This is a genomic window from Flexithrix dorotheae DSM 6795 (assembly GCF_000379765.1).
Classification (GTDB): Bacteria; Bacteroidota; Bacteroidia; order Cytophagales; family Flammeovirgaceae; genus Flexithrix; species Flexithrix dorotheae.
Genome location: NZ_KB903465.1, coordinates 461,372 through 519,042 on the forward strand (window position 1 = coordinate 461,372; position 57,671 = coordinate 519,042).

Below are 57,671 nucleotides of genomic sequence, written 5' to 3' on the forward strand. Positions count from 1 at the left end.
TCCCATTACACTTACATTTTCAAACTGATTAATTTGTGCTACAGCAGAAAATTGAAGGAAAACAAAAAAAAGGGCAGCTTTTATGACCCTGAAAAAATACAGCATAGTATTAAAATAAGCACCAGTACTTTTTAATATTGAGCAATCGCACCTCAATATCAATCAGTTGTGGTAAATGTAAATGGTTGTTATTTCTGTCTAACTACTTATTATCACATAAGTAATGAGAAATTAAAATTAAATAATTTAAGGGAGAAAGGGGCCATCCCGTTTATTTTCAAAAGAATTTAATTTGAGACTAATCTCCTCCAACGGTAAGGAGATAGTGAAATATGTTTTGTAAGTTTGCACCTTAATAACACAAGAGTAATTGAATAAAAAGCATAAAATCAAAATACTGAAAATCAATTACTTAATATCATATGTAAGCTGGTTTAAATTTTATTTTTTGTTGCACAACATGCCATTTAAGGAACTACAATTCCAAAAAATTTAAACTTACGCTTTTTTTAATTTAAATTCTTAGCTATTACAAAATGAGTCTGGAGACACTTACAGCGATTTCACCCGTAGACGGCAGGTACAGAAGTAAAACCAAAAAATTGGCAGATTACTATTCGGAATTTGCCTTGATAAAATACAGAGTAAGAGTGGAAATAGAGTATTTTATTGCTTTATGCAAAATTCCTCTGCCTCAACTTCAGCATATCGACCCAAAGGTATTTCCGGTATTGCAGGATATTTACAAGAATTTTTCATTGGAAGATGCTCAAAAAATCAAGGAACTTGAAAAAGTAACCAACCATGATGTAAAATCGGTAGAGTATTTTATCAAAGAGAAATTTGAAGAATTGAATATTTCAGCTCTTCAGGAATTCATACATTTCGGGTTAACTTCTCAGGATATTAATAACACTTCCATTCCACTTTCGATATTGGAGGCGGATAAAGAATGCCTAAAACCGTTATTGAACGAGGTACTTCAAAAAATTAGTGAGCTGGCACACGAATGGGAAGATATTCCAATGCTGGCTTTTACCCACGGCCAACCCGCATCACCTACTAAATTGGGAAAAGAATTGGCTGTTTTTGCCTATAGATTAGATCAGCAACTGAAATCGTTGGAAAACATTCCATATCCGGCTAAGTTTGGTGGTGCAACGGGAAATTTTAATGCCCATTTCCTGGCTTATCCTGAGGTGGACTGGGTAGCTTTTGGCAACCATTTCGTGAATAATATTTTGGGGTTGGATCGCTCCCAACTCACCACCCAAATTGAAAATTATGATTTTCTGGCTGCCAGATTCGATAACCTGAAAAGAATCGATTCTATTCTAATTGATTTGAGCAGGGATATTTGGCAGTATATTTCAATGGGATACTTCAAGCAAAAAATCAAAAAAGGTGAAGTTGGTTCCTCTGCTATGCCTCACAAAGTAAACCCTATTGATTTTGAAAATGCAGAGGGAAATCTGGGAATTGCCAGCGCAATTTTCGATCATCTTTCCGTAAAATTACCGATTTCAAGGCTACAAAGGGATTTAACAGATTCTACAGTGCTCAGAAATATTGGAGTCCCTGTTTCGCATGTGGTTATTGCTTTAAACTCTCTGTTAAAAGGCCTGGGTAAAATAGAACTAAACCAAGCCAGACTAGATGAAGACCTTGAAAAAAACTGGGCTGTTGCGGCAGAAGCCATTCAAACAATTTTAAGAAGAGAAGGCTATCCAAAACCATATGAAGCCCTAAAAGATCTCACTCGAAAAAATGAGAAAATTACCAAAGAAAGCATTCACGCTTTTATTGAAACACTTAAAATATCTGATGAGATAAAAACCGAACTCAAACAAATTACTCCATTTAACTATACCGGGGTAAAATTTGAATATTGAAACTAATTTTTTCCATTTATTAAAACCATGAAAATGAACTTACCAAAAAACATTCTGTTTGCATTAGCCTTATTGGCATTTAGTTGTAATAACTCTCAAAAAGCCGAAGAAAAACAAGATGAAGAAGTTATAGAGAAAGTAGAAGTGGTGAAAGAAGTAAAAACGGTAAATGCCTTATCAGCAGAAGAAAAAGCAGAGGGATGGGAGTTGCTTTTTGATGGTACTTCCTTAAATGGATGGCATACTTATTTAAAAGAAAATGTAGAGGGATGGAAAGTAGAAGATGGTTTGCTTATAACTGAAGGTGGAAATGGGGATATTGTAACTAATGAAGATTTCCAGAACTTTGAATTATACTTTGAATGGAACATTTCGGAAAAGGGAAATAGCGGTATTTTATTCAATATTATTGAAGATGAGCAATATGCTGCTACTTATGTTACGGCTCCCGAATATCAGTTGATTGATGATAATAATTATCCTCAGGAGCTGACGGACAAACAGAAATCCGGAGCAAATTATGATATACATCCTCCAAAGGTTTTTGCTGCAAAAGCTCCTGGTGAATTTAATGAAAGTAAGTTAATAGTGAATAACGGCCATGTAGAACATTGGCTGAATGGGGAAAAAGTGGTGGAATACGAATTGTGGTCAGATGAATGGAAAGCAGAAATGATGGCCAGTAAATTTGCCAAAATGGAGGGATATGCCACGGCCAAAAAAGGAAAAATCGGGATTCAGGACCATGGTAATTTAATTGCCCTGAGAAATATAAAAATCAGGAAATTGTAATTAGTTCTCTGTTTTTAAAAAAGCTGAAAGGGTAAACTGTTTGAATTTTACAAATTTGAACGGTTTACCCTTTTTTATTCCCCAAAATCAATCAAATTAAAAACAGCAAAAATACAGTCTGAAGGTTATTACAAGGCACAAAATCAACATATCATAAAATAATTTAGAGGGAGTAGCATTATCTAATAGGTAAGAAAATTCCAATTTTTCTGTTTAGTTATAAAATTGAAAACAAGTTGGAATTAATTATCATTTCTGCAGCATTTAAAATGCAGATCAGGTAAAAATAATGGAGAGGTAAATTTATTGATCAATTTGCCCTTTTTCTTAAAAGGTACAGATTAAATATCAATTATAAAGATGGAAAGATTTTATATAAAAGGCGAAGAATTTGTACCGGAAATAGATTTAAATCCGGATACAAACATTCTGAAAATCACCGGAGAATCCTATCATGAATATACCCATGAGTTTTTCCAACCCGTATTTGACTGGCTCGAAGAATATACCAAAACTGAAGGTAGAAATATTAAATTGAGCTTCAGAATGGATTATTTTAATACCGCTTCTTCCAAATGTTTTTTTGACATTATCGATTTATTGGGAGAGTACGAAAAAGAATCAGGGTCAAACCTGGAAATTTTCTGGTACTATGAAGATGGCGATATTGATATGCTGGAATCAGGGGAGGATTACCTAGAAGAATCTGGAACCAACATTAAATTAATTCCCTATAACTCTAAAGAAGAGTTGCCAATTTAGACCATAAAAAATGCTAAAAAGCCCGAAACAAAAGATTTTGTTTCGGGCTTTTTTTTGCCAGAATTATTGGAATTTGTCCAATTAAATCTCTGATTTCAGCTTGTAAGCCACCACTCTGTGGTCGAAAAAAGTGGGGACAGCTAATAGTTTATGTTTTGTGCTGTAATCCAGATCTGCAGCATTGATTTTCTGCTCCTTGGTATCCAATACCTTAGTATTTTTCCCTTCTTTACTCACGAAAAACACCTCTCCATTCCAATTGGAAATAAAATAATCACCATTTTCAGTCTTACCAATTCCATCTGCTCCTGCCATATCTCCTACCCAATCATCATATTTTTTTTCCTCCAGATTTACGGATCGCAAAATGCCCTGATTCATAGAAACCATCAGCATTCTGTCCACCTCCATAAAAAGGCCGTTTGGTTTGTCTAAAGCTTCATCTTCCAGCCATATCGATGCAGTTCCATTCTCTACTTTGTAAATTTTGTTCCCGTAAGAATCTGAAACATATATTTCCCCATCTGCACTTATGGCCAGATCATTTAAAAATATGGCTCCTTCCGCGGCAATTTTTGAGGTTATTTTGCCAGATTCAATGTCAATTTCAACTACCTCTGTAAGATCAGTCACATACAGCTTATTTTCATAAATGCCCATTCCCTTGGGATCATTTAAGCCTTCCACCCATTTTAAATCCGCAATTTCACCATTTACAGTTAGCCTGGAAATAAATCCGTCACCATCCTGCGATTCCTTGTTTACGGCATTGATGTTGGCCACATATATGATGTCCCTGTCTTCGTCAAAAAGAACGGATTCTGGTGTTCTCAATAAGGTATCAGTTTTCCAAACCTCCTCAATTTCCACCATAATTTCTTCAATTGGATTAGCTTGGGTTTCTTCTTCAGCCACGGTCTGTCCTTCCTCCTTTGAATTTTTACAATTGCTCAATAAAAAAATAAGGCTTGAAAACAGAAAAAGATTAATAATTTTCATTTGAATAAGTTTTTAAAATCAAGCCATGTGAATGAATAAGATTTTCCGACTTCCTGGTTCAAAAAACCTCACCCCTTTCTCATAGCTTTTTATTTGATTAGTAGTTTTTTTAGCAATATAACCATCCTTTTTAAAGATTTTAAGCAGCAGAGTTAAAAATTTTCATTCAAAAAAAATTCTGATTATTACTGTAGTGCCTCGTTCCAAAAAAAGCATTTTCCTTGCGGAGTCTTCACATTAAAGTTACTCTGTATTATGGTAAAAGAGGACAAAAAGACCGCAGGAGTGTGAAAATACAATCCTGTCCGAATTTAATCCAGGCTCTATTTGTTTAGATAATAGCTGATAAATGGTTGAATAAGCGTAATCCTTGTGTGTCCTCCAAAAACTACCTGATAGGTATTGTAAAAATATTAGCCGAAAAACCTCATGGATTGCTTAAAAAACGGGTATCATGAAAACAACAGTTTTAATTCTTTTTTTAGCGTTGTTTTTTTCTCCTCTGGCCTATTCTCAAACTGAGGATCAAAAGTTAATCCAGGCTTTGGAAAACTGCAACTTGGCCGAACTCACTGCTGCTCTTAAAAATGGAGCAGATATCCAGGTAACTGATGAAAAAGGGATGACTCCACTACATTTAGGAGTAATATGTGGCAATCCGGATATCGTGAAAGTTCTATTATTTTACAAAGCAGATGTAAATGCCAAAGACCATTTCCAAATGTCTGCACTGGATTACGCCTTATTGTCTGAAAATCAACAAATTATTAATTTACTTCAGGAAGTCCCACACCTCATGGTCAAAGATCAGATTTAGACAAAATCATTCTTCAGGTTTTGCAGCATTAGGACTTTGATGTCTCCTTCCTCTTGGATGAAATTCTGTAATTACCTGTTTGAGATAATCTACATCGAGGTGGGTATAAATTTCAGTAGTGGTGATGGATTCGTGACCTAGCATTTCCTGCACTGCCCGCAAATCTGCACCTCCTTCCACAAGGTGGGTTGCAAAAGAATGCCTAAAAGTGTGTGGACTGACCTTTTTTCTTATTCCTGCCATGGCAGCCAGGTCTTTTACGATCATAAAAATATAAACCCGGGTAAGCATTTTTCCCCTTCTGTTCAGGAAGAGGAAATCATCAAATCCCTTTTGGATATTGATATTTTTCCTTATCTCCTCCTTATAAATCTTAATATATTTCATGGCATCCTTCCCGATCGGCACCAGTCTTTCTTTATCACCTTTTCCAATGATTTTGATAATGCCCATATCAAAATGGAGGTTACTTAATTTTAAATTCACCAATTCAGAAACACGCAGTCCTGAGCTATAAAGTGTTTCCACTATGGCACGGTTTCTTGCTCCGTCTGGTTTAGACAAATCAATAACACTCAGCATTTTTTCAATTTCTAAAAAATCGAGTGTATCGGGTAATTTTCTGGATAGCTTGGGAGAAGCAACCAAGGCGGTAGGATCCTTGTCTATTTTATCATTAAACAAAAGAAATTTGTAAAAACCTTTAATCCCGGAAAGAATTCTGGCCTGCGTGAATTCAGAAACCTGAAGCTGGTGTAAATAGACTAAAAATTCCTCAACATGATTAGGCTGAACTTCCTTTGGGTTGCAATCAAGATCAGATATTTCCAAATACTGCTTAAACTTATTGAGGTCCTGAGTATAGGCAAATTTTGTGTTTTTTGACAGTCCTCTTTCCAAGGAAATATAATCGGAGTATTCTTCTATCGCTTCGTCCCAATTCATAATTTTTTATTTTATACACCCAAAAGTTAAAAAACCACTAGCCTAAAAGGGTAAAACAGCAGTAATTACTTACGGGTTTCTATTTCCTCAAAAGTTGAAGAACACGAAAATAAGTGTTTATTTGGGAAAGTATTAAAATTAGAAATTTCAAACTGAAAAAAAATTAAAATATTCTAATACCAACAAACTAATGATGATGACTCGACTAAAAAAAGTGTTCCTTTGGTTTATTACTATTGTTTTATTTCTGGCGATTTCACTTTTTTTATATGGATATTTTCAATTGAAAGACCGTCATCCGGACTATCATGTGGATTTAAGTATCAAAAGCGGAACTCCAGGTGATCTTAAATTAGGCTTTTCGGCACAGTCTATTACTCCGGAAATTATTGATACCTGGACCGATGTGAACGGAGATGCTCAATACAAAGAAGAAGATGGGGATACTTATCAGGACAATAACAATAATGGGCAATTTGATGCCTATTGGATTGCCGGTTTTAGCCATAAGAGGGCAGCAAATGGCATCAATGATAAATTATGGGCCAGAACGATGGTGATAGATGATGGAGCGACCCGAATTGCTATTGTAGCCATCGATGCAATAGGTTTTGGAAATGATGATGTGATAGCGGCAAAAAAATTGATTCCTAAAGAATCAGGTATCACCTATTCCATAATTACTTCAAGCCATACACACGAATCCCCTGATTTGTTAGGGCTTTGGGGAGAAAGCAATTTTAAATCAGGGATTAATCCGGATTATATGGAGTTGGTAAGAACTCAAATTGCAAAATCAGTAGCGGAAGCGGTTAAAAATCTAAGGCCTGCAAAGCTTAAGGTTGCCCAGGACCTTTCAGGAGCGCTGCCCATGTTGGGTGATACCAGACAACCAGAAGTATATGATGAAGGACTCAGGTTAATTCAGGCGGTAGATTTAGAAGCAGATACCACCTTGGGAACCTTATTATCCTGGGCCAATCATCCTGAAACAGTTTGGAGTGATAATTTGTTGATCACTTCAGATTTTCCCCACTACTTTAGAGATGGGATTGAAAATGGGGTATACGATGGAGACAGCCTGGTGGCTAAAGGATTAGGAGGAATTGCAGTATATGTAAATGGAGCTATTGGAGGGTTAATGACGACACATCCAAGTACTCCAATTCATCATCCATTTACCGAAGAAGAATTATTAGAGCCAACATTTGCCAAGGTGGAGGCACAGGGAAAAGAACTCGCCCTTTTAAGCCTTGCTGCTTTGGACAGCTCCCAACACTGGATTGCGCAGTCCAGTATTGCCCTGGAAGCCAAAAGCATTGCCTTACCCCTTGACAACCCCTTGTTCAGACTAGCCGCTTTTTTAGGAGTACTGGACCGTGGAATGGTCGGATGGATGAAAATGAGGTCAGAAGTTGCAGCCTGGACCATGGGACCAATCAGCTTTATTCATATGCCGGGGGAAATTTATCCTGAAATTATCAATGGTGGAGTTGAGGCACCAGAAGGTCAGGATTTTTCTATCCAGCCACAGGAAATTCCACCTTTGAGAGAAGTGATGCCTGGAGATTTTAAATTTGTAGTGGGGTTATCAAATGATATGATTGGTTATATTGTTCCAAAAAGCCAATGGGATAAAGCAGCTCCATTTACTTATGGAGATGAAGATGGACCTTACGGGGAAATCAATTCCGTTGGGCCGGAAACAGCCCCAATACTTCATCGAGAGGTAATGAATTTGCTCAGTAGACTGGATGAAAATGCAAACTAAAAAATGCGAAACCGGAATCATTATACTGGCGGCAGGCAGTTCATCAAGGCTTGGCCAGCCCAAGCAATTGTTAAAACTGGAGGAGGAAACCTTAATCAGGAGGATTTCAAAAACAGCTTTGAAATCCAATTTAGGGAAAGTAGTTGTGGTATTAGGTGGTCATTCAGAAAAAATTAAACCAGAGATTGAGGACTTAGATCTGCATTTCACGCTGAATGAAGCCTGGGAAGAAGGAATGTCCTCTTCCATAAAGGCTGGTTTAAAAACGCTTTTAAAAGAAAATGAAAAAGCATTTTCAAGTGTTTTATTTTTAGTTTGCGATCAGCCCTATGTTGATACAAAATTATTAAATACTATAATTTCGAAACAGGTCCATTCGGGAAAAGATATAGTGGCGAGTAAATATCAAAATGGTATAATTGGAGTTCCTGTAATGTTTTCTTCAAAATATTTCACCAACCTGCTCCAGCTTAAAGGAAAGGAAGGGGCCAAAACCATCATTAAATCTTTTCCTCAGGAAGTTGCAACTATTTCCTTTAATAAAGGTGATCTTGATATTGATACCATTTCAGATTGGGAAAACATTATTAAAAATTTCAAACAAAAAAGCTGAAGGATTTTCACCCTTCAGCTTTTAAAGTTTATCTGACTAAAAACAAAGTCCTAGTTATATCCAGGGTTTTGTTTTAATACATCAGCCCCTAATAAGTCTATTTCATCCTGAGGAATTGGTAAAAATTCATCAACTCCACCTTCGAAAGAAGCCCCAACGAATGGAGAAGCAGGAATAATAGCATCTTCATGGCTCAAATAATCATTCAGCTCATCTTCAGCAATTCCCCATCTGCAAAGATCGAAGAACCTATGACCTTCCATAGCCAATTCCAGTTTTCTTTCGAACCTAACAGCCTCTCTTGCAGTAGCCTGATCAGTCCAGGCAGTAGTATATAATGCAATATCATAATTTGCTGCAGGATCTCCCTCTTCAGTCATCACAAATCCTTCGGCATTAGCTGCTCTTTCTCTAACCAGGTTTACATATTCACGGGCTTTTTCCAAATCACCTATTTCCACCTCAACTTCTGCTGCCATTAGTAGTACATCGGCAAATCTCATCAAGTTAACGTTAATTGCAGTATACCCGGCAGTCCACGAACTTCCATCCGTAAAGGCGCTTTGGTCTTCCTGATAAAATACCCATTTTTTAGGGGAATATGCTCCGCCATTATTTTGATCTCTTATCCATGCCTTTCCAGGGTGATTACCCCAATCCAAATAAGGTATGCCTCTTCTACCGACAGTATGATCCAACCTAGGATCAACTGGCCCTTCATCTGGTGTAAAATCATCATCAGCTGCAATTCCCAAATCATGCTTTAATTTGTTTGCATCATCATTATAAGATCCATTTAATAATGGTAACCCTCCATTTGTTCTATAAGAATTAGACAACTCAAAGCTAGGTTGGAAGAAACCACAACATCCGGCAGGTCCACCATTATAGGTAAAGTTTAACACTAAATCAGGATTGGCATTGTTAATACTTCCAGTTCCTGCTGCTGCCTGAATAGCAAATACAGACTCTTCATGATTATCATTAGCTGGTCTGTGAATATCAGCGAATTTAGGAACTAATCCATATTTCTTTCCATTGGTAGTAACCCCACTTGCTATAACCTGATCGAATAAAGCCTTGGCTTCAGCATATTTTTGCTGATACAAATATACCTTAGCTAAATAGGCCATTGCTGCCCATTTATTTATCCTTCCTGCTTCTGCTTGGGTTTCAGGAAGATTATCTGCAGCAAATTTTATATCAGCTTCAATCATAGGATATAAGTCCTTATCATTCCCGATTTTTTCAACTGCATCCCAAGTTTCATCTATAAAAGGCGTATTATTATATAACCTTTTAAGGTCAAAATAGTACAGACCTCTCAAAAATTTGGTTTCAGCTTCAATTCTTAATTTAGTATCATCGGATACATCCTCATCAGCATTAGCTAAAAGACCTAATGTTGAATTTGCTCTGGCAATACCTTCATAAGTTCTGCCATATTTATTTAAAACATCCGAATTTGTTGTTTGAGGATCATAGGCCTGTACCTCATTCATTTGCGACTGGTCCCCTGCATCAGAGCCCTTATTCGCATCTCCTCCTCTTACGCTTCCCCAAAACCAGTTATTTGCACTGGAATAAAAACCAGAACCTCTACCTAATAACATACTATAGGTACCAATTAAAGACCCTTCCAAACCTGCCTCTGAGGAAAGTTGGGCCTGTGCTAAAGAACCTGTAGGAGGTACTTCTAAAAAGTCATCCTTACATGCTATGGTTGCCCACAATAGCAAGAAAAATGAAAGTATTATTGATTTTGTTTTTTTCATAATATTATCTTTTAAAGTCTCAATTAAAAAACTTTTTATGCTATATTTTAATGGATTACCCTATTTTAAAAGCCAAGGTTTACACCAAATGTAAAGCTTCTTGTAATTGGATAATTACCCACATCAATTCCAAACTGGGTATCCACATTACCACCGACACTTGGATCAAGTCCGGAATAATTTGTAATGGTAAAAATGTTATTTAAACCTGCAAACACTCTCAGTTTTTCCAGTTTCATTTTGCTCAACATTACCTGAGGGAAGTTATAAGAAAGGGTAATATTTTGCATTCTAAAGTAAGTTCCATCCTCTACATACCAGGAATTACCCTGAGTATTGGTACTGAAATTAGACACATTTTCGAAAATTGGATTTTCGCTGTTTGGATTCTCAAAAGTCCATGAATCTTTCACATTCTCGCTAATTGAAGCACCAGCAAAAGAAGGATAAAAATGGTTAAACCATTTAGACTGATTCCAAATCTTGTTGCCAGCCGACATAAAAGCATATGTTTCTAAAGAGAAGGCTTTATAATCTAACTTAATGGTTAAACCCCCTGTAAATTTAGGAACCGGGCTACCCAGGTAAGTTCTATCATCTGCAGTAATTTGTCCATCAGGCACACCTTCTGGTCCACTTATATCTCTATATCTAAACCTTCCAGGAGCTGCTCCTGACTGAGTGGGTGCATTTGCAACTTCTGCGGCATCTTTAAACAGACCAACCACATCATAACCATAGAAAGCAGAAAGCGAGTGTCCTACTTGGTTTCGAATAGGGTTTATACCTCTAAATCCAGGATTAATCGTAGTAATATAACCAGGACCATCTGGATCAAGGGCTACAATTTCATTCTTCAACCAGCCACCATTTAAAGTAACTTCATAACCTAATTCACCTACATTATCTCTGTACTTAATCTGTAAGTCCACTCCTTTGTTTACCATTTTACCAACATTTCTTGCAGGAGCAGAAGCAAATTCACCATTAAGTTTCGAAATAGGCTGTACATATAAAAGATCTTCAGTGTCTTTTTGCCACAGATCTAAAATCACATCTAGTTTATCATTAAAGAATCTACCATCAAATCCGATGTTTTTGGTAATTGCTTTTTCCCATTTGGCTGCAGTATTACCAATTCTTGATCTGTAAAACCCTTCAGCTGCAGAACTATTTGAACCTGAAATATCATACGAAGAAGCTCCTACACTAGTGGCATACAAGGTATATTGGTTTGTTGGGGAAAGGCCATTTGAATTACCCATTATACCATATCCACCTCTAATTTTCAAATCATTAATAAAGCTTGCCCCATCCATAAAGGCTTCATCTGAAATCCTCCATGCAGCAGAAACTGCAGGGAAAGTACCATATCTGTTTTCAGAACCAAACCTTGAAGAACCGTCTCGTCTTACTACAAATGAAATTAAATACTTGTCATTGTAGGCATAATTCAATCTTCCAAAATAAGAAGAGAAATTAACGCCTTTGTAATAACCACTATTAACTTGTCTTGTATCTGCAGGAACAGTACTCAGGGTAATGAAGTCTAAATCTTTAGAGAAAGGATTCAATCCACTTCCGCTCATAAACCTTCCAGTCCCGGTATTTAAGGCTTCTTGTCCACCTAAGATATCAATTGAATGAACACCAAATTTTTTCTTATAGTTAATGGTATTAGTCCAAACCCAACCGAAATTATAACCTGAACCTTCATTATAAGAGAATGAAGAGTTATTTTCCGAGTTTTCATATTGCCTTGGGAAATATCCCCAGGAATAATTATTAGAATAATCAACACCATAACTGGTTCGAATTACCAAATCCTCTACAAGTTCTAATTCTGCATAAACATTACCAAATATTTTTGCCTGAAACGCTCTGTCATTTTGGTTTCTGTCCAAATTTGCCACTGGGTTTCTGGGATTATTAAATCCAGGAGCCCTTGTACCTGCATATCCGCCAAATTCGTCATATACCGGAATGATGGAAGGCATTCTAAATGCTTGCAATATATCGTTTTCATCATCAGCCACACCGGCTCCTCCACCACCACCAAGTAATTGCCTCACTTGCCTGTAAGTGGCTTGAAAGTTTTGACCTATTCTTAATTTATCATTAAGTACCCCAAATTGAGAATTGGCCCTCATACTATATCTTCTAAATTTTTGATGAAGCATTATACCATCCTGCTCCTGAAGGCCCAAACCGAGGTAAAATCTACTATTTTCACCTCCTCCAGACATGCCCACCGAGTGACGGTGAAGTGGAGCTACTCTTGTAATCTCATCATACCAGTTGGTTCCACTCTTATTAGCCCTGGTTACCTGATAAATATCTCCTTTTTCAGGATCAATATTATATTTGGCTCTTTCCGCCTCTAAATCTACATTTCCTACCACACCACCCTGGCTTCCAACAAGGATATAATCAGGTATTACAGGAGAAGTACCAGTTCCGAACTGAGGATGAATAAATTCAGGGTCAGTACCATTTTGAATGGCAGTGTTTCTAAATGCATTCCAGGTCCATTCAGCAAACTCTGAAGGGTTCAAAACTCCTGGAGCAGTTCCCGGGTCAGTAAAACCAAACATTCCGTCATAAGTAACGCTTAGCTTTTTCGCTCCCTTTTTACCTTGTTTTGTAGTATAAACAATTACACCACTGGCAGCTCTGGCACCATAAATAGAAGCCGCTGCAGCATCTTTTAGCACGGTTGTGCTCTCGATGTCATCAGGATTTAAAAAATCAGTGGAGCCCACAGGGACACCATCTACCACATATAAGGGCTCATTTCCACCAAAAGCACCAAAACCTCTTACCCTTACCTGAGAAGTTGTTCCTGGCTGCCCGTTTGTAACCACTGTTACACCTGCAACCCTACCTTGTAATTGTTGTTCTACGTTTCCTGAAGGCACAACAGTCAAATCCTTTGCTTCAACAGTTGAAACAGAACCTGTGGTTTCCCTTCTGGAATCAATTGAGTAACCAGTTACTACAACTTCAGAAAGGGACTGTGTATCAAATTCCAAAGGAACATCAATCACACTCTGGCTTCCTACTGTAACCTGAGTAGTTGCATAACCGACAAATGAAAAAACTAATACGGATGATTCCGATGGAACAGATAAAGAGTAATTTCCATCGATATCTGTTGTAGTACCTGTAGTAGTACCCTGCACCAGGATACTTACTCCAGGAAGCGGACTATTATCCGAAGCGTCTGTAACTGTACCTGAAACAGTGGTTTGGGCATACGCACCAAAACTAAACAGGAACAAAAACGCAAGAAGAGGGATTTTCCCCCATGATAGGTAATTATTCACTTTCATAATTAGGAGTTTATTGTGAAAAAAATTAAAATATAAAATCTTTATCTTAAATCCTGCAATCGTTTTAATTTCAATTTAAATCGATTGAGGAATTTCAATATGGTACAAACAAATACAGTGAATTAACTTTCACAATGATTAATAACCTGAAATTTGAGGAAGAATTAAGTACTAAAAACGGAAGGTTCTAAAAAGATGTCAGACCGTAAAAGAGGAGATTTCTGAAAATAATTCAGGCAGTAATTTGTGGTAATAATCACTTTCATATTTATTAATTTATTAGTTAGTATTAATTAATTGTAGTATTAGTTAGTAGTTAGTGAGCTCAAAAAATTTAATTCTTGGACTTAGTCATATTCATTGCCCAAAGATGAAAAAAAAATTTAATGAACTCAAAGTTGTTCTTTTTTTTTTTAGGATGCAAATTTTTTGCATAAAAAAAACAACGTAACTTTCTGATAAACAGGACTATGCAAAATACTCTTTGCGCTTTAATAACAATTAGAATCAGATCGGAACCCACTGATAATGAGCAAGAAATAATTTAAACGTAAGAAGTACATATAAATATTTTTTTGCACTTAAATTTATGCTCCATTCTCTATATTATTTCCCTAATTATGTAATTTAGAATCACACCTAATAAGCTTAACCACTTAAATCATATTTAAAGACATTTATAAGGTAAGAATTTATCAATTGTTTCTTAATTTTATTTCTATACTTCTTACAATTTAATAATTTTTCCCCAACCGTCAACTTCTCCTATGTGATTTTCTTTTTTAATTTTATTAATTCTCTCCAAAATCTTTCCCTTAAACTTCCAACAGGTATTTTGACGAAGTTCTAAAATATTAGAAAGCTCGCTGGCAGTTATCTCCTCTCCATTTACATAAACCAAAAAAAGCAGGTAAAAAGCTTTCTTCATAGGTAAATGACTTCTCTGGAAAATGGTATTCGTAGTACATGATTCATTATACCTGCATTTGGTGCATCTCCGGCTATAATTCCCAGTACCGCGAATGTATTTTTCATTACCGCACTTTTTACATCTATATTGATTAGGCCATTTCAGCTCATCCAGATATTTATAACAAGCCTCATCATCCGGGAAAATTTTTTCAAATTCTTCAAAAGAAACATTGCTCATCATTACCCTGGCCTTTAGTAGGTCATTCAAATTTCCATGAAGTGTTAAGTTTTCATCATTCAGATTACTATTTATTTTTTCTATTTCAGCCTTTTTCTGTTGAAGTTCAATGGTTTGATTTTTTAATTTATCATTTATTTCGTTTAAGGCCTGGTTTTTTAATTCGATAGTCTTCTTATTCTCTTCAATTTCTAATGTTCTCTCTATTACTTTCTGCTCAATTTCTTTATTAATCCTGTCTTTTATCCGCTCGTTCTCCTTTAGTTGTTCTATAGTTTTTTGTTGCGCAAGTTCTTTTTCATTTTTCACCATTTTGAAGCGATCTGCCTGCGCAAGAGAAAACAGCACAATTTCAATTACAAAACCTATATCAAGGCTATACACAAAAAGAATATTATCGGAAACAGTTAGTCCATATCTTCTGAGAATTAAAGATATTACTCCAAGCAATGTAAAGGAATATCCAATTACAAAAAACCGGGAAGACCGGTGTCCCATACGCCAGGTTTGAACTGAACCCAGATATATTAAAATAAATGGGATTAGATAGAAAAAGGGAGCTTCAAAATGGTAGATCTCACTAAAAACATATATTACACTGTAAATTCCCACAAAAACATTGATTAGAAAGTTAAGTTTTGGAAGTAATTTTTGAAGGTCTAAAAACGATTTAGCATATATGGTGAAAAATACCAGGAAAATAAATGGAGCACCGTAATTCCCAATTACATGGTTAAACCATGGCCACTTATTCCAAATATATTGAAAACCTATTCCATCTTCTGAAAATCCTAAAAGGCCACAGCTCAGGATATAAAAAACAAAATACAAATAGAACTTTTCTTTCATGGAAAAGAACAACAGCAGATTGTAAACGGCCATTATGGATAAAATCCCATAAAATACGCCAAGCAGGTAATATTCATTAATACTATAAAATATTTGATATCGGGCTGATCGAAGCCTGATAATGCTTACTGGATTATTTGAAGCACTTATGCGAAAATAAAATGTGATTACTTCCCTGGAATCCCGTACCTCAGGAACTTTAAACAGAAAATTTTTGTGAAAATAATCCCTTGTTTCAAATTCTTGATTAAAACCAGTATCATCTAAAAGTGCTATAGTATCCCCTATTGTATAATACCCGGCAATGTATTCCTGATGCAAATCACTAGATTCTATTAACCACTGTTCGTTTAACAACCCCTTACCAAAAATGCTAAACCTAACCCAATAAGTCACCTCCGGATTGTTAATTGGGATAATGGAAGTTTTGCTTAAGGCAAACTTATCCGAAAAATCATTGCTCAAAATCTCATTAATAGTCAACTGATTAGAAGAATCAATAAAGATTTCCTGATTAGGAAAACCTAATTGGATATTTTCATCTTCACCAGAGACAAATAAGGGGTCAGCAGCTCTAAGTAAAAACGGAAATATAATCAGTAGAAAAATGATTTGTAGTTTTATAATCATAGGGAAAGGGGGTAAATAAAATCAGCCTTAATATGGCCTGTTCCTTTAATATATTACTTGATAAAAGGTAATGTGGTTTAATGGACAACAAGTCCTATTAACCTCATATTATCCTGATAAATCTACCAAGGTAATAGTTATTATCTAAATTTTATGATTATCCCAGATTTCAAAGAACATTTATATTTATTCTATGGGGTTCTCTAAACCTTTTTTGGTTTAAAAAAACTCATTCTTCCCAATCTTTAATTTATCATTCATCCAAGCACAATTCATTCTTTTAATTTTTCGAATGCACTACAAATCCAAATTTATTGGAATAAAATTAGTTTCCAAGGGTTTCTATAAAAATTTGTGTGCGGACACAAAAATATAATAAATAAATCAGGTTTCTATTATCAAATCATGAATTATACAGATAAGTAGTAATTCAAAAAAAAACCTGTATTATTTTGCCATAAAAGACTAATAGAGAGTTTACCGTTTCTCGGAAATAATAGTACCCGGTATGGATTACCTGGTATGGAGTACCCGGTGTGGAGCACGGGTGCTTAGAAATTAAGTATAGGAATGAACCCTTATAAAGAATTAGGGAAACATTTAACTCAGGCAGGAAGTCAAATTAATTATTTTATTGACTTTGTTTTACAGGAATTACGATACTAAAACTTGTACCCTCTCCCTCCTTACTTTCAGCTACGATTTTTCCAAAATGTTTTTCAATTATACTATGGCTAATGGATAACCCCAGTCCTGTCCCCTCTCCAACATCCTTAGTCGTGTAAAAAGGTTCAAATATCTTTTCTTTCACTTCATCAGGAATTCCATTACCATTATCGGTAATTCTGATTTCAACAAAATCGCCTTCCTCATTTTCGGATGACTCCTCTCCTGCAATAGCCAAAGAATGAACAGTGGTGGAAATAATTACCTTGCCCTCTTCATTATCCTGCTTTTCCTTTACCGCATGGATGGCATTCACCAATACATTCATGAAAACCTGATTGAGCTGACCGGGATAGCATTCTACAATAGGAAGTTTCGTATCATATTCTTTAACTACCTTAACCCCTCCTTTTAATTGAGTTCTTAAAAGCGTCAGAGTTGAATCAAGTCCGTCATGTATATTTGCAGTCTTTAATTCATCTTCATCTAATCTTGAAAACACCCTTAAACCTCTCACAATTTCAGCAGTTCTTACAGCGCCTTCTTTAATGTCCTTTATAAGCGCCATGGCATCTTCCTTATTCCCATCAAAATCAAACTCTTCCTTCATTCTCTCCATATCCTTCAGAAAAGCAATCACTTCTTCTCTTGAATTCTCCGGACCAATTTTATCATAATGTTCAAGGACTTCCATGAGTTCGGTCAAAACCATTTCCAGTGTTTCTACACCTGCATACACAAAATTGATAGGGTTATTAATTTCATGCGCAATTCCTGCAGTTAACAGACCTACAGAAGCCATCTTCTCAGACTGAATTAGCTGTACCTGAGCCGCTTTTAGTTGTCCCAGAGTATTGTTTAGTTTTTCATTAAGAAAATTTAATTCCTTATTACTTGAACTTAACTTATGGTTGGTGATTTCCAGTTCATCATTGGTTTTGTAAAGTTCATCATTCTTTTCGTACAGTTCCCAGTTCATTTCCACCAATTCTTTGGCCTGTAAGGCAATTTCCTGCTGGTGTTCCCGCACTTTTTCAGTTCTTTCCTGTACCTTTTTCTCCAATTCCTGATTAAGTTCTATTCTTAACTTCTCACTCTTTTTCAGTTGGTTAATCAATTTTTGCTGTTCGTTTATTCGCTTTTCATCATTAATTTTAAATCGATATCCCAAGCCAAAACTAAAAAGCAGGATCTCAAGGATAATACCCAACTGAATAAAGCTCACTGCAAAACTCACTTCCCAAAACACCAATAAAAAGGTGGCCAATAATGCCATAATTTTCAAACTTACTGTTCCGAAAATTAAATAAAGCGCAAGGCTGCTTCGGGTTTTTAATAGGGCAATTAGTAATATACTGGAAAAAAGCACCGCTGAAAGTAAAACGTAAGTACTAATTTTACTCACCAGGTAATAATTGAAATCTATTGATAAAATTGATAGTTCAACCGCAAGGATAATCAGGCGCCCCCTGATTACCCATAATAAAATCTTATCCCAAAAGGGAATAAGTTTTTTGGTATCCACAAACAATCGGATAAACTGAAAATAACTGACCGTTGCCAGTCCGGAGAGCGCATAAATAAAAGGGTTAATCTGAGGAAAACTTTTTGCGATACTTTCAATGGCAAATCCATAATAATAAATGAAGTATAGCATCATTGTCCCAATGTAAACCGCATAAAAAAGATATGCCTTATCCTTAATGTAGAAATATAGGAAAAGGTTATATACCATCATTATCCAGATAATACCCTGAAAAATACCCTGAAATAAATTTCTTTGTTCCAATTCCTGATGATAAGATTCAATGGAACTTATTTTCACATCAAAAACAGGAGGTCTTTTATCTACATTCTTAATTTTTATAAAAACATTGTAAGTAGTTTTTGCCGGAATACTTAAAATAACTTTACATTTCCTGTTTTTAGGCAGTTCTTTTTCTTCGAAAGGTACGTATTCCCCAGATTCCTTAGTGACCAGTTTTCCCTTTTTATCAAAATAGTATACCTCCGAAAAATTAGTTCCTTTCTGTGCAGTTTGAAATAACCATTGTTTATCCTCCGAAGCATTATTTTTTATGGAAATCTTACCCCAATATGTGTTTGAGGCTTTTAATGGTTGATCAAAACTTTTTAAAGGCAGGAATTTATTGGCATATTTTTCAGAAATAATTTCATTAAAGGTCAGTAAGTTGGTTTGGTCCTCAAATATAGACAGGTACTGGTTCAGAAAGCCATGTCTGCTATTTTCTGAATCCAAAACAACGGTATTTACCAGTTCTTCAGGATTTGTGGCATAAGCAATTATTTGGCTGAATCCATTAATTATAAAGATGAAAAAAATAAAAAGTAATTTTCTAAACATGAACTAGTAGTTTCTTCTCTCCGACTTGCAGAGAAATATTTAGTGAGGATTCGAAAAAAATCATTCGCAAAAATTCCACATTTTCATACCTCTTTTAAATATTACTATTTCAATACTGCATAAGGGGTGGTTTATTTTATAGCACAGGTCTAAATTATTCCCAAATTATTACATCATGGTTGAAAAGGGAATGGAAAATTGGCTAAAGTATGTTTTTGCATAAATTTAAAGTCAAACCGATGGCTTAATTATCAGGATTCCCCAGGCTTGTTCCCAAACAAAATAATAAAGAAAATCCCTTCTATCTCTGTTCTTTAATGGAATAAAAAGAAAGCATTAAAAGAATTTCATTACTTTTGTAGCCCAAAATTATTGTGGATTTTGTTAAAGAATCTACCGATTTTTGGAAAGTTCGCTAACATTCTCAGACAAATTTTATAATTCATGTAATAATTGTCTGCATTGTTTAGCATTATTGAAACCTGCTCTTTCGGCAGGATTTTTATTTTAAGGTTTTGAAATCATTTATTTAATGGAAAAGGCAATAATTGATAAATATGAGTTGGTAGTAGGGTTGGAAATACATGCCCAGTTAGCCACAAAAAGTAAGGCATTTTGTGATGATGCCAATTCTTTTGGAGAAGAACCGAACACTAATATTAGTGTAATCACTCTGGCACATCCCGGAACACTTCCTAAAAGCAACAAAGTGGCGGTGGAATATTCCATCAAAATGGGATTGGCCTGTGGGTGTGAAATTAACCGCTATAATATTTATGATAGAAAAAATTATTTCTATCCTGATTTGCCAAAAGGATTTCAAATAACCCAGGAAAAACATCCTATTTGTATTGGTGGAAAAATAGATGTAAAAACCAAATCCGGAATTAAATCTTCCATCAGGCTAAATAGAATCCATATGGAAGAGGATGCCGGAAAATCCATTCATAAAGAGGGAGAAAAAGATACATTAATTGACCTGAACAGAGCGGGTGTTCCACTCATCGAAATAGTTACAGAACCAGATTTAAGACATTCTGAAGAGGCTTATTCCTGCCTTATGGAGGTAAGAAGACTAGTAAGATATTTGGGAGTTTGTGACGGGAATATGGAAGAAGGCTCAATGAGATGCGATGCCAATATTTCTATCAGGCTAAAAGGGGCTAAAGATTATGGAGTAAAGGTGGAAATTAAGAATATGAACTCCATGAGAAATGTGCAGAAGGCCATTGATTACGAAAAGATCCGTCAAATTGAAATGATTGAAAATAATGAAGAAATCATTTCTGAAACCAGGACATTCGATGCTCAGACAGGAAAAACATATGGAATGAGAAGTAAAGAAGCCCTGAATGATTACAGATATTTTCCAGAGCCTGATCTTCCACCACTAATCATCTCTGATGAATGGTTGAATAATATAAAGGCGGATATGCCTCAATTGCCCAAAGAACTCTTCCAAAAGTTCACTTCCAAATATAACCTGCCTGAATATGATGCCAATGTATTGGTTGATTCTCAGGATATTGCATTGTATTTCGATCAAATTTGCGATCATTCCAAAAATTACAAAGCAGCTTCTAATTTGGTAATGACGTCCATAAAATCATATCTCAATGATAAAGGCATCGAAATGCAGGATTTCCCTTTAGCTCCAGCCAAAATAGCTGAAATAATTGCTCTTGTGGATAGTAATAAAGTGAGTAATACAGCTGCTTCGGGCAAGCTATTTAAAGCGATGACCGCCTCACCTGAAAAATCAGCTTTGGCAGTTGCACAGGAGCTCAATCTGATTCAGGAGAGTGGAAATGATTTTATTTTACCTCTGATTCAGGAGGTGATTGAAAAAAATCCGGATAAAGTAAAAGCCTATCAAAAAGGAAAAAAAGGGCTCATAGGAATGTTTATGGGAGAGGTTATGAAACTTAGCAAAGGGAAGGTAGATCCAAAGAAAACCAATAAATTGATCCAGGAAGCCTTGGAAAAGGCCTAGGAAGTGCCTCAGAAAACTCATTGACTGGATTGAATTCTTCCTCTTATTATTTTGTTATTTTTCTTTTAGGTTGATTATTAACGGGTTGATTTTTGCCCAAAATTTTATTGAATTTAACCTTAAACCAATTTAATCAGGAAAGAAATTCTTTCCTTTGTGCCATACAAGGCTAATAATTTAATCAAAAAAAGTATACCGTGAAAAAATTAATATTGTTGCTATTGCCCCTAATTACCATGAGCTGTAATTCTCCAGTCCAGTCTCAGGGTGGCAATGAAAGTAGTACTAAAGGAAAAATACAGTTAAGTGGTGAAATTGAAAATGCAGGAGGGGAAAATATTATACTTTCAAAAATTGTAAATAACAGCAAGGAGGATGTCGCTACATTCACTTCTGGCGATGATGGGAAATTCTCACAAGAAGTAGAAGTAAATGATGCTGGCTTTTATATGCTCGATATTTATGGTGTTCAGCAGAAAATGTTTGTTTTAGATGGCGAACATGATGTGACTATAAAAGCAGATGGGGAAAATCCTGAAGGAGTATTTGAAGTGAAAGGTTCTCCTGATTCAGATCTACTTTTTGAATTTCAGGAAATGGATGAAAAGCTTTCGCAAAAAGCTCAGGAATTAAGGCAAAACTACATGGAGGCTGAAGACAAATCCGCTGCTGAAGAAGCTTTTAATGAGTTTATTACAGAAGGCCTGGCCTCACTTAAAGATTTTGTTAAAAAAGCAGATGGATCTATTGTGGCCATTTTGCCTTTAATGCAGTTAGATGCTGAAAGTGATTATGAATTTGTATCTGCACAAGCTGAAAAACTTTATAAACTTCATCCCAACGAATCAACAATTTCTACTTTTAAAGAAAGACTTGATGCCGGAAAAAAGACCGCAGTTGGTCAGGTAGCTCCTGAAATAACTTTGGAAAATCCTGAGGGAGAAATGGTTAGTCTTTCTTCTTTGAAAGGGAAATACGTTTTAATAGATTTTTGGGCATCGTGGTGTGGACCTTGCCGTCAGGAAAACCCAAATGTGGTGAGAATGTATAAAAAATATAAAGATAAAGGGTTTGAAATTTTTGGTGTTTCTCTGGACCGGGATAAGAACGCATGGTTAAAAGCCATCGAAAAAGATAACCTGACCTGGGTACATGTTTCAGACTTGCAATTCTGGCAATCTTCCGTTGTACCCCAATATAATATTGAGGGGATTCCTATGACAGTTCTTTTAGATAAAGAAGGTAAAATAATTGCAAAAAATCTAAGAGGCAGAGCCCTGGAAGAAAAACTGGCTGAACTGCTTTAAGTTTTTTAAAATAAGTCATTGATAGTAGTAATAAGGCTATTCTTTCTGAAAAGAATAGCCTTTTCTTTTTTGTTTTCTATAGGATGAATAATTCTATTTTTCATTAAGAGAAATAAATGATAACTTTCCCCACCAATAAAAACTAAAGCAGGTCAAAGGAGGTGATAACTAACTTTCATTTGATCAATAATCTAAAATAACCACATTTAAACGGCTGAAAATTACGATAAACATGAAAAAACTGGCGCTTCACTGGCAGATCATCATAGGCATGGTTCTGGGAATTATTGTTGGACTCATTCTGATTATGGGAGGTTGGGGACAATTTTCCAATGATTGGATAAAACCCTTTGGAACCATTTTTATAAATGCTTTAAAACTGGTAGCGGTTCCTTTAGTTTTATTTTCCCTTATAAAAGGTATCACGAGTTTGTCGGACGTATCCCAGTTATCTTCAATGGGATCGAGAACTGTAGGAATTTATTTATTTACCACTGTAGTGGCAGTATTCATGGGTCTATTGTTGGTGAATATCACACAACCCGGCAAAGCATTCACAGAAGAAACCAGGATGGAATTTAGCCAGAAATTTGCGGAAACTACCGGAGACAAAACCCAGCAGGCCCGTCAGGTGAAAGATAAGGGACCGCTTCAACCACTTATTGATGTCGTTCCGGGAAATGTATTCCAATCATTTACCGATAATAAAAATATGCTACAGGTGATCTTTTTTGCCATCCTTTTTGGTGTGGCGATTGTAATGGTAAAATCACCGGTCACAGAGCCTGTAAAGCAATTGTTTGATGGATTAAATGAGATAATCATCCAAATTGTGCATATCATCATGATATTTGCGCCCTACGGTGTATTTGCATTATTAACTTCCCTATTGGTAGATATCGCAGGAGATGACCCTCAAAAAGCGACAGAACTACTTGGCGTTTTAGGTCAGTACGCCTTTACGGTAACTTTGGGCCTGACTTTAATGATATTTGTTTTCTATCCAATATTATTAATGGTGACTACAAAATACAATTATAAAAAGTTTTTCCAGGGTATTTTCCCCGCCCAAATGATGGCTTTTTCTACCAGTTCAAGTGCGGCAACTTTACCGGTTACAATGGATTGTGTAGAAAACAATCTGGGTGTTTCCAATCAAACTGCAAGTTTTGTTTTGCCATTGGGAGCAACGGTAAATATGGATGGCACAAGCCTTTACCAGGGTGTAGCCGCTGTTTTTATTGCCCAGGCTTATGGTCTGGATCTTTCCATTGGTCAGCAATTGGGAATTGTAATAACAGCAACATTAGCCTCCATTGGAGCAGCAGCCGTCCCTGGAGCAGGAATTATCATGTTGGTCATAGTATTGGAACAAGCCAAAATTCCTGTAGAAGGAATTGCTTTAATTCTCGCCCCTGATAGAATCCTGGATATGATGCGAACCGTTGTAAATATCACCGGAGATTCTTCTGTATGTGTAATGGTAGAAAAAGCTCTAGCAAAAAAGAATGGAACTGGAAAGTTAGACGGAGAAAGTGCTGAAGCTGCCTAAAAGTATTTTAAATGAGGCTGGCTAAATTTATGGTAATTTTCCAGCCCATTTTATCGCATTTTCTAACATCTTCAGCTGATTTTTTTCTTTAAATGAATCGGCTGTATGACCCATAGCCGTGTTGAACATCCGTCCTTCTTTTATGGAACTGAACCAGGCTACAGGATGGTCCTTGCCCATTCCAAAAGTTTTATCTTTAGCTAAAAAAAAGAAAGTCCCATCCGGATCTAAAATCTGTTTCGTCCAGAGTATATAGCACCCTTTTGCCAGCTTCCCTGGGATTATCAAAGAATATATACCATTCATCTGACCTTTTTTCCATCGCTAATAAGCCATCCGACAATTCAGAGAAATTACTGTCTATTTCCAAATTAATAGGCAACTTCTGAAATTGATTTTTCAGTGGATGATGAGAAAAATGGGCACCTATCAGTTCATTTTCGTACCAATCCCACTGATGGGAATTATCTCCTGAAGCATGAATTCCCACAAATCCACCTCCATTTTCCAAATACCCTCTAAAATTTTTTCTCTGTACCTCATCTAGTACTTTTCCACTTACATTGTTCCAAACCACCACTTTAAACCTGGCCAGTTGTGCTTCATTAAATACAGCTCCATTATCTGTAAAATACAAATTCCAGTTATGAGTACCAGCCATTTCCTGGAAAGCTGGAATGGAAGCCTTTATCGCTTCTTCATGTCTGAAACCATTTGTTTTGGAAAAAACCAAAATGGCATTTGAACTAAGCGATTCTGGAATTTCAGGTGGATTGCTGTCATAAAAATTAAATCCGTATCTGGCTTTATACATGAACCCTCCAACAAAAATTAAAGCGATACTAATGAGGCTAAAAAAAGTAAAAATTACAATTCTGAACAGTTTTTTCATGAAGTTGTTAAATTTAAGGGTAAGGCTTTTATTATGGTTTAAAAAGTAATTTAAAATGTTGTAATATGAAAATTGTACATGAAGTAGAAGGTCAAAAAGGAAAATTTTTCATTAAACCAGAGTATGAAACTCTGGCAGAAATGACCTACAGTAAGGCTGGAACAAGGATGATCATTATCGATCATACCGAGGTTTCTGAGGAACTGAAAGGCCAGGGCATCGGGAAAAAGTTAGTCTATGAAGCTGTAGAATGGGCCAGGAAAAATAACATGAAAATTATACCACTATGCCCGTTTGCCAAATCTGTATTTCAAAAAGAAAAAGAGATAAGAGATGTTCTAAGTTAACATTCCCGGAGAAAACTCCCTTTGGATCAGTTAGCAACTTACTAAAATTACCCAAATGATATAGCTTTTTACTCCACGAATTGATATAATTAAGGAATTTTTCACTTAATCCTAATTATTATTTTTTAATATGTGGTTTGTAGACTTTCCATCAATCATTAATAAAGCCTGGGAGGCTTATGGCAGCCCCCGGAAAATTAAATCTATTACCGACATCAGTGCTAAGGTATCTACAAATAGCGTCTATAAAGTTCAATTCAGCTATAGGAAATTTGTAATTGCAAAACTGTCATTTTTTGGTAAATATGAACATTTTAAGGAAGACCATAATATCATAAATAACCTGGCTTATAGCCTGGAACCACCGTTTCAGAATACCCTTGCTCACTCCCTGACTAAAAATGACGAAGTGTTTACTTTTCGGTATCAGGAGGATGAAATTGATGTCTGGGTGGTATTTTACAGACCGGTAAAAATCAGGGAAAAACTTCCGCCAAGGTTAACTGAAAAGCATATCATTAAGCTGGCAAAAACCATTGGGAAATTTCATAAATCATGTCATCATTCCATTGATCAAATCCCAAAATCATCCAAAACCCTTTCCAGTGATATCCAGGATTTGTATGAACATCTTGACACCAAGGAGGGGAAATATGAGTTTGGTCTGCAAATAGGGGCGATAAAAAGACATTGCGAAATTTTCTTAAAACATCAGGAAGAGCTTCCCTATTCACAGCTCCTGGAAATCCCTGTATTTGTAGACTGGAATATTGGTAATTTTTCTGTAACTAAATCAGGACAGCTTTTTAGCCGCTGGGATTATGACTGGTTCAGAATAGGCTCCAGGGTTTTAGACTTTTATTTCTTCAGCAGGGTGGTTTCCGATATTGGAGATAAAACGACTTTTAGCTATTTAATCACTACCTTGCAGGAAGACAGGTTTTTATTATTCCTGAAAGAATACCACAAAGTATTTCCACTAACTATTGAGGAAATAAAATTTATTAAAGAAGCCTACAGATTTTTCATTCTCAATTATGTTTTGAAGGATGGAAACCGGTTTTTTCATCAATTTTATGCCAACAAACTTCAAAAAGAAGCTTATGAAATTTATTTGCCATCTTTGGATAGTAAATTTGATGAAAACAAAATTTTAAAAGTACTTAATTTATAAGTTATGGATATTATTCCCTTTAGAGAAGTTGTAGATAATTATAAGGTTGTATTTTTTGATGCCTTTGGTGTATTAAAAAATTATAAAGGATTAATTCCCGGTATTGAAAAAACATTTGATTACCTAAAAGAAAAAGACATTGAGTTTTACATCCTAACCAATGATGCATCAAGGAGTCCGGAAGAGTTAGCTCAAAGTTATATTGACAAAGGCCTGGATTTTATTAATGCCGACAAAATAATTTCATCAGGGATGCTTGCTCGGGAATATCTCAAATATAAAGTGAATCATGGTACTGTTGCTTATTTAGGTACAGAAGCCTCTGCACACTATGTAGAAACCGTAGGATTAAAAACTATTTCCATAAAAGACATTGATCTGGATGATGAAAATAACCATCTTATTAATGCCCTTGTTATGCTTGATGATGAAGGGTTTGACTGGAAAGACGACATCAATAAAGCAATAAATCTATTAAGGAGGTTCAATATGCCTGTGATTGTGGCCAATACAGATTCAGCTTATCCTGTTTCCAAAGAAGAAGTAGCTATTGCTGTGGGCTCATTAGCCGATATGATGGAATTTGTTGTAAGAAAAACTTTCATAAGATTTGGAAAGCCTGATGCCCAAATGTTCAATTTTGCATTTCAGCACGTGCATAAAAACGGAACTGTTTATGACAAAAGTGAAATCCTGATGGTTGGCGATTCTTTGAATACTGATATTATTGGAGGTAATAAATTTGGAATTGATACTGCCCTGGTGCTAACGGGTAATACCCTTCCCAAAAATGCACTCATTCAAATTGAATCTTCAGGAATAATTCCCAATTATATGTGTGAGTCTGCTGTAGTTTGAAACCATTTGTAAGAAAAATATCTTAATACCTACTTATATAAACATTACATAGATTTTAAATCTTTAATCATTATAAAATTATGAGTCAGTACGATCAAACTCAAATCGATATCAGTAAATTCAGGCCCTTTATTATAATAGGGATTATTCTTTTTGTACTAATTATTTTTGGGAGAAGTGTTTTTGTAATCCTTCAACCAACGGAACGAGGTGTAATTTTTAAAAAATATACTACAGGATTGGATGTAGATGATGTAAAAGGAGAGGGATTAAACATCGTAGCTCCTTGGAATGATATTATCGTGTTCGAAATAGCCGAACAACAAATAGAGGAAACAATGGATGTGCTTTCTCAGGATGGACTTTCAATTAACATTGACGTTTCCCTGAGATTTAGACCTCAGCCTGATAAAATTGGTTTTTTATACAAAGCATTCAGAACAGAATATGTTTCTAACCTGGTAAGACCAGAATTAAGATCGGCCGTGAGGGGAATTGTAGGACAGTATACTCCTGAAGAGCTTTACTCCACAAAAAGACAGGAAATTGAAGCGCAGATTGAGGAAAAAACAAAATCCATACTTAACAACAATTTCATAGAGCTGAAAGCTTTGTTATTCAGGTCCATAAAATTACCCCAAACTATTCAGAATTCAATTGAAGAAAAACTTGCTGCCGATCAGGAAGCTCAGAAATACAATTATCTGATTGAAAAGGAGAAGAAAGAAGCAGAAAGAAGGAGAATTGATGCAGAAGGTAAGGCTGCAGCCAACATTATTTTAAGTGCCAGCTTGACTGATAAAATTCTTCAGGAGAAAGGCATACTAGCCACTGAGGAGCTATCAAAATCACCAAATGCTAAAATTATAGTGATTGGAAGCGGGAAGGATGGACTACCAATTATTCTTGGAGATAATAAATAAAGCGACAAAAAAACAAGAGGAGCATCCCAAAACGCTCCTCTTGTTTTTTTATAATTGAAATAGGAATACCCTAAGTACCTCTACTTAACTTGCAGATTGTTTTATTTAATTTGTATATGGAATCAGGTTAAAATCCAGCTCTACATCTTCCTCATATTCTTCCCCACTCTCAAGCATATCCACATCATTTTCCTCATAAAACCAGTTGATGGTTACATTTCCATCCATTTCATTCTGATATTCCTCCAGCATATTCAGAATTTCCAAAAACCTTCTGGAAGAACTGGTATTAAAATAAGTCATCCTGAAATTAAAAGTGATTTCCTTTCCCGGATCACCTAAATAATTTTCCAACCACTCAAATACTGGTTTAAAAAATTCTACAGTATATTCATGATAGGATTCTCCTTCAATTTCTAGAATATTTGTTTCTGAGTTAAAGTCAATTCTGGGAATATAAGTAGAACTTGGTATACTAAAATTTTCCATGTTTTATAGTTCTTTATTTACTTTTACTGAAAGAATAAAAAATGATTTACTGTTTTCATCAGTTTGTATTTCGTAATCCAATGGATTTCCTGATTTTCTTCTCATATCAATAAACCCCAGATTCGCTCCAGGCTTATTTTCTCTTTGGGGTTGTTTGCGATATTTCTTATAAAGTTCTTTTAATTCTTCATCGTTTAGTTTATTCAAATATTTAAACCTTGAGTTTATTTCCTTTGCATCTTCAGCAGAAACATAATTTCCAGAAGTAATAATATACTTTGTCTCATTTTCACTTATTGTCAGAATCCCAACCCCAATATCTTTCCCATATTTTTCTGAGAAAACCCTATTATCAGAATAATGGTGAATATTTTGAGCCATTTCTATTACCAGGGCAAATATTTTTTTGCTTATTATTTTTTGATTTGGAAGTTTATTAATCTTCGCTTGGATAAGCATCATGACATCCTGCGAAAAAGTACCCTGCATTGCCAGGGATATAGAATTTTTCACTAAAATGTCCTTAAGCTCTTTTACACTTAATGAATCAGTAAGATGTTCCATTATTATGATTGATTAAAAAAATATATGCCTGTTTTCCAGATCACGACTCTTTTGTGGGGCATTTAAATATTAAATTTTTTGGTTTTCCTTTCTAACAACCCAAATTGAATGGATTTATTATTTACACAGGAAGTACATTTTAAAGAAGAATCGAAAATAATATTGGAAAAAAATTGCTCATTTCGAAAAATGGAAAACACCCTTAGAGCATGTTTAAATTTTAAACACGCTCTAAGTAATATTCAATTAAAAACGGATTGAGAACAATTATTGTAGGTAAAGGTTTTTAATGTTGATGGTTATTTTGGTTTTCTTCAGAACTTAATTCTAAAAAATGACCTCTATAAGATACTGATAGCTTGTGTAGATAGTTATCTAATGGAGAAACTCATTACGAAACTTATTTTTTAAAATATTTCTTAACCTTAAAGAAGTGGAGGTTTAGTTACAGGGATCTTGTTTTTTTGATCTATTCAAAATATAAAATGTAACTATTTCAATTTTTTTAACATTGCTTATTAATTATAATATTAGTTTCACAAATCATTAAATTTTAAAGAGAAAAAGATGAAAAAATTAATTTTTTCAATTGGGCTTTTAATTTGTTCTTTAGGACTTTTTGCACAAAAAAACGGAAAGTTAGAATTCGAAAAAACGCAACATGCTTTTGGAAAGATTAAAGAAGAAGCCGGACCCGCAGAGATTGTTTTTAAATTTAAAAATACCGGTTCCGATCCTATTACACTTACCAGTGTGAAAGCATCATGTGGATGTACAACCCCCGACTGGACCAAAGAACCCATCCAACCAGGGAAAGAAGGATTTGTGAAAGCTTCATATAACCCTCGAAACAGGCCTGGTAAGTTCAATAAATCCGTGACAGTCAAAACAGACGGTCAGCCGGAAATTGCCATGTTAAGAATTTCCGGAGAGGTGATTCCAAGACCAAAGGGGCCAAAGGATTTTTATCCTATGGAAGTAGGTAACCTGAGGTTTAAATCTACCCACATTGTTTTTGGTGATGTGGTGCACAACGGAAAGGATACTGCTTCTACTCTGGTTTACAACCAGGGAGAAAATGTTGTAAACCTGAATGTTGCGGCATCTAAGCTGCCTTCACATATTAAAATGGAACCAGAAAAAACTACCGTATCTCCAAAAGAAGCTGTAAGAATCCATTTCACTTATGATGCCAGCATAAAAAATGACTGGGGTTATAATTTTGATTATTTTAAACTAGCCACTGATGATACAGATACGCCTGAGAAAAGGATTAATCTTAGTGCTACTATAAAAGAAAACTTTAATGACTTACCAGCAGATGCAAAAAAAGCAAAAGTAAGATTTGATAAGGAAAGTCATAACTTTGGAACAATTCAACAAAAGACTAAAGTATCTACCACTTTCACCATTTTTAATGATGGGGATGCTCCTTTAATCATTAGAAAATCAAAGGCTTCCTGTGGTTGTACTGCCAGCCGGCCTGCAAAAATGGAACTTGCTCCAGGTGAATCAACTCATATTGATGTCACATTTAACAGTGGAAATTTTAAAGGGAAACAGAAAAAAAGCGTAACTGTGATCTGTAATGATCCCAGCAAACCAAGCACAACACTTTGGATTGAATCAAATATTGAGGAAGCAAAAGGAGAATAGCTTCAGTTCATTTATTTTCATTTGAAATAGGAGATTGACGCCCGGGCTTCAATCTCCTATTTTTTTAATCGATTTAATGTTTCCTTCCAACTTATTTTACATTAATTCCAATTTAGAGCATGTTTAAATTGCATGTATTTCGTTGCAAATGCCATTTTAGGAACCTCGTTTCAAAATAAAATTTTTAAATAGTGCTGCTATTGAAAATTTTTCTTGTTTCACCAGAATCCTAAACTGAATATTTTCGCTTGAAAAATTAAATTTTAAACAAGCTCTTAAATTAATCAATAATTACAAGCCACTCCCCCCTCCTATTCTAAATAATTATTAGTATTATTGAAACTGTTTAACCTATTTGAGACAAGCTAAATCAGATTAATATATTATATGGATAAGAATCCAGAATTAACCAGAATTTTATCTTCAGGAGATACTTCCGAATGGAAAAAATGGGGACCATACTTATCAGAAAGGCAATGGGGAACGGTGCGTGAGGACTACAGCAAACATGGAAATGCCTGGGGATTTATAACCCACGACATGGCCAGAAGCAGAGCATACAGATGGGGAGAAGATGGTCTTGGTGGTATTTCCGATAGCAAACAAACAATGTGTTTCAGTGTAGCCCTTTGGAATGGAAAAGATCCTATTCTAAAAGAAAGGTTATTTGGACTGAGCAATGGAGAAGGGAATCATGGAGAAGATGTAAAGGAATTATACTATTATCTGGATGCTACGCCTACAGGTTCTTATCTTAAAATGCTCTATAAATATCCACAAAAAGAATTTCCCTATTCCAAAATTGTGGATGAGAATGCTATACGCTCAAGAATTGACCCTGAATACGAAATATTAGATACGGGATTATTCGATAAAGATGAATATTTTGATGTTTTTATTGAATATGCCAAAAAGGATTGTGAGGATATTCTGGTAAAAATCACCATCCATAATCGCGCAAAAAAAAGAGCTTCTGTTAATGTGTTACCCACATTCTGGTTTAGGAATACATGGAGATGGGGCTATGATTTTTATAAACCCAATCTGAGAAAAACCCCTCAAAAAAACAGGATAGACATTGATTATCAAGGACTTCCAGGATATCATCTAAGCTATGAAGGAGACCCAGAAGCCTTATTTTGCGATAATGATACCAATAGAGAAAGGCTTTATCATCGTCCTAACCTTTCCCGCTATCCCAAGGATGGCATTAATGATTATATCATCGAAGGGGACCTATCCAAAGTCAATCCCAATCAGGAAGGTACAAAGGCATCTTTAAATTTTAGCCTTTCATTAAAAGGAGGAGAAAGTCGGACTTTAAAGCTAAGAATTAAGAATACTCTTGCCTATGGAAGTTTCGATGACTTTGATGAAATCTTTGCATTAAGGAAAAAGGAAGCCGATATTTTTTATGATGCTTTGCAGCAAAATATAAAAGACAAAGATTTAAAAAACATTCAGCGCCAGGCCTATGCCGGAATGGTATGGAGTAAGCAATTTTACCATTACAATGTAGACCAATGGCTTAAAGGAGACCCAGCTACAGGGCAGCCTCCAACGGAAAGGTTTCATGGTAGAAACTCAGGATGGAAACACCTCCATAATAACAATATCATTTCCATGCCTGATAAATGGGAATACCCCTGGTATGCCGCCTGGGACCTTGCATTTCACTGTTTACCCCTGGCTCGCCTTGATGCCAAATTTGCCAAACGTCAGTTGTTATTGATGTTGAGGGAATATTATATGCATCCCAATGGGCAAATCCCTGCATATGAATGGAATTTCAGTGATGTAAATCCTCCAGTCCATGCCTGGGGAGCCTGGAAAGTCTATTGTATAGACAGGGAAATTAGCGGAAAAGCTGATTTAGATTTCCTAGAAGTAGTATTTCATAAACTATTAATGAATTTTACCTGGTGGGTCAATCAAAAAGATAAGGATGGAAATAATCTTTTTGAAGGTGGATTCCTTGGACTGGATAACATTGGGGTATTCGACCGAAGTAATCCCTTACCTACAGGGGGCACAATGGAACAGGCAGATGGAACAGCCTGGATGGCCATGTATTCTCTCAATATGCTGAGAATAGCGATTGAAATTGCCAAATCAAGGCCACATTACCAGGAAATGGCCAATAAATTCTTTGAACATTTCCTTACCATTGCCGGAGCCATGTTCAATATTGGTAAGGAGCATTTTGACCTTTGGGATGATGAAGACGAGTTTTATTATGACGTTATCCATCCGGATAATGAGCCAAGTCACCTTTTAAAGGTTCGGTCCATTGTTGGGGTGATTCCATTGTTTGCAGTAGAGGTATTAAAACCGGAAGTATTAAATGAATTACCAGATTTCACCGCACGGCTCACCTGGGTATTAAAAAATCGTCCTGATTTGGCAAAGTTGATTTCCAGATGGTATGAACATGGTAAAGGAGAAACAAGGATGTTATCTCTGGTCAGAATTCACAGGTTAAAGTGTATTTTGAGAAGACTGCTGGATGAAGATGAATTCTTAAGTGAATATGGCATAAGGGCATTATCCAAATACCATAAAAAACATCCTTTTGAATATGAAGTAAATGAACAAACCTACAGTGTGGAGTATGTTCCCGGAGAATCTGATTCTTCCTTATTTGGAGGAAATTCCAACTGGAGAGGACCAATCTGGTTTCCAATAAACTTTATGATTATCGAATCTCTGCAAAAGTTTGAAGGATATTATGGGGATGACATTAAAGTGGAATTTCCTACCGGCTCCGGGCAATTACTTACATTAAAAGAAATTAGTAAGGAACTTGGAAAAAGGTTAATCAATATATTCAAAAAGAATAAAAGTGGGAAAAGGGTATTTAATGGAAATTATAAAAAACTTCATAATGACCCACATTTTAGAGATCATATTTTATTTTATGAGTATTTTCATGGTGATTCCGGAAAGGGATTGGGTGCATCTCACCAAACAGGATGGACTGGATTGGTTGCTGAATTAATTGATCAGTTTGGAGAATAATCGGGTTTCATTTTGCCCTACCCAAAAAAATTACTGGCTTAATTCCCTTGTTTTAATAATTAAGCCTTTAATTCCATCTAATATCTCATTGATAACCAAATCGTGACCACCCAAAAATTTGGGAGGTAACTCATAAATATAATTAAGTGTATAATTGATCTCCAGGGTTTTATCCTCCTCAAATGCATAAAAATTACTTACCGACACCGACATTTTAGAGGTTTTTTGCATTAAAACTCTTGAAAAATTATAATTGTGCTGAACCAAAGTCAGGCTGGGCATTGGTAATTTTGTGTTTATTTGTTCAATACAAATATTTTGAACGAGACTTTTTATTTCAGGATGCTGGCTATAAGGAGGCCTGTAAAATGAAAGGTCATATTCAAAAGAAGGGGCCAGGAAACCACAATGAATTTTATACTTTTTATCTCCTGTTTCCTCAATTTTATAATCTGGAAGCCTTTCATTTAAAAAATTAACATCACTCAATTTCTTTTCGGAAAAAAAGCTAATGTCCTTATCCACCACATAAGCTACCTTAGTCATTAGAATAAAATATTCCTCATCCCCTTTTTTATCCCAATAATTATAAATGTCAAAGGGTTTTACCTGCTTTTCGAAAGAAAATTCAGATTCATTTTCTTTTGTTTCTGAAATAACTTTCCCTTCCTTATCCACCAAAATAAGGTAATACTGAATATCCTTGCCATTGAGGATTGTTTCATCAATCTGAAATTCCAGTCTGTTTTCTTTTTTCAAAACCGGCTCAGCGTTAATTGATCCTAAAAAGATTAGGGCTGCAATAAATACGGGCTTATGGAATAGGTTAATCATCAAAGTCAAAAAAATGTATTTTGTTGGCCAAATATAAAGAAGTGCTATGAAAAAAGTAATTTGAAAAAATGGTGGAACTACAAAAACCTGATATTTGGCAAAAGAATTGGACTAACCCAATTCTTCCACCAATTGATTTTTCTCCCATTTCTTAAAAAGCCATTCTTTCCCCTCACCCAAAGAGCTTACCGGATAAATATCTCTTCCTGTGAATAATATAACCGATTTAAACATAATTTGGGTTAAAGTGGATAATCCGTGAATCGATGCGGCTTTTACGTAAGGTTTGTTCGATTTCACTACATCCTTTATAGTTTTTACCAATTCGGAGTTATATCTTATATTTTCAATATTTACCAGACTATATACGCTGTCTTCTTCCTGACTTTGAATTACCCTTTTACAATCCATAAAGACTTGGGCTGCTTCTTCTGCATTGCAATTGGATAAATCCGTGTAAACCATTTTTAGTCCTTTGTAGGTGATAATGCTAACTGATCCCATATTTTTAAATTTAACTATGCTAATAATAATTTAGATAGAAATTAGAATTCACAATTGATGAAGAGGTTGTGAAGCCCAAAATCATTAAAAAAACGGAGAAGTCTTACATTTATGCGAATCATTTATTTTTGTTAAATAATCTTTCATATCGAGATTTTTTTTCCTTTGCTTTCCTATATCAGGTAATACGCAAAATGAAAATTTATGATTATTACGGATTGCGGTAAAAATTACCCAAAACATCAGAATTGCTGGCAGAGTCTTTTCATCTGAGCACTCCTGCTATAGGATAAAGCGCCTAATAGAACACCGGGCTCTAAAACGTATTTCCTGAGAAGATTTAAATTCACTTTTCTTTATCAGTATATAGGATCACCGCAATATGTTACAATCAGAAAAATTTAAAGTATAAATTGGGTGAATATGGCTTATTATATACATTAAGGAACAGGAACTCCTATCTTTGCCTATTCAAATAAAAAAATTGGTGTAATGAAGTTCGAAAAATATAGTATATCCCACCAGATCAAGAACAGCCTTGAAAAAATGGGTTACAAAAGACCTACAGATATTCAGTTTAAGGCTATTCCACCAATTTTAAAGGGAGAAGATGTGCTGGGAATAGCCCAGACTGGGACTGGGAAAACAGCCGCTTTCGTAATTCCTGTGCTGCATTTATTACTATCGCGTAAAGTGCAGAAAAGAAAGGATGGTATAAAGTGCATTGTGATGGTCCCCACAAGAGAACTTGCCATGCAAATTACAGGTGTTTTCCAAAAAATAGGACAGTTTACTAAAATCAATTCCTTTTGTGTGTTTGGGGGAGTGGAACAGGGACCTCAAATCACCAAACTGGAAAAGGGAATTGATGTGTTGGTAGCTACTCCCGGAAGAATGTTTGATTTGGTTAGTCAGGGATACATCAGACTGAACAGGGTAGAAATTCTTATACTCGATGAGGCCGATCACATGCTTGACCTCGGTTTTATTAAAGATATTCGGGACCTCATTAAACATCTGCCTCAAAATAGGCAAACCTTATTCTTCTCTGCTACTATCGATGAAAAAATTAAAAAACTGGCCTACTCACTGGTTAAAAACCCGATTAGAATTGAAATTTCCCCCAAAGACCCTGTTTCCAGAAATGTGGACCATTCTGTAGCTTTTATTGAAATGGACGACAAAAGATTTTTTCTGGAAAGATTAATTAATGAAAATCCGACCAGCAAAATACTGGTTTTTGTAAGAACAAAAGTGAGAGCGGAAAGAGTGGCCAAAGCCATGGGTAGAGTTAACATTGAAGCCTACACACTCCATGGAGATAAAGAACAAAAAGAAAGATTAACCCTGCTTTCCCAATTTAAAAACGACAAATTTAAAGTACTGATCGCCACTGATGTAAGTGCAAGAGGGATTGATATTCCAAATGTAGATTATGTCATTAATTACGATTTGCCTGATCAGGCGGAGAACTATGTCCACAGGGTAGGAAGAACTGGCAGAGGAGTTCATAAAGGAACAGCCGTTTCATTTTGCAGCAAAGAAGAAATAGAGATGCTGAAGGAAATTGAAGGATTTATTAATAATACCATTAATGTCCTGGAAATATCCAAATCCGACTACAGAGATACTTTGGATTTTACCAGTGATCATGATGACAACTGGAAAAGATTGCTTAAGGAGCAGGAAGAAGGGTTAAAAATGAGAAGAAAAAAGAAAAAGAGGTAATCAGGCGATTTTAAATATTCCCTTAAGGTAATCATTTAAGAATATTCCTTTCGGGTCTAGTTGATTTCTTATTTTTTTAAATTGCCCCCAATTGGTATATGCCTTTTCAAAATCTTCATGGCTAAAAGTGTTTAATTTACCATAATGAGGACGCCCTCCGTATTTTTTTAAAATATCTTCCAGTAATTTGAAATAGGCTTTGTAGGGCATTCCTTTATACATATGCGCAGCAATGTAAGCTGAGGCCCTGCCATGAGCCGGACTAATCATGATGTCATCCTCTTTTACAAATCTGCACTCCAAAGGGAAATGAACCTGAATTTTATGATTACTAATGGTTTCTTGTATTTCCCGAATTGCAGGAATGAAATTTTCTCTGGGAATATTAAACTCCATTTCAGTAAATTTTACCATTCTGGTTGTCGCAAAAATCAGATTACTTTTATCTGAATAAGAACCTGTAGAAACACCCCAGGCAGATATTTTACTGGAATACTTACTAAACCCGGGAAAAAACCTGGTAAACTCACTCAAAAGCCAGAAAACACCATTATCTACCACCACATCATTGAATTTTTTAAGGATTTCGTTTTCCTTTTTCACCTCTTCTGTCTTGTTCATAATTTTGGTTTGAACCACATTAGTGTGTGGAAACCAGTAAAATTCAAAGTGCCGGTTTTCTTTATTATAAGCCTCTAATTTTTGAAGACAATCCTCTAAAGTTTCTTTTTTACATTCATATTTTAGATTATAGGCAGGAACACATTTTAAAGTATAGGAACTCACGATACCCAATGCTCCAAGGGAAATTTGGGCAGCTTTAAAAATTCCCCTGTTTTGGGTTTCGGAACAGACGATTTTTTCACCATTCCCGGTAATTAAAGTAAGCCCGGCAATTTGTGTGGAAAGCGTACCAAAAGCGGTCCCGGTTCCGTGGGTCCCAGTATTCAATGCTCCTGCGATAGATTGTACATCAATATCCCCAAGGTTCTCCATGGCAAGGCCGTGTGAATCCAATAATTGGCCAAGCAATTTCAATTTTGTACCGGCCTTCACCGTAACCAAACGCTTTTCCTTATGGATGGAAATAATTCCCTGATATTGGTCAAGTGAAATTAGGATGGAGTCGGTGGGAATTAACCTAGTCCAGCTATGCCCGGAGCCCTTTATGCGAATGTTCCTGTTTTCTGCATTGGCTTTTCGGATAACTTCCACAATTTCATTTTCCGACTTTGGATATTTTATTTCAGCTGGAGTGAAACTTAAATTTCCTCCCCAATTTCTAACTTTCATTTTCATTCAGATTGATATTTCAGATCAGGTTCCTTCATAAAGCAAATGACCTATTTTAGTCAATTCTAAAATAGGTCATTATTTACAAACTATATCAATATCAATAATTTTTTAATGCAATAGTTTATCCTTTTCCTGATCAATAATTACTCTTTCCACTAATTCTGGAGCTGGCTTCCTACCCGTCCAGATATATTTCGAATATCTCCTCATATCATTAAAGTAAAGTAACAACACAGGGAAAAACAACAGAATAATAAAAGTCCCTATTAATACCCCAAAGGCAATGGAACATGCCATAGGAATGAGGAACATAGCCTGACGGCTGGTTTCGGTTAAAAGCGGCAATAACCCAAATACAGTAGTTACGGAAGTAAGTACAATTGGCCTAAACCTGGAAATTCCGGCATCGTAAGCCGCATCGTAAACTTTCATACCAGAAAGTAAATTCCTATTGTACTTATCCAGAAATACTACGGCATCATTCACAATTACCCCGGAAAGTGCAATCATTCCAAAGGCACTTGAAATGGAAATGGGAATTCCCTGTAAAATGTGGCCCAAAGAAGCGCCAATCCATCCAAGAGGAATCATACTCATAATCAAAATACCCTGATAGAAAGATTTAAAATTGATCATGATAATGAGAAACATGACAAAAAATGCACCTCCAAAATACATGGTAAGCTCATTGGAGGCTCTGGCACTTTCCTGAGCCTGTCCCCCGTAATCTATTTTTACACTTGGAAAAAGACTCTGGATTTCCGGCACAAATTCGTCTTGTATTTTTGCTAAAATTGGTGGTACCTCTCCATAAGGATCTACCATTTCGGCCTCCACTGTAACAGTTCTGGCAGCAGAATAATGAGGTATATCTGCCACTCCCCTTTCTACTTTATAATTAACCAGTTCTTTTAGAGGCAATTCATTGCCATTGCTTTTTATTTTCATTTGGTCCAACTGGCCTACTTGCAACCTTCCTGATTCCGGATATCTCACCCATACCTTCACTTCATCATTTCCTTTTTGTAATCGCTGTATTTCTTCCCCAAAAAAGCCCTGTCTTACCTGTTTGCTCACCTCACCTGGAGTCAGGCCTAAAAAATAAGCCTGGCTGGTTAAATCTAACTGCAATTCTCTCTTTCCTACAGTAATATTATCTGTAATTTCCTTTAGTGCAGATATCTCCGCAAGTTTTGATTTTAACAATTCTTTGGCTTGCGTCAATTCTTCAAAATCCTTTCCATTCAACCGAATAGAAACCGGACTTCCCCATCTGTTTCGCCCGCCAATTACCAGTTTTTCAGCTTCCGGAACTTCACCGATTTTCTTTCTGATAATATTGGTAAGTTCATAACTACTGATGGGATCTCCATCGAGTTCCTTGTGAGAAACAGTTAATGAACCTACATGACTACCGCTGGCTGTGAGGTTTGAAGACCGACCTAAAGACAGTTGAGTATATTCTACAAAATCAACAGGATCATTGTATTTGGTCTTTAATTCTTCATTTACTTCCCAAACAATTTTTTCAAAACCTTTCAATACTTCCTCTACCACATATTCTCTGGTTCCTGCCTTAAATTCAATACTGGCTTCCAGCCTGGAGGGTGGAAAACTTGGGAAGAAAGTTGTTTTGATTACTCCACCACCAATTAAGCCTATTATTATGGGAAATAAAGCAAGTAAAATGGCTACAGAAATCCATTTGTGTTTCATGGTAAAAGTCAACATTTTACCATAAATATTCAGTTTTAAAAAATCAATTCCCCTGTTTAAATGCTTCCGGATATAGGAATTTTTATTTTGAACCCTTAGTACATGTGGACTAGCCAAATGTGCCGGCAATACCAAAAAGGCCTCAATCAGGGAAAAAGCCAATGCCAGAATTACCACCAGCGCCATCTCAAACATCCATTCCAATCTTCCCTGAAGAAATAATAGTGGGATAAAAGCCACAATTGTAGTAGTTACAGAGGTTGTTACTGCAGGAATTACTTCAAGTGCCCCATCCACAGCGGCCTGATAGGGATTTTTTCCTTTCTCAAAATGCACATAAATATTTTCCGCAATTACGATTCCATCATCCACCAGAATCCCTACTACCAGAATCATCCCAAAGAGAGAAACCAGATTAAGGGTTACCCCAAATCCCTGAGCCAGAATTAGCATGCCCAATAATGAAGCTGGAATTCCCCAAGCCACCCAGAAAGACAACCTGACACTGAGAAAGATTCCCAGGGAAACAATTACCAGAATCAAACCCACCAGGCCATTGTCATAAAGTGTAGCCAGCCTTTGTTCCAGTCTTTCATAAAAATCGAAGGTGATGATTAATTCCAGATTAGGATTTTCTTTGTTAAAAGTTTTTGCATAATCATGTACAAAATCTGATATTTCCTGTAAATCCTCCTCCGGTAATTTCTCCACTTCAATGGCTACAGATTCTTTTCCATTGAGCTTGGTTTGGTTTGGTACATCTTCAAACTGTTCGGTTATGGTGGCAATGTCTCTTAAGTAAATGCTTCTGCCATCCACATTAGAAACCAGAGTAATGTTCCCAATTTTATCCGCAGTCGTTTCTTTTGCCCTGCTTCTGATCAGAATTTCCTCACTGGTTCCTTTGATAGAGCCTGCTGAAATATCCCGGTTATTTACCCGAATTACATTGGCTACCTCATCAAAAGAAAGACCATATTTTAAGAGGGTTTCTTCGGTAACTTCTACAGAAATTTCCAGGTTTGGGTATCCGGAAATAGAAATTTGGGAAATTACTCCTGAAGCCATTAATTCATCCTCAATCTCCTCCGCATATTTTTTCAGCTCTATAAGAGTAGCATTTTCGCCAATTAAACCCAACCGCATGGCTGTTGACCTTGATCTGGTTTTGATGATGGTCGGTCTTTCTGCTCCGAGAGGAAATGAATTAATTCTGTCAATGCCATTTTTAATTTCGGTATAAATATCATCTATATCAAAACCCTTTAATGTAGTTACCTGTATATTGGCATTATTTTCTGAGGAGGTGGAGGACAGCTCGTCAATGCCCGGAATATTCCTTATGGCTTCCTCAATTTTCAGCGTAACCCCTTCTTCCATTTCTTCTGGGGAAGCTCCCGGGTAAACCACCTGAATAGTAATTAAACGGGAAGTAGTTTCAGGAAAAGAAGCTTTTTTAGTATTGAAAAAACTGATTATTCCTAAAATCAGGGTAACTGCAATTACAATATTGGATAGAATTTTATACTTAATAAAATTCTCAACAATTTTCCTCATATAGCAAAGTAGGCAAGTATGTGTTTAAATAAAAACAGAAAGTTTTGACTGGTTGTTTAGGTTAAAAGGGTTATTCCAATGTAAATCTATCAGGTTAATTTGATGAAATCTTGAAGTGATTTTTAATGTCTTGGAATTAAAAAAGCCAGTTGGGAAAAAATTAACCATCTGGCTTTTCTAGCTTTTCAATTGCCCTGATATTTTACTCAATAATATCAATGATCCCCCCGGTCAATCTCAAAATAGCCGCATTGGAATCAATCAGGTTGAAAGTAGCTTCCAAATCCTGAACTGCAGCTAATAAATATTGGTTTTGTACCTGCCGGTAATCAAATGAATTAATTGTTCCTGTTTTGAATTTTTCCAATGAAAGTTCCAGGTTCAATTCTGCGGACTCCTTTCTTCTTGAGGCTATCCCTTTCAACAAAATTCTATTATTGTACAAATCAATAGCTGCAGCCAGGTCAAGATTCAAAGATTGCTTCAATTGCTCCACCCTAAGGTTTTCGATATCATATTGTACAATTGAATTTTTTATAGCCCTTTTTACCCGGCCTCCATTGAACAGGTTATAGGTCAGGGAAAAATTAATCCCCATATTAGTAGTTCTTGCATTCGCCACTGGGTCTCTATCTGGTCCTGCAAGCGTTGTATTAGAAATATCCACCCGGCTTTTATCGTAGGAATAACTGATGCCCATATCCAGTCTGGGATATAAATCAGCTTTGGCCAGACTGATATTATCCTTCATGATGGCCTGGGTGATGTATTCTTTTTTCAGGTTGGCGTTATTACTCATCATCCTGTTCTGTAGTTCATCAAAATTGAAATCATCCACCAGATACCTAAGAGAGTCTGTAAATATGTAATCCTGCTCCACATCTGAAACTGCCAGTAAAAAATTCAGGTCTCTTACTGCATTTCTGTAGATCAATTCCTGATTTAGAAAATTAATAGAATCAGTCAGGTAATTACCCTCATCCAGCAACACGTCAGTAGTCACTGCACTACCCAGATCCTTTTTCAGCAATACATAATCGTATTTATCTCTGGAAACAGTAAGGGTAGTTCGGAGCACTTCGATTCTTTCCTTTTCATAAACAGCCCTAAAATAGCCAAGAATGATAGCTTCAATAGCATTTTGAACAATTACAGCAGCATTTCCCTCCGACTCTGCCTGCAATTTTTCCAGCCGGGATTTGGTAATGTTCGCCCGCATCCCATCGAATAGCACCCAGTTTAAAGAAACTGTAGGATTTAGGTTGTTGGAAATAGTTGCACCCTGTAAGAATGAAGCTGGGTTTTGTACATCTCTTCGGTTATTTCCCTGGGTTACTCCAATCTGAATTGTAGGGTATCTGCCGGCCTGTCCCCAGGTATTGTTATTGGTATTTACTTCCACATTCTTGCTCTCAATCCGAATATCAAAGTTTTTGTCTAAGCCCAGCTGTACTGCATCAGAAAGTGACAATGGAGTTTGTGCATTCACCTGAAAAAATACCAGGCTAATAATTGTTGTGATAATTCCTTGCTTTAAAAACGTCATCTTAAATTTATATCGATTTGTGGTTGTTTCAATAGAAAATAAATGATTGTCAGGTTAATAATTCTTCTTTTTCCCGGTCAATAATTACCCTTTCCACAGCTTCTGGCTCAGGTTTTTCACCAGTCCAAATCCAGGTGGATTTCTGTCTTATATCATTAAAAATTATAATCAGTACGGGAAAGAATAATAGAATAATAAAAGTTCCAATTAATACACCAAAGGCAATGGAACAAGCCATTGGAATGAGGAACTGGGCCTGAAAACTGCCTTCCACCAATAAGGGAAAAAGCCCGCACACGGTGGTAATCGAAGTCAATAAAATAGGCCTGAACCTGGATATTCCGGCATCAAATGCGGCATCGTAAACTTTCATGCCATCCTTCAGGTTTCTGTTATATTTATCCAAAAATACTACGGCATCATTAATGATTACCCCCGATAAAGCAATCATTCCCCAGGCACTTAAAATTGAAACCGGGATTCCCTGAATACCATGACCTAAAATAGCTCCCAACCAGCCAAGGGGAATCATAGCCATAATTAATATCGCCTGATAAAATGATTTAAAATTCAACATAATCAGTAAAAACATCACACAAAATGCGCCTCCAAAATAAATTGATAGCTCCCTGCTGGATTTTGCACTTTCTTCTGCCTGCCCTCCATAGTCGACCTTTACAGTAGGATATAAAGCATTAATTTCAGGTACAATGTCATTTTCTATTTTGGCCAGAATTGGAGGTACTTCCCCATAGGGATCAACCAAATCGGCCTCCACCGTTACTGTTCTCGCAGCATTATAATGCCTGATATCAGCAACTCCTCGGCTCACTTCATAGTCAATCATTTCATCCAGGCCAAATTCATTTCCCATGTACTTTACTTTCATCTCATCCAGTTTTCCTACATTTCTTCGACCGGTTTCCGGATACCTCACCCACACTTTCACCTCGTCTTTCCCTTTCTGAAGTCTTTGTACTTCTTCCCCAAAAAATCCCTGTCTGATTTGTTTTACAATTTCATTATGTGTTAATCCCACAAAGTAGGCCTGACTGGTCAATTCAATTTGTAATTCTCTTTTTCCTACAGTAATGTTATCTGTGATCTCATTTAGATCGGAAATTTCATTTAGCTTACCTTTCAGGAAGTTTTTAGCGTTAGTCAATTCTTCGAAATCCCTGCCCATCAGGCGAATAGATACAGGTTTTCCCCATCTGCTATTTCCTCCTCCTACAGTCAGTTTTTCAGCTTCTGGTACTTTCCCAATTTTTTCCCTGAGAAGATTATTCAATTGAAATCCATCAATAGGATCGCCTTCCAATTCCCGGTGGAATACATTAATAGACCCCACATGGCTTCCACTTCCTGAGCCATCGGTTGAAAATCCGATATTAGAAAAAGTATAATTAATAAAGTTAACTGTATCCTGATGTTCTTTTTTCAGTTCATCATTCAATTCCCAAATACTTTTCTCAAAACTGGCTATGGTTTCCTCTACTATACTTTCCCGGGTTCCAGCTTTAAATTCTATATTGATATTAATACTCGAAAATGGAATTTGAGGAAAAAATGTAGCTTTTATCAATCCTCCTCCCAAAAGCCCGATGGTAATGGGAAATAATGCAGTTACAACTGTAATTGAAATCCACTTATGTTTTATGGTAAATTTGAGCGCTTTTCCATAAATATTGATTTTCAGGTAATTGATAGCACTATTCAGCACATTCCTGATTTTGGAAGTTTTATTTTTAGCACGTAAAACATGGTCACTCGCCAGGTGGGCTGGTAATACAAAAAATGCCTCAATTAAAGAAAATACTAAACTTAAAATCACCACAATGGCCATTTCAAATAAAAATTCCATCCCTCCATCTAATAGCAAAATCGGCACAAAAGCCACCACAGTGGTAGAAACCGAAGTAAATACTGCAGAAATCACCTCCATGGTTCCGTCTACAGCTGCTCGGTAGGGATTTTTACCTTTTTCGAAATGGGCATAAATATTTTCCGCAATTACAATCCCATCATCTACCAGAATTCCTACTACCAGAATCATCCCGAAAAGAGAAATCATATTGATGGTAATTCCGATAAATTGGGCAAAGAAAAACATTCCCAGAAAGGACGAAGGAATTCCCCATGCCACCCAGAAGGAAAGCCTTACACTCAAAAATAAACCCAGGGCAATCACCACCAGAACCAAACCAAAACCACCATTACTGATCAACATGGACAACCTTTGGTTAAGCATGTCCATAAAATCATAGGTAACTTCCAGGTGAAGGCTAGGGTGCTTTTCGTTAAATTTTTCTACATATTCTGCTGCAAAAACTGAAATGTCCACCAAATCTTCTTCAGGTAATTTGTCAATTCGGATAGAAACAGATTCTTTTCCATTCAATAAGGCTTTAGAAGGAACATCTTCAAATTTTTCGGTAATGGTAGCCACATCTCTTAGCAATAAATTACTACCATCATTATTGGCTCTTAAAATAATTTCCCCAATTTTTTCTGCTGAAGTTTCCTTGGCTCGTGATCTGATTAAAACTTCTTCGTTGCTCCCTTTGATTGATCCAGCGGAAATATCCCGGTTGTTTTGCCTCACCACACTGGCCACCTGATCGAATGACAGGCCATACCTGGATAAATTTTCTTCGGTAACTTCTATGGAAATTTCAAGATTAGGAAAGCCGAACACACTTACTTGAGAAATTACCCCTGAGGCAAGAAGGTCATCTTCAATTTCTTCTGCATAGTCCTTAAGTGCAAATAAATCTGCCTTTTCCCCTGTTAAGCCAAGAAACATGGCTGTTGACCTTGGTTTTTCTTTAAAAATGGTTGGTCTTTCTGCCCCCAAAGGGAAAGAATTAATCCTGTCTACAGCGTTTTTGGCTTCTGTATAAATATCGTCCAGATCATACCCTTTCAGAGTTTTTATCTGAATGGAAGCCATATTTTCGGAAGAAGTGGAATTAACCTCATCTATTCCCGGGATACTTTTTATGGCCTCCTCCACTTTCAGGGTCACTCCTTCCTCCAATTCTTCAGGAGAGGCACCTGGGTAAACCACCTGAATGGAAATATTTCTCGGCTTGGTCTCAGGAAAGAAAGATCTTTTTGTATTCAAAATACTTAGGAGCCCAGCAATAATCGTCACTGCGATCACTATGTTGGACAGTATTTTAAACTTGACAAACTTTTCAATTAACTCTTGCATGCACTTTAAAAATGATAGTAGTGTTTATAGGTAGTATTCAACAATAAATCGATTATTAATTCTTTTCCGTGGGCTTATCCTCATTTTCTTTGGGCTCAAATTTGGTTTTTTTCACCTCAAAACCTTCATTTTTCTTCGCTACTTCCACATCAATATTTTCCTGCAGTTTGGCCACTTTTAGGTTTTCAGACGCTCCCACAAGTGGTTCCACCACCAATTCTTCTCCTTCCTTCAGGCCCTGAAAAACCACCGATTCGGAATTAATTTTCAGGATTTTGATGGGCTTACTTTCCAGTAGACTGTCCTGCATGGTATATACCTTGGATCCGGCAAAAACTGCATTTCTGGGAATTTCCATGGCGTCTTTTATAATAGCTCCAGGCATGGTAGCTTCCAGATACATCCCTTCATAAATCCGGTGCTCTCCTGGCAGCACATGAATAAATACATCAATGGATTGAGTGGTTGGGTTCACAAAATCACCAATTCGGGCAATTCTCCCCTTCCAGTGCTGCGCATTATCCTCTGTTTTAATATCTACTTCGTTGCCAATGGTTAGCCAGTTTATATCTCCGGTTTCTACAGGAACTTTCAACTCCAGATTGCTGGTTTTCAATATTTTACAAACCTTTGCTCCTGAATTAGCAAAGGAACCCACATAAAGGCTAACTTCAGAAACCGTTCCCGAAAATGGCGCATAAACATTGTATTTTGAGAGGTTAAATTCAGCGGACTTGATGGCGTAATATTTTGTGAAAATATTTTTTGTAGCCAGATAGGTTTTTTCTTTATTGGTCTCAAAAGTTGGTATTTCGGGTAATGGTTCATCCAGATTCACAGACTCAAAATAATTCAGCCACTTGTCGTAGTTTTGAGGAAAATCCACCTTAAAATCAGGCAATACAGAAGCCAGATCTTTTAGGAATTCACTCTTTTGGGATTGTAGGGTAAGTTTAGCTTCAGTATCATCAATTCTAAAAAGTAGTGCGCCCTGGGCAAACTTCTGCCCTTCCTTTAAGGGAATATTCCCTGAAATTAATTTCCCTTTTACCTCTGCAATTACATCCAGGGGTAAAGAAGAGGCTGTTCTTCCAAAAGCAACAACCTTTGTCCCCACATCTCCATATACTACCTTTTCAGTTTTTACCAATTTAACTGCCTGAGCAACAGCTCTTTTTTTAGGTTCTTCTTTCAAAGTAAAAAGAAAGTTCATTCCTAAAATAGCCCCTCCGATTATTGCTAATACAATAACTACAGTAATAATTTGCCTTGTTTTCATAAAATGTTGTTGCTTTAAATAATTTTGAGCGAATGTATACGAATATTTTGAAGAAATTCTAATCTCCTATTGCCTTTGTCAGTATAAAAAAAATGAGTTTGGTTAAGTTTTTTGCAGATGCATTTGAATGCCTTTGAATATATGTTTGAAAATCAAAAAATATTAATTAACCATCTGGTTTTCAATATATTATTTCCAATAATTAAATTCTATAGCATTATATAATCAAACACTCTTCTGTGCTAATAGTTTATTTTTGTTTGAATGGCCCCACAAAGCACACCCTTTATTTCAAGCGCAAAATTAAACTACAAAGGCGTTAATTTTATACGATTCTTCCATGAATGGATATTAAAGGTTTTATTTGGAATAATACTCGATTGAAATTGAATTGGGTGGCTGAGTTTTTTTACAGGTAAATAAATTTCCTCATTGATATTCAAATACTTTTATAAATACCCATAAGACAAACCAATACCTGTTAGGTATAATTGGAACTGAATGATATTTTTGCCACATGGAAGAAATAAAGAAAAAAATTGCACGCATGCTCCTTGAAATTGGAGCCATTAAAATACAACCTCAAAATCCTTTTACCTGGGCTTCAGGCTGGAAATCCCCCATCTATTGTGATAACAGGCTTTCGCTTTCCCATCCGAAAGTAAGGACTTACATCAAAGAATCGCTGGCACAAAAAATAAAATCCACCTTCCCGGAAGTTTCCGCAATTGCCGGAGTGGCCACAGCGGGTATCCCTCAGGGAGCTTTGGTAGCCGATGAATTAAATTTGCCTATGCTATATGTACGGTCCAAACCCAAGGGTCATGGCCGGGAAAATATGATTGAGGGTGAGGTATCCAAAGATGCCAAAATTGTAGTAATTGAGGACTTAATTTCCACAGGAGGAAGTTCCATAAAAGCGGCTGAAGCCCTTCAGGCTGCCAGTCACCAAATTGAAGGCCTTTTTGCCATTTTTACCTATGGTTTCCCAATTGCCGATCAGAATTTTGATAAAGCAGGAATTCCCTTTCACACACTTACAGACTACCCAACTTTGCTTGAAATCGCTCTAAGCGAAAATAAAATAAAAGAAAGTGAGGTAGCCTCTTTAAAGGAATGGAGTAACAATCCTGCAGAATGGGGAGTGTAAAATAAAGGATGTTATAATTTATAACCACTCCTTTAGTTAAAGGATACCAGTTATTTTGAAAAAAACTCCATATAGTTACTTTAAATATAAGGCATTGGGTTTTATATTTGCGCAAAAATAATTGCAATAGATTTTTAACTGGTCATTTATAAACTGATCATTTAGCCATAAATTCTTGACAATGAAAAAAGCATTTTTAAGTTCAATCGTATTTTTATTTATTCTAATCGGTTCATCTTCCTGCCTAAAAGACCATAACCAGGCAGTAGTTAGCTCTCCAACTCCGGAAAACGAGAGAGTTTGGGGAAACAAGGGAGGAGAGCCAAGACAATTGCCTAACAAATATGAAGCAGATGAATCTGGAGCCACCGCTGATAGAATTCAAAAAATAAGAGAAAAACTTTATAGTGAATAATTCAAATTATTCATCAACTGAAAAGGCTTACTATTTTTAAATGGTAAGCCTTTTTTGGTTTATGAGTGACAAAATTCATAACATCTTCATCACAATCCAAAATAAAATAAACCTGTAGACTGAAAAGGAAAATAAAGATAGGATCCATATTAATATTCCACTTTTTATTGTTGAAATTACCCAGGAGTTTTGGTAAATCCTTTTACAGGCTATAGTAAAAAAGATGAGCAGAGAAATTCCTGTGAAGGGAATAAAAAAATCGTCATTAAAAGAAAAATCAGACTCTGATGTAATTCTGGAAACAATTATTATTACATAAACAATTGCAGGGAGCATAAGAAAATGAGCCAGAATATTGTAGGAATTTAATTCCAATGACAGAATGAGATGATCCACCAAGAACCTTTCCCTTTTGAAATATAAAAGAAACAGCAGGATGGCTATCGTGGGAATAAAAAGTAAAATCAGCCACTTAGCCACTATTTCACTTTTTGCGATAAATAAAAGAGAAAGTTCTTCGTGGGAAATACCTTTCTCCATTAAAACATTTTTTACCTGACTGGAAGCAAATTCCCCATAATGCTGATGAGATTCATGAATATTAAGAGGTGTTATAAATAGTTGAAATGGTTTGACAATAAAATAAACTACGGTAATTAAAAGGAATAAAGACTGAGGCTTGATAAACGGTTTTCTTCTTCCCCTAATAAATTCATGGGTTAGCTGACCAGGTTGACTAAAAAGCACCTTTATAGTTCGAAATAATTTATTATCAAAATTGAATAAAGCAAAAACAAACTGACTGACAAAGAAACTAATATTTTTTTCTTTTGGGTCTATAACCTTTTCCCCACATTTATTGCAGAATTTGCCTGTAAATTCATTTTCGCAATTTTTACATTGATGCGTAATTTCTTTTATAACAGCCATCTTAAATTATGATTTTACTCCTTTAAATTAGAATAAAAATCACAATTCCTTACTATTCGCAAATACCATTGGGAATTGGTTTGGAGTTACAATTTTTTGTGGGTATAATTTCATGTCCCTGAATTTTTTTCCCCTCCAGAACAGCTTCTCTGATAAAACTTTTTATATCATCCAGGTTAGTTCTTAAGGGTTGCCCGGCTATTTCATGACCCGCTCCGCAAAAGGTAAATAATTGGACCGACCCTCCTACTTCCCTGATCTTTTCTGCAATGGAATGAGAGCCAAAAAGCATGAGCCATCCCGGAGCATTCCATTCACAATAATGGTGTGCTGCTGTGGCATATGGGACTAAATTGTCACAAGTTCCATGAAATAATAAAGTTGGAACAGCAGTACTTTGATTTATTAAGTTTAAATCCATTAATGCCCCTGCAAATGAAATTAGACCTGCAAATTTGAAGGATTTGTCTAAAACAGGCTCATCAAAATCCATCTTATCCATTGGCCAAAAAGCAGATTGTAAAATGGTTTCTGCCCCCGCACTACTGCCTGAAATGATAATCTTTTCCGGATCAATGTTTAATTCATCCTGATGATCTATAAAATATTTTACCGCACTTCTCAAATCATTTGAAGCAATTTGAATGGCTTTTATTTTCTCTCCAAGTTGCTGATCGCAACTGAAAGATTTACCCTTCATATAAAGGCGATAGCTTATGGTTGCCGCGACATATCCTTCTTGCACCATTTCCTTGCAGAATTTAATCCCTCCCCGTCTATTTCCACCACTAAATCCTCCACCATGTACATAAATAACAAGTGGTAAATTTCCCTTTGGATTTTTTGGAGAAAAGACGTCCATTTTCAATTCCTCACTGTCCTTCTTGGCATAGGTAATCGTAAGGGAATCACCCGCATATGGCGGATTTCCAGCAAGTGAATATGATTCGAAAAAATTGAAAAGAATAAATAGAAAAATTGATTGTGAAAGTAGAAGTTTTCTCATTAGTTGTTGGTATTCGGAAGTTTGACTTTAAAGTTAAATATCCCAAACCTTAAACCCTATTACAACCTGATAAATAATTGCATTTTGAAGGTGAAGCAAGAAAAATTGCAGGTGAGCAAAATTCTGAATTATACAAAAAATAAAAAGCCCCAATATTGGGGCTCCTTAAAGAATTCTTTTTTGCATTTTAACTAACCAACTAACTATTTAAAATAGTTATTTAATTAATTAGTGGAAGTAAATGCATTTTATATAACCTCATATTGAAAATATTTTTAATAAAAATTTATTTTTTTTATAAACAACTGATTATCAACTCAATATTTTTAATAAAAATTGCAATTAAGTACTTCCAATGTGATAGAAAAAATTGTCTCAGCCTTGCCTGCGTTTGCGCAAACCTGCGTCTTCAATTTTTTTGATGCATAATTTACGCAAGGTATGGAGCGAAGATCTTGCTGCAACAAACCGTTTTTTGGTTCCAGGGAAATTCCTGATCACAAATTTCTCTTTTTTAATTCATTCACCGCATGATCACAAGCCCTTGCAGTTAAGGCCATATAAGTTAGAGATGGATTTTGGCAGGCTGCTGAAGTCATTGCCGCTCCGTCTGTTACATATACATTGCTTACTTCATGAAGTTGATTATGCTTATTCAACATAGAAGTTTTGGGATCTTTCCCCATCCTGCAGGTTCCCATTTCATGAATACCTAAGCCTGGAGTTGGGTCGCTATCATACATCTTAACATTTTTTGCTCCGGCAGCTTCCAGCATTTCTGCAGCAGATTCTTTCATATCTTTCCGCATAGCCATCTCATTCTCTTTAAATTCACAATCAATATTTAAAGTTGGCTGTCCCCATTTATCCGTCACATTATGATTTAAAGTCACTTTATTATCATAATATGGCAAACATTCTCCGAAACCAGTCAATCCCATTCCCCACGAACCAGGATTGGTCATTTGCTCCTTAAAATCAGCGCCAAAGCCTTCTTCAGCCACACCTCTTCCCCAATTTCCCCGGCTGGCTCCGCCCTGATATCCAAACCCTCTGATATAATCCGAACGCTTTTCGGATAAATTCCTAAACCTTGGAATGTAAATTCCATTTGCTCTTCTTCCATAATAATACTGATCCTCAAAACCATCGAAAGCACCTCTGGCTCCTACTTTAAAATGGTGATCCATTAAATAATGTCCTAAAGTTCCACTTGTATTTCCCAAACCATCAGGGAATTCATCCGAAGTAGAATTCATTAAAATAAAAGTAGATCCTAAAGTAGAGGCATTACAGAAAATCACTTTGGCATAAAACTCAATGGTTTCATTTGTTTCCGCATCAATTATCCTTACACCCGTAGCCTTTTTTTGCTCCTTGTCATAAATAATGGAGTTTACGATAGAGTTAGGTCTTAGCGTCATATTACCAGTGGCAGCTGCAGCGGGCAAAGTAGAAGACAAACTACTGAAATAAGCGCCATATGGACATCCTCTTGAACATAAACTTCTATAATTACATTTGTTTCTGCCTTTATGGTTTTGAGTCAGGTTTGCCACCCGGCCAATTGTCATTATTCGGTCATCAAAATGCTCAGCAATTCTTCCCTGCACATGTTTTTCTACACAATTCATTTCCATGGGCGGCAGGAAATTGCCATCTGGCAAATGAGCCAGACCTTCATTTTGGCCACTAATTCCGGCAAAACCCTCCACGTAATCATACCACTTTTCAAGGTCTTTATAGCGAATGGGCCAGTCTATTTCAATACCATCTTTCGCATTCGCCTCAAAATCTAAATCCCCCCATCGGTAACTCTGTCTTCCCCACATAATTGATCGGCCTCCAACATGGTATCCTCTAATCCAATCGAACTTTTTTACTTCCGTATAAGGACTATCCTTATCATTGGCCCATAAGTGCATGGTTGCCTCATTGAACTGACCAGTTCTGCTTTGCACATAATATTCTTCCTGTACTTTTTTCGATTCCCTCAATCGGTGCTCAAATTCCCAGGGGGCTTTTTGTGCTGTGTGGTAATCTTTTACATGCTCAATATTGTATCCTCTTTCCAGCACTATGGTTTTCAAACCCTTTTCACTAAGTTCCTTCGCAGCCCATCCTCCACTTATGCCCGATCCTATCACAATAGCATCGTAGGTATTTTCTTTTTTTGCTTTTAAATTAAGATTCATTTTCAATAAATATATTTTAGTTTCAGGAAGATTTTTTTAGTATAAGCTCCTGAAAAAACAGTTTTTTTTCCGGATAACGATTTATTTAAGTGGCCCAGGCCTTTCCAACTTCGCTATAAGGTATACATCCTTTGTAATCTCCAGGAACAGGTAAATATTTAAGCGCCTGGGTGGCTCCTATTTCAGAAGTGAAATAACCTAACAAGGTGAGTTCCTTTATGAGAAAATAGAAATGTTTTCCATCTGTTTTTCCTCTGGAGGCAAAAGCTTCTTTCTCTAACGCGCTAAATAATTCGTTTTTTTGTTCGGTTGAAATTTCAGCAAACCCGTCACCAAATTTTTCTTTGGCCACAGCATCCAGTGCATCTACACCTTTTTTGAATGTTTCCTGATCTTTAGCTGCATAACAATCTTTGATCATCAGGTCTATTAACCTGTTTATCTGAGCCGCTTTTGCACCCGGAGTATCAGTGGTTGGAATAATTACTTCAGTCACTTCATTGATAACGGCATCTTGTGCTTTGGTAAAAAACTCAGGCAACCAATCTGGTTTTTCACTTGGTTGACAGCCACTTAAAATTCCTGAAATCGCTGGAGCAGACAATACTCCTCCCATCAGGTAAGCCACTCTTTGAATGGCATCTCTTCGTTCCATAATTAAATCTAAGGGTTTATATTCTGTTTATTTTAAACTAATTTCAAATAGGCATTTTCCAGGCAAAAAGACAGTAACTCAGTCTTAAAATTCCAGGTAATGCTCTTCCTAACCTTAAATTTAATGGATATTGGGGAAAAAATTACTAATACAGTAAATTCCCCGGCTCAATCAGGAATTCTTAAGTCCAAAACTTTTGCTTTTCCCCTAACAAATTTCTTCTTTTAAACATCCATAAATAAAAACCAGATAGATGGAAAATCCAAAACCTTATATTCTTGCCGAAACCAATTGGAAAACTGTTAAAGAAACTGATTATCAGGTGGCTGTTCTGCCCTGGGGAGCTACCGAAGCCCACAATTACCATTTGCCCTATGCCACCGATAATATCCAGTGTGATTTTGTAGCAGAAGCTTCAGCTAAAATTGCCTGGGAAAATGGAGGGAAAGTAATCGTGCTACCTACCGTTCCTTTTGGGCTGAATACCGGCCAACTCGATGTAAAACTCTGCCTCAACATGAATTTGAGTACCCAGATTGCTGTACTTAAAGATATTGTAGATGTGTTATCCAGACAAAACATTAAAAAACTGGTGATCATGAATGGTCACGGAGGAAATCATTTTAAACAAATAATCAGGGAAATGTCCTTTTTCTTTCCGGACGTATTTATTTGTGCACTAAACTGGTTTCAGGCTGTAGACTGGAATTTATACTTCGATGAGCCCGGAGATCATGCCGGGGAAATGGAAACCAGTGCCATCATGCATATTGCTCCCGATCTGGTTCGTCCTTTGGCCGAAGCTGGAGATGGAAAAGCCAATCCATTTAAGATAAAAGCAATGAAAGAAGGCTGGGTGACTACCCAAAGAAAATGGACAGAAGTCACGAAGGACACTGGGGTGGGAAACCCTTACAAAGCATCTGCAGAAAAAGGAGAACAATACCTAAAAGCCTGTGCCGAAAATATTGGGGAATTTTTGGTAGACCTGGCCAATACCGATTTAAACGATTTATATGAAAAGGATTGATCCAATATTTAATAATAACACCTATATTTTTGATTTAAGGAGATTGATTTTTTTAGCGGTAATACTTCTTAAAAGCTGCATCTATTCTAATTTTAAAAACATATTTCCAAACAATTGATGGATCACTGGGTTATTCTGAGTAAAATCTGTGAAAATTATGTTTGGATTATTTAAAAAGAAAACTGAGATAGAAGTCCTTAAGGAAAAATACAGAAAGTTATTGGATGAAGCTTTCAAACTTTCCCATTCCGATAGAAAGGCCAGTGACCTCAAAACTGCAGAAGCGGAGGAAATCATGCAAAGGATAGAACAACTTGCAAAGGAAACAGAGGGATAACCATTTCCTGGATGGTATCCCCTAAGGATATTTAAAACTTTTCCTGAATGATTCCCTCTTTATTTGTTTCCAAATAGTTTAGATATGCACTGGCTATTGGGGAAAATTTCTTATCCTTTAGCCAAACCAGATTCCACATGGTGGAAATGGGTAACCCTTTTACGTCATAGATAATTAAGTCCCCTTTTTTTACTTCATTTTTGATTCCTATCATTGGCATTATAGAATAGCCCAACCCTGCAATTACGGCCTGTTTTACCGCTTCATTGGAAGTAAGTTCCAGTTTTTTCCGATTAGGGATTTTCTGACTTAAAATAAACCTTTCCATGGCCTGACGGGTTGCTGATCCCCTTTCCCGAAAAATCAGGGGTAGTTTTTCCAATTGTTTTAAGGTAACTTTTTTTGCCTTTAATCTATTATTGGCCGAACCCACAAAAACCAGTTTGTTTTCCATTAATTCAATATTATCCAACATCAGGTTTTCTGGCAATACTGAAACCATCGCAAAATCCACTTCATTTTTTTCAAGACTTTTCACCACTTTCGATTTGTTAGTGACATCCATTACCAAGTCTACTTCCGGATATTTTTTGAGGAAATCTGATAAAAAATAAGGCATTACATATTTGGCTGTAGAGACCACAGACACTCTTAACTGACCGACCAAATGGCCTTTAAAAGCTTTGGTTTTATAGCCTATTTCATGTACCTGTTCCAGGATTTTTTTGCTGGCTTCTGCGATCTCTTTTCCAAATTCTGTAACATATAACTTTCTTCCAATCACTTCCACAAGGGGAATATCGAACTGATCCTGTAATTTTTTTAGCTGAATTGAAACGGCTGGCTGGGTTAAATGCAGCTCCTCAGAAGCCTTTGTAATACTCTGAAGTTCAGCGACTTTAAGAAACACTCTTAACTGGTGCAATGTATAATCCATAAATAATATTTATACTTTTCATAGTAAATATAAATAAAAATATATGAAAATGTTTTTACAATTTTGCCCTGAACTAAAAAAAATAATAAAATGAAAAACTCAGCTCACCAAATTAAATTAATTGATAATACTTATTCCCCAGCAGATGCTAGAGAAGTACTGTGTAGTTTGCTGAATGATAAAATTACTTTTCTAAATGTACAAATCCATAGTATTCATGAACGCTTCGGGAAAAATGCAGTGCATTTGAAAAATAGGATTACAGAATTACAAAATGAAAAAACCGAATTACTTCATCTAATCAAAGAATGGCAGGACGGAGATACTGAATTGGAGATTCAAAGTGTAATCAATATAAAAGCAAAACAACTTGCCTGATTTTGACCGCTGAATATCCGGCAAAATGATCTGTCTTCTGAATCAATTATTAGCTCTCAATTAATTAAAAAACTTAGAAATGAGTATAAACCTTCTTATAGACAATCTAACAAACCCGGCACTTCTTTTTTTCTTTTTGGGAATCATTGCTGTTCAACTTAAAAGCGACCTGGAAATACCACCAAATTCATCAAAATTCATTTCCCTTTACCTGTTATTTTCAATAGGATTTAAGGGAGGGCAGGAATTAGCTCACAGCGATTGGGGACCAGAAATTTTCTGGTCCCTTTTTTTAGGAATTTTTCTGGCTATAATCGTTCCGGCATACACCTTTTTTATCCTGCGGAAAAGAGTTGGAGTATTTAATGCCGGGGCTGTGGCGGCAGCTTACGGATCGGTTAGTGCAGTGACATTTGTAACCGGTGTATCCTTCCTGGAAATTCAACAAATGGCATTTGGAGGACACATGGTAGCCATAATGGCTCTAATGGAAGCACCATCAATTATTGTAGGCATTTTATTGATATCACTTTTTAACAATGGAAAATCTCAGGGAATGCAAATGGGCAAAATCGTTAAACATTCTTTTACCAATGGAAGTGTTTTATTGATCATGGGCAGTCTGGTTATTGGAATTCTGGCCAGTGAAAAACAGGCTGCAGGCATTGCTCCTTTCACAACAGATATTTTTAAGGGATTTCTATCGGTATTCTTACTGGATATGGGCATTACGAGTGGGAAAAAGCTATCCGCTTTCTGGCAAAATGGCTGGTTCCCGTTTGCATTTGCCATCTTCACCCCAATTATCAATGGAAGTCTGGTAGCCTACC

The 57,671-nt window shown here is 36.1% G+C and carries 45 protein-coding genes (2 of these 45 running past the window's edge); 22 read left to right on the forward strand and 23 right to left on the reverse strand.

Features of this window, described 5'->3' with window-relative positions:
* Positions 1-105 carry the 5' end (the start) of a TolB family protein gene (locus A3EM_RS48245; protein ID WP_020531742.1) on the reverse strand. The gene continues 1,377 nt to the left of window position 1, outside the view, so only the first 105 of its 1,482 coding nucleotides appear in the window; its start codon is at positions 103-105; its stop codon lies beyond the left edge, outside the window.
* 431 nt (positions 106-536) lie between these two features.
* Between A3EM_RS48245 and purB the strand changes: the two genes are divergently transcribed.
* From purB to A3EM_RS0128905, 3 genes are all read left to right on the forward strand, one after another.
* Positions 537-1,892, forward strand: a complete 1,356-nt coding sequence (gene purB, locus A3EM_RS0128895) for an adenylosuccinate lyase (protein ID WP_020531743.1) — start codon at positions 537-539, stop codon at positions 1,890-1,892.
* A 27-nt stretch (positions 1,893-1,919) separates the two neighbouring features.
* On the forward strand, positions 1,920-2,684 hold the full coding sequence (locus tag A3EM_RS0128900) for a 3-keto-disaccharide hydrolase (protein WP_020531744.1): 765 nt from the start codon (positions 1,920-1,922) through the stop codon (positions 2,682-2,684).
* A gap of 360 nt (positions 2,685-3,044) precedes the next feature.
* Positions 3,045-3,446, forward strand: a complete 402-nt coding sequence (locus A3EM_RS0128905) for a DUF1987 domain-containing protein (RefSeq protein WP_020531745.1) — start codon at positions 3,045-3,047, stop codon at positions 3,444-3,446.
* Positions 3,447-3,527: 81 nt separating this feature from the next.
* Here the strand turns inward: A3EM_RS0128905 and A3EM_RS0128910 are convergent, their stop codons facing one another.
* A complete protein-coding gene (locus A3EM_RS0128910; RefSeq protein WP_020531746.1) occupies positions 3,528-4,445 on the reverse strand; it encodes an SMP-30/gluconolactonase/LRE family protein in 918 nt (305 codons plus the stop codon).
* Positions 4,446-4,899: 454 nt separating this feature from the next.
* On the opposite strand from A3EM_RS0128910, the gene A3EM_RS43930 reads away from it, so the two are divergent.
* Complete coding sequence (locus A3EM_RS43930; RefSeq protein WP_020531747.1) at positions 4,900-5,262, forward strand: ankyrin repeat domain-containing protein; 363 nt, start codon at positions 4,900-4,902, stop codon at positions 5,260-5,262.
* Positions 5,263-5,268: 6 nt separating this feature from the next.
* Here the strand turns inward: A3EM_RS43930 and xerD are convergent, their stop codons facing one another.
* Positions 5,269-6,207, reverse strand: coding sequence for a site-specific tyrosine recombinase XerD (xerD, locus tag A3EM_RS0128920; protein ID WP_020531748.1), 939 nt, complete (start codon positions 6,205-6,207; stop codon positions 5,269-5,271).
* Positions 6,208-6,397: 190 nt separating this feature from the next.
* Between xerD and A3EM_RS0128925 the strand changes: the two genes are divergently transcribed.
* Positions 6,398-7,978, forward strand: a complete 1,581-nt coding sequence (locus tag A3EM_RS0128925) for a hypothetical protein (RefSeq protein ID WP_245576566.1) — start codon at positions 6,398-6,400, stop codon at positions 7,976-7,978.
* On the forward strand, positions 7,968-8,591 hold the full coding sequence (locus A3EM_RS0128930) for a nucleotidyltransferase family protein (RefSeq protein ID WP_157638135.1): 624 nt from the start codon (positions 7,968-7,970) through the stop codon (positions 8,589-8,591). Before A3EM_RS0128925 ends, A3EM_RS0128930 begins: the two co-directional genes overlap by 11 nt.
* Before the next feature lie 50 nt (positions 8,592-8,641).
* Here the strand turns inward: A3EM_RS0128930 and A3EM_RS0128935 are convergent, their stop codons facing one another.
* The 4 genes from A3EM_RS0128935 to A3EM_RS46390 form a co-directional block, all read right to left on the reverse strand.
* On the reverse strand, positions 8,642-10,366 hold the full coding sequence (locus tag A3EM_RS0128935) for a RagB/SusD family nutrient uptake outer membrane protein (protein WP_020531751.1): 1,725 nt from the start codon (positions 10,364-10,366) through the stop codon (positions 8,642-8,644).
* 65 nt (positions 10,367-10,431) lie between these two features.
* Positions 10,432-13,698, reverse strand: a complete 3,267-nt coding sequence (locus tag A3EM_RS0128940; RefSeq protein ID WP_020531752.1) for a SusC/RagA family TonB-linked outer membrane protein — start codon at positions 13,696-13,698, stop codon at positions 10,432-10,434.
* Between the two features lie 727 nt (positions 13,699-14,425).
* Positions 14,426-16,327: a 7TM diverse intracellular signaling domain-containing protein gene (locus A3EM_RS0128945; protein WP_020531753.1), complete on the reverse strand. Its 1,902-nt coding sequence runs from the start codon at positions 16,325-16,327 to the stop codon at positions 14,426-14,428.
* Between the two features lie 631 nt (positions 16,328-16,958).
* A complete protein-coding gene (locus A3EM_RS46390) occupies positions 16,959-19,358 on the reverse strand; it encodes a sensor histidine kinase (RefSeq protein WP_020531754.1) in 2,400 nt (799 codons plus the stop codon).
* A gap of 532 nt (positions 19,359-19,890) precedes the next feature.
* On the opposite strand from A3EM_RS46390, the gene gatB reads away from it, so the two are divergent.
* The 3 genes from gatB (at position 19,891) to A3EM_RS43940 (ending at position 24,210) form a co-directional block, all read left to right on the forward strand.
* Positions 19,891-21,351, forward strand: a complete 1,461-nt coding sequence (gene gatB, locus A3EM_RS0128955) for an Asp-tRNA(Asn)/Glu-tRNA(Gln) amidotransferase subunit GatB (RefSeq protein ID WP_020531755.1) — start codon at positions 19,891-19,893, stop codon at positions 21,349-21,351.
* Between the two features lie 197 nt (positions 21,352-21,548).
* Positions 21,549-22,658, forward strand: coding sequence for a TlpA disulfide reductase family protein (locus A3EM_RS0128960; protein WP_157638136.1), 1,110 nt, complete (start codon positions 21,549-21,551; stop codon positions 22,656-22,658).
* Positions 22,659-22,890: 232 nt separating this feature from the next.
* Positions 22,891-24,210, forward strand: a complete 1,320-nt coding sequence (locus tag A3EM_RS43940; RefSeq protein WP_020531757.1) for a dicarboxylate/amino acid:cation symporter — start codon at positions 22,891-22,893, stop codon at positions 24,208-24,210.
* 27 nt (positions 24,211-24,237) lie between these two features.
* Here the strand turns inward: A3EM_RS43940 and A3EM_RS47770 are convergent, their stop codons facing one another.
* Both A3EM_RS47770 and A3EM_RS43945 read right to left on the reverse strand, forming a co-directional pair.
* Positions 24,238-24,390, reverse strand: a complete 153-nt coding sequence (locus A3EM_RS47770) for a ThuA domain-containing protein (RefSeq protein WP_020531758.1) — start codon at positions 24,388-24,390, stop codon at positions 24,238-24,240.
* A gap of 16 nt (positions 24,391-24,406) precedes the next feature.
* A complete protein-coding gene (locus A3EM_RS43945; RefSeq protein ID WP_020531759.1) occupies positions 24,407-25,102 on the reverse strand; it encodes a ThuA domain-containing protein in 696 nt (231 codons plus the stop codon).
* A 65-nt stretch (positions 25,103-25,167) separates the two neighbouring features.
* Between A3EM_RS43945 and A3EM_RS0128975 the strand changes: the two genes are divergently transcribed.
* From A3EM_RS0128975 to A3EM_RS0128990, 4 genes are all read left to right on the forward strand, one after another.
* Positions 25,168-25,449: a GNAT family N-acetyltransferase gene (locus tag A3EM_RS0128975; protein ID WP_020531760.1), complete on the forward strand. Its 282-nt coding sequence runs from the start codon at positions 25,168-25,170 to the stop codon at positions 25,447-25,449.
* A gap of 130 nt (positions 25,450-25,579) precedes the next feature.
* Complete coding sequence (locus A3EM_RS0128980) at positions 25,580-26,623, forward strand: hypothetical protein (RefSeq protein ID WP_020531761.1); 1,044 nt, start codon at positions 25,580-25,582, stop codon at positions 26,621-26,623.
* A gap of 3 nt (positions 26,624-26,626) precedes the next feature.
* Entirely contained in the window at positions 26,627-27,481 is an 855-nt protein-coding gene (locus A3EM_RS0128985) for an HAD-IIA family hydrolase (RefSeq protein ID WP_020531762.1), read from the forward strand.
* An 80-nt stretch (positions 27,482-27,561) separates the two neighbouring features.
* Positions 27,562-28,404: a prohibitin family protein gene (locus tag A3EM_RS0128990; RefSeq protein ID WP_020531763.1), complete on the forward strand. Its 843-nt coding sequence runs from the start codon at positions 27,562-27,564 to the stop codon at positions 28,402-28,404.
* Positions 28,405-28,509: 105 nt separating this feature from the next.
* Here the strand turns inward: A3EM_RS0128990 and A3EM_RS0128995 are convergent, their stop codons facing one another.
* Entirely contained in the window at positions 28,510-28,893 is a 384-nt protein-coding gene (locus A3EM_RS0128995) for a DUF1987 domain-containing protein (protein WP_020531764.1), read from the reverse strand.
* 3 nt (positions 28,894-28,896) lie between these two features.
* Positions 28,897-29,457 carry a SiaB family protein kinase gene (locus tag A3EM_RS0129000; RefSeq protein ID WP_020531765.1) on the reverse strand — a complete coding sequence of 187 codons (561 nt, stop codon included), beginning with the start codon at positions 29,455-29,457 and terminating at the stop codon, positions 28,897-28,899.
* A gap of 567 nt (positions 29,458-30,024) precedes the next feature.
* Between A3EM_RS0129000 and A3EM_RS0129010 the strand changes: the two genes are divergently transcribed.
* Positions 30,025-31,113 (forward strand): DUF1573 domain-containing protein, encoded by a 1,089-nt coding sequence (locus A3EM_RS0129010; RefSeq protein ID WP_020531767.1) that lies wholly within the window; start codon positions 30,025-30,027, stop codon positions 31,111-31,113.
* A gap of 387 nt (positions 31,114-31,500) precedes the next feature.
* Positions 31,501-34,131, forward strand: coding sequence for an MGH1-like glycoside hydrolase domain-containing protein (locus A3EM_RS0129015; RefSeq protein WP_020531768.1), 2,631 nt, complete (start codon positions 31,501-31,503; stop codon positions 34,129-34,131).
* Between the two features lie 30 nt (positions 34,132-34,161).
* Here A3EM_RS0129015 and A3EM_RS0129020 read toward each other — a convergent pair whose 3' ends face one another.
* Together A3EM_RS0129020 and A3EM_RS0129025 are read right to left on the reverse strand one after the other, a co-directional pair.
* Positions 34,162-34,965, reverse strand: a complete 804-nt coding sequence (locus tag A3EM_RS0129020) for a hypothetical protein (RefSeq protein WP_020531769.1) — start codon at positions 34,963-34,965, stop codon at positions 34,162-34,164.
* Positions 34,966-35,076: 111 nt separating this feature from the next.
* On the reverse strand, positions 35,077-35,469 hold the full coding sequence (locus A3EM_RS0129025) for a hypothetical protein (protein ID WP_020531770.1): 393 nt from the start codon (positions 35,467-35,469) through the stop codon (positions 35,077-35,079).
* A 492-nt stretch (positions 35,470-35,961) separates the two neighbouring features.
* Here A3EM_RS0129025 and A3EM_RS0129030 point away from each other — a divergent pair, with 492 nt between their 5' ends.
* Positions 35,962-37,197 (forward strand): DEAD/DEAH box helicase, encoded by a 1,236-nt coding sequence (locus A3EM_RS0129030; protein ID WP_020531771.1) that lies wholly within the window; start codon positions 35,962-35,964, stop codon positions 37,195-37,197.
* On the opposite strand, the gene A3EM_RS0129035 is transcribed toward A3EM_RS0129030, so the two are convergent.
* The 5 genes from A3EM_RS0129035 to A3EM_RS0129055 all read right to left on the reverse strand — a co-directional run bounded on the left by A3EM_RS0129035 (position 37,198) and on the right by A3EM_RS0129055 (position 47,808).
* Positions 37,198-38,496 (reverse strand): D-arabinono-1,4-lactone oxidase, encoded by a 1,299-nt coding sequence (locus A3EM_RS0129035; RefSeq protein ID WP_020531772.1) that lies wholly within the window; start codon positions 38,494-38,496, stop codon positions 37,198-37,200.
* A gap of 105 nt (positions 38,497-38,601) precedes the next feature.
* Positions 38,602-41,766, reverse strand: a complete 3,165-nt coding sequence (locus A3EM_RS0129040) for an efflux RND transporter permease subunit (protein WP_020531773.1) — start codon at positions 41,764-41,766, stop codon at positions 38,602-38,604.
* A gap of 202 nt (positions 41,767-41,968) precedes the next feature.
* A complete protein-coding gene (locus A3EM_RS0129045) occupies positions 41,969-43,312 on the reverse strand; it encodes a TolC family protein (protein ID WP_020531774.1) in 1,344 nt (447 codons plus the stop codon).
* Between the two features lie 49 nt (positions 43,313-43,361).
* Positions 43,362-46,529 carry an efflux RND transporter permease subunit gene (locus A3EM_RS0129050; RefSeq protein WP_020531775.1) on the reverse strand — a complete coding sequence of 1,056 codons (3,168 nt, stop codon included), beginning with the start codon at positions 46,527-46,529 and terminating at the stop codon, positions 43,362-43,364.
* 55 nt (positions 46,530-46,584) lie between these two features.
* Positions 46,585-47,808: an efflux RND transporter periplasmic adaptor subunit gene (locus A3EM_RS0129055; protein ID WP_020531776.1), complete on the reverse strand. Its 1,224-nt coding sequence runs from the start codon at positions 47,806-47,808 to the stop codon at positions 46,585-46,587.
* 517 nt (positions 47,809-48,325) lie between these two features.
* On the opposite strand from A3EM_RS0129055, the gene pyrE reads away from it, so the two are divergent.
* Together pyrE and A3EM_RS0129065 are read left to right on the forward strand one after the other, a co-directional pair.
* The gene (pyrE, locus tag A3EM_RS0129060; RefSeq protein ID WP_020531777.1) at positions 48,326-48,958 is read left to right on the forward strand and encodes an orotate phosphoribosyltransferase; all 633 of its coding nucleotides are present in this window, start codon (positions 48,326-48,328) and stop codon (positions 48,956-48,958) included.
* A 181-nt stretch (positions 48,959-49,139) separates the two neighbouring features.
* Positions 49,140-49,373 (forward strand): hypothetical protein, encoded by a 234-nt coding sequence (locus A3EM_RS0129065; protein ID WP_020531778.1) that lies wholly within the window; start codon positions 49,140-49,142, stop codon positions 49,371-49,373.
* 75 nt (positions 49,374-49,448) lie between these two features.
* On the opposite strand, the gene A3EM_RS0129070 is transcribed toward A3EM_RS0129065, so the two are convergent.
* From A3EM_RS0129070 to A3EM_RS0129090, 4 genes are all read right to left on the reverse strand, one after another.
* Positions 49,449-50,303 carry a DUF3667 domain-containing protein gene (locus A3EM_RS0129070; protein ID WP_020531779.1) on the reverse strand — a complete coding sequence of 285 codons (855 nt, stop codon included), beginning with the start codon at positions 50,301-50,303 and terminating at the stop codon, positions 49,449-49,451.
* Between the two features lie 52 nt (positions 50,304-50,355).
* Complete coding sequence (locus A3EM_RS0129075) at positions 50,356-51,309, reverse strand: alpha/beta hydrolase (protein WP_020531780.1); 954 nt, start codon at positions 51,307-51,309, stop codon at positions 50,356-50,358.
* A gap of 497 nt (positions 51,310-51,806) precedes the next feature.
* Positions 51,807-53,504, reverse strand: a complete 1,698-nt coding sequence (locus A3EM_RS0129085; RefSeq protein ID WP_020531782.1) for a GMC oxidoreductase — start codon at positions 53,502-53,504, stop codon at positions 51,807-51,809.
* A gap of 85 nt (positions 53,505-53,589) precedes the next feature.
* Entirely contained in the window at positions 53,590-54,159 is a 570-nt protein-coding gene (locus tag A3EM_RS0129090) for a gluconate 2-dehydrogenase subunit 3 family protein (protein WP_020531783.1), read from the reverse strand.
* Positions 54,160-54,412: 253 nt separating this feature from the next.
* Between A3EM_RS0129090 and A3EM_RS0129100 the strand changes: the two genes are divergently transcribed.
* Entirely contained in the window at positions 54,413-55,189 is a 777-nt protein-coding gene (locus A3EM_RS0129100; protein WP_020531785.1) for a creatininase family protein, read from the forward strand.
* A 157-nt stretch (positions 55,190-55,346) separates the two neighbouring features.
* Entirely contained in the window at positions 55,347-55,526 is a 180-nt protein-coding gene (locus A3EM_RS0129105) for a Lacal_2735 family protein (RefSeq protein WP_020531786.1), read from the forward strand.
* A gap of 31 nt (positions 55,527-55,557) precedes the next feature.
* Here A3EM_RS0129105 and A3EM_RS0129110 read toward each other — a convergent pair whose 3' ends face one another.
* A complete protein-coding gene (locus tag A3EM_RS0129110) occupies positions 55,558-56,463 on the reverse strand; it encodes a LysR family transcriptional regulator (RefSeq protein ID WP_020531787.1) in 906 nt (301 codons plus the stop codon).
* Positions 56,464-56,553: 90 nt separating this feature from the next.
* Here A3EM_RS0129110 and A3EM_RS0129115 point away from each other — a divergent pair, with 90 nt between their 5' ends.
* Positions 56,554-56,841, forward strand: a complete 288-nt coding sequence (locus A3EM_RS0129115) for a hypothetical protein (protein ID WP_020531788.1) — start codon at positions 56,554-56,556, stop codon at positions 56,839-56,841.
* A 79-nt stretch (positions 56,842-56,920) separates the two neighbouring features.
* Positions 56,921-57,671, forward strand: partial view of a sodium-dependent bicarbonate transport family permease gene (locus tag A3EM_RS0129120; RefSeq protein ID WP_020531789.1) — the 5' portion only. Its footprint extends 215 nt past the window's final position; the window shows 751 of its 966 coding nt (coding positions 1-751); its start codon is at positions 56,921-56,923; its stop codon lies off the right edge, out of view.

Excerpts from the sequence above, each read along its gene's own strand:
- A3EM_RS43940 (WP_020531757.1), top strand. The coding sequence starts at position 22,891 with ATGAAAAAACTGGCGCTTCACTGGCAGATCATCATAGGCATGGTTCTG.
- pyrE (WP_020531777.1), top strand. The coding sequence starts at position 48,326 with ATGGAAGAAATAAAGAAAAAAATTGCACGCATGCTCCTTGAAATTGGA.
- A3EM_RS0128910 (WP_020531746.1), bottom strand. The coding sequence starts at position 4,445 with ATGAAAATTATTAATCTTTTTCTGTTTTCAAGCCTTATTTTTTTATTG.
- A3EM_RS0129055 (WP_020531776.1), bottom strand. The coding sequence starts at position 47,808 with ATGAAAACAAGGCAAATTATTACTGTAGTTATTGTATTAGCAATAATC.
- A3EM_RS0129065 (WP_020531778.1), top strand. The coding sequence starts at position 49,140 with ATGAAAAAAGCATTTTTAAGTTCAATCGTATTTTTATTTATTCTAATC.
- A3EM_RS0128905 (WP_020531745.1), top strand. The coding sequence starts at position 3,045 with ATGGAAAGATTTTATATAAAAGGCGAAGAATTTGTACCGGAAATAGAT.
- A3EM_RS0129015 (WP_020531768.1), top strand. The coding sequence starts at position 31,501 with ATGGATAAGAATCCAGAATTAACCAGAATTTTATCTTCAGGAGATACT.
- gatB (WP_020531755.1), top strand. The coding sequence starts at position 19,891 with ATGGAAAAGGCAATAATTGATAAATATGAGTTGGTAGTAGGGTTGGAA.
- A3EM_RS0128935 (WP_020531751.1), bottom strand. The coding sequence starts at position 10,366 with ATGAAAAAAACAAAATCAATAATACTTTCATTTTTCTTGCTATTGTGG.
- A3EM_RS0129040 (WP_020531773.1), bottom strand. The coding sequence starts at position 41,766 with ATGAGGAAAATTGTTGAGAATTTTATTAAGTATAAAATTCTATCCAAT.
- A3EM_RS0129010 (WP_020531767.1), top strand. The coding sequence starts at position 30,025 with ATGAAAAAATTAATTTTTTCAATTGGGCTTTTAATTTGTTCTTTAGGA.
- A3EM_RS0128925 (WP_245576566.1), top strand. The coding sequence starts at position 6,398 with ATGATGATGACTCGACTAAAAAAAGTGTTCCTTTGGTTTATTACTATT.
- A3EM_RS0128985 (WP_020531762.1), top strand. The coding sequence starts at position 26,627 with ATGGATATTATTCCCTTTAGAGAAGTTGTAGATAATTATAAGGTTGTA.
- A3EM_RS0129090 (WP_020531783.1), bottom strand. The coding sequence starts at position 54,159 with ATGGAACGAAGAGATGCCATTCAAAGAGTGGCTTACCTGATGGGAGGA.
- A3EM_RS0128975 (WP_020531760.1), top strand. The coding sequence starts at position 25,168 with ATGAAAATTGTACATGAAGTAGAAGGTCAAAAAGGAAAATTTTTCATT.
- A3EM_RS43930 (WP_020531747.1), top strand. The coding sequence starts at position 4,900 with ATGAAAACAACAGTTTTAATTCTTTTTTTAGCGTTGTTTTTTTCTCCT.
- A3EM_RS0129075 (WP_020531780.1), bottom strand. The coding sequence starts at position 51,309 with ATGAGAAAACTTCTACTTTCACAATCAATTTTTCTATTTATTCTTTTC.
- A3EM_RS0129070 (WP_020531779.1), bottom strand. The coding sequence starts at position 50,303 with ATGGCTGTTATAAAAGAAATTACGCATCAATGTAAAAATTGCGAAAAT.
- xerD (WP_020531748.1), bottom strand. The coding sequence starts at position 6,207 with ATGAATTGGGACGAAGCGATAGAAGAATACTCCGATTATATTTCCTTG.
- A3EM_RS0129050 (WP_020531775.1), bottom strand. The coding sequence starts at position 46,529 with ATGCAAGAGTTAATTGAAAAGTTTGTCAAGTTTAAAATACTGTCCAAC.
- A3EM_RS0128900 (WP_020531744.1), top strand. The coding sequence starts at position 1,920 with ATGAAAATGAACTTACCAAAAAACATTCTGTTTGCATTAGCCTTATTG.
- A3EM_RS0129100 (WP_020531785.1), top strand. The coding sequence starts at position 54,413 with ATGGAAAATCCAAAACCTTATATTCTTGCCGAAACCAATTGGAAAACT.
- A3EM_RS0129105 (WP_020531786.1), top strand. The coding sequence starts at position 55,347 with ATGTTTGGATTATTTAAAAAGAAAACTGAGATAGAAGTCCTTAAGGAA.
- A3EM_RS0129110 (WP_020531787.1), bottom strand. The coding sequence starts at position 56,463 with ATGGATTATACATTGCACCAGTTAAGAGTGTTTCTTAAAGTCGCTGAA.
- A3EM_RS0128930 (WP_157638135.1), top strand. The coding sequence starts at position 7,968 with ATGCAAACTAAAAAATGCGAAACCGGAATCATTATACTGGCGGCAGGC.
- A3EM_RS0129030 (WP_020531771.1), top strand. The coding sequence starts at position 35,962 with ATGAAGTTCGAAAAATATAGTATATCCCACCAGATCAAGAACAGCCTT.
- A3EM_RS0129000 (WP_020531765.1), bottom strand. The coding sequence starts at position 29,457 with ATGGAACATCTTACTGATTCATTAAGTGTAAAAGAGCTTAAGGACATT.
- A3EM_RS43945 (WP_020531759.1), bottom strand. The coding sequence starts at position 25,102 with ATGAAAAAACTGTTCAGAATTGTAATTTTTACTTTTTTTAGCCTCATT.
- A3EM_RS47770 (WP_020531758.1), bottom strand. The coding sequence starts at position 24,390 with ATGGGCAAGGACCATCCTGTAGCCTGGTTCAGTTCCATAAAAGAAGGA.
- A3EM_RS0129020 (WP_020531769.1), bottom strand. The coding sequence starts at position 34,965 with ATGATTAACCTATTCCATAAGCCCGTATTTATTGCAGCCCTAATCTTT.
- A3EM_RS0128940 (WP_020531752.1), bottom strand. The coding sequence starts at position 13,698 with ATGAAAGTGAATAATTACCTATCATGGGGGAAAATCCCTCTTCTTGCG.
- A3EM_RS0128990 (WP_020531763.1), top strand. The coding sequence starts at position 27,562 with ATGAGTCAGTACGATCAAACTCAAATCGATATCAGTAAATTCAGGCCC.
- A3EM_RS46390 (WP_020531754.1), bottom strand. The coding sequence starts at position 19,358 with ATGTTTAGAAAATTACTTTTTATTTTTTTCATCTTTATAATTAATGGA.
- A3EM_RS0129025 (WP_020531770.1), bottom strand. The coding sequence starts at position 35,469 with ATGGGATCAGTTAGCATTATCACCTACAAAGGACTAAAAATGGTTTAC.
- A3EM_RS0129045 (WP_020531774.1), bottom strand. The coding sequence starts at position 43,312 with ATGACGTTTTTAAAGCAAGGAATTATCACAACAATTATTAGCCTGGTA.
- A3EM_RS0128945 (WP_020531753.1), bottom strand. The coding sequence starts at position 16,327 with ATGATTATAAAACTACAAATCATTTTTCTACTGATTATATTTCCGTTT.
- A3EM_RS0129035 (WP_020531772.1), bottom strand. The coding sequence starts at position 38,496 with ATGAAAATGAAAGTTAGAAATTGGGGAGGAAATTTAAGTTTCACTCCA.
- A3EM_RS0128995 (WP_020531764.1), bottom strand. The coding sequence starts at position 28,893 with ATGGAAAATTTTAGTATACCAAGTTCTACTTATATTCCCAGAATTGAC.
- A3EM_RS0129115 (WP_020531788.1), top strand. The coding sequence starts at position 56,554 with ATGAAAAACTCAGCTCACCAAATTAAATTAATTGATAATACTTATTCC.
- A3EM_RS0129085 (WP_020531782.1), bottom strand. The coding sequence starts at position 53,504 with ATGAATCTTAATTTAAAAGCAAAAAAAGAAAATACCTACGATGCTATT.
- purB (WP_020531743.1), top strand. The coding sequence starts at position 537 with ATGAGTCTGGAGACACTTACAGCGATTTCACCCGTAGACGGCAGGTAC.
- A3EM_RS0128980 (WP_020531761.1), top strand. The coding sequence starts at position 25,580 with ATGTGGTTTGTAGACTTTCCATCAATCATTAATAAAGCCTGGGAGGCT.